The sequence below is a fragment of the Acidobacteriota bacterium genome (assembly GCA_028875575.1).
Classification (GTDB): Bacteria; Acidobacteriota; Terriglobia; order Versatilivoradales; family Versatilivoraceae; genus Versatilivorator.
Window position 1 is genome coordinate 1 of the sequence record JAPPDF010000049.1, and the last position, 57,671, is coordinate 57,671.

The 57,671-nt window shown below is 61.8% G+C and carries 44 protein-coding genes and 1 pseudogene (1 of these 45 running past the window's edge); 18 read left to right on the top strand and 27 right to left on the bottom strand.

Translation table 11 applies throughout. From position 1 onward, the window contains the following. The 5 genes from OXI69_07380 to OXI69_07400 form a co-directional block, all read right to left on the bottom strand. Nucleotides 1-259, bottom strand: a 259-nt coding sequence (locus tag OXI69_07380) for a hypothetical protein (GenBank protein ID MDE2665955.1), incomplete at its 3' end; no start/stop codon positions are given. A 352-nt stretch (nt 260-611) separates the two neighbouring features. After that, a complete protein-coding gene (locus OXI69_07385) occupies nt 612-1,700 on the bottom strand; it encodes a hypothetical protein (GenBank protein MDE2665956.1) in 1,089 nt (362 codons plus the stop codon). Between the two features lie 69 nt (nt 1,701-1,769). Then, nucleotides 1,770-2,966: a CoA transferase gene (locus tag OXI69_07390; GenBank protein MDE2665957.1), complete on the bottom strand. Its 1,197-nt coding sequence runs from the start codon at nt 2,964-2,966 to the stop codon at nt 1,770-1,772. Nucleotides 2,967-3,095: 129 nt separating this feature from the next. Further along, nucleotides 3,096-4,001: a CoA ester lyase gene (locus OXI69_07395; protein ID MDE2665958.1), complete on the bottom strand. Its 906-nt coding sequence runs from the start codon at nt 3,999-4,001 to the stop codon at nt 3,096-3,098. Beyond that, the gene (locus tag OXI69_07400) at nt 3,998-4,513 is read right to left on the bottom strand and encodes a MaoC family dehydratase (GenBank protein ID MDE2665959.1); all 516 of its coding nucleotides are present in this window, start codon (nt 4,511-4,513) and stop codon (nt 3,998-4,000) included. Before OXI69_07400 ends, OXI69_07395 begins: the two co-directional genes overlap by 4 nt. Before the next feature lie 242 nt (nt 4,514-4,755). Between OXI69_07400 and ggt the strand changes: the two genes are divergently transcribed. From ggt to OXI69_07425, 5 genes are all read left to right on the top strand, one after another. Next, entirely contained in the window at nt 4,756-6,495 is a 1,740-nt protein-coding gene (gene ggt / locus OXI69_07405; GenBank protein ID MDE2665960.1) for a gamma-glutamyltransferase, read from the top strand. A 59-nt stretch (nt 6,496-6,554) separates the two neighbouring features. After that, nucleotides 6,555-7,175: an SGNH/GDSL hydrolase family protein gene (locus tag OXI69_07410; GenBank protein MDE2665961.1), complete on the top strand. Its 621-nt coding sequence runs from the start codon at nt 6,555-6,557 to the stop codon at nt 7,173-7,175. Nucleotides 7,176-7,646: 471 nt separating this feature from the next. After that, the gene (locus OXI69_07415) at nt 7,647-8,447 is read left to right on the top strand and encodes a DUF3386 family protein (protein MDE2665962.1); all 801 of its coding nucleotides are present in this window, start codon (nt 7,647-7,649) and stop codon (nt 8,445-8,447) included. Nucleotides 8,448-8,500: 53 nt separating this feature from the next. Further along, nucleotides 8,501-10,777, top strand: a complete 2,277-nt coding sequence (locus tag OXI69_07420) for a TonB-dependent receptor (protein ID MDE2665963.1) — start codon at nt 8,501-8,503, stop codon at nt 10,775-10,777. A 224-nt stretch (nt 10,778-11,001) separates the two neighbouring features. Then, on the top strand, nt 11,002-11,367 hold the full coding sequence (locus OXI69_07425) for a cupin domain-containing protein (GenBank protein MDE2665964.1): 366 nt from the start codon (nt 11,002-11,004) through the stop codon (nt 11,365-11,367). Nucleotides 11,368-11,422: 55 nt separating this feature from the next. On the opposite strand, the gene OXI69_07430 is transcribed toward OXI69_07425, so the two are convergent. The 3 genes from OXI69_07430 to OXI69_07440 are packed head-to-tail and all read right to left on the bottom strand — an operon-like array spanning nt 11,423 to nt 13,892. Further along, entirely contained in the window at nt 11,423-12,313 is an 891-nt protein-coding gene (locus OXI69_07430) for a sugar phosphate isomerase/epimerase (GenBank protein ID MDE2665965.1), read from the bottom strand. Between the two features lie 36 nt (nt 12,314-12,349). Continuing rightward, nucleotides 12,350-13,465, bottom strand: coding sequence for an alpha/beta fold hydrolase (locus OXI69_07435; protein ID MDE2665966.1), 1,116 nt, complete (start codon nt 13,463-13,465; stop codon nt 12,350-12,352). Nucleotides 13,466-13,490: 25 nt separating this feature from the next. Continuing rightward, nucleotides 13,491-13,892, bottom strand: a complete 402-nt coding sequence (locus tag OXI69_07440) for a hypothetical protein (protein MDE2665967.1) — start codon at nt 13,890-13,892, stop codon at nt 13,491-13,493. Nucleotides 13,893-13,998: 106 nt separating this feature from the next. On the opposite strand from OXI69_07440, the gene OXI69_07445 reads away from it, so the two are divergent. Both OXI69_07445 and OXI69_07450 read left to right on the top strand, forming a co-directional pair. After that, nucleotides 13,999-15,111 carry a mandelate racemase/muconate lactonizing enzyme family protein gene (locus OXI69_07445; GenBank protein MDE2665968.1) on the top strand — a complete coding sequence of 371 codons (1,113 nt, stop codon included), beginning with the start codon at nt 13,999-14,001 and terminating at the stop codon, nt 15,109-15,111. A 51-nt stretch (nt 15,112-15,162) separates the two neighbouring features. Beyond that, nucleotides 15,163-16,425, top strand: coding sequence for a hypothetical protein (locus OXI69_07450; GenBank protein ID MDE2665969.1), 1,263 nt, complete (start codon nt 15,163-15,165; stop codon nt 16,423-16,425). 121 nt (nt 16,426-16,546) lie between these two features. On the opposite strand, the gene OXI69_07455 is transcribed toward OXI69_07450, so the two are convergent. Both OXI69_07455 and OXI69_07460 read right to left on the bottom strand, forming a co-directional pair. Next, nucleotides 16,547-17,716: an ATP-binding protein gene (locus tag OXI69_07455; protein ID MDE2665970.1), complete on the bottom strand. Its 1,170-nt coding sequence runs from the start codon at nt 17,714-17,716 to the stop codon at nt 16,547-16,549. A gap of 153 nt (nt 17,717-17,869) precedes the next feature. Beyond that, nucleotides 17,870-18,613, bottom strand: a complete 744-nt coding sequence (locus OXI69_07460; protein ID MDE2665971.1) for a hypothetical protein — start codon at nt 18,611-18,613, stop codon at nt 17,870-17,872. 451 nt (nt 18,614-19,064) lie between these two features. Between OXI69_07460 and OXI69_07465 the strand changes: the two genes are divergently transcribed. From OXI69_07465 to OXI69_07475, 3 genes and pseudogenes are all read left to right on the top strand, one after another. Then, the gene (locus OXI69_07465; GenBank protein MDE2665972.1) at nt 19,065-20,231 is read left to right on the top strand and encodes a dienelactone hydrolase family protein; all 1,167 of its coding nucleotides are present in this window, start codon (nt 19,065-19,067) and stop codon (nt 20,229-20,231) included. A 637-nt stretch (nt 20,232-20,868) separates the two neighbouring features. Then, the gene (locus tag OXI69_07470; GenBank protein ID MDE2665973.1) at nt 20,869-22,083 is read left to right on the top strand and encodes a tyrosine-type recombinase/integrase; all 1,215 of its coding nucleotides are present in this window, start codon (nt 20,869-20,871) and stop codon (nt 22,081-22,083) included. A gap of 541 nt (nt 22,084-22,624) precedes the next feature. Beyond that, a pseudogene (locus OXI69_07475) lies at nt 22,625-22,813 on the top strand (integrase). Nucleotides 22,814-23,144: 331 nt separating this feature from the next. On the opposite strand, the gene OXI69_07480 reads toward OXI69_07475, so the two are convergent. The 7 genes from OXI69_07480 to OXI69_07510 form a co-directional block, all read right to left on the bottom strand. After that, complete coding sequence (locus tag OXI69_07480; GenBank protein MDE2665974.1) at nt 23,145-25,313, bottom strand: DEAD/DEAH box helicase family protein; 2,169 nt, start codon at nt 25,311-25,313, stop codon at nt 23,145-23,147. Then, entirely contained in the window at nt 25,314-25,787 is a 474-nt protein-coding gene (locus tag OXI69_07485; protein ID MDE2665975.1) for a DNA phosphorothioation-associated protein 4, read from the bottom strand. Continuing rightward, nucleotides 25,784-27,805 carry an AAA family ATPase gene (locus tag OXI69_07490; protein MDE2665976.1) on the bottom strand — a complete coding sequence of 674 codons (2,022 nt, stop codon included), beginning with the start codon at nt 27,803-27,805 and terminating at the stop codon, nt 25,784-25,786. The genes OXI69_07485 and OXI69_07490 overlap by 4 nt, the downstream gene beginning before the upstream one ends. Further along, entirely contained in the window at nt 27,795-27,971 is a 177-nt protein-coding gene (locus OXI69_07495; protein ID MDE2665977.1) for a hypothetical protein, read from the bottom strand. The genes OXI69_07490 and OXI69_07495 overlap by 11 nt, the downstream gene beginning before the upstream one ends. Nucleotides 27,972-28,212: 241 nt before the next feature. After that, a complete protein-coding gene (locus OXI69_07500) occupies nt 28,213-29,055 on the bottom strand; it encodes a phosphoadenosine phosphosulfate reductase family protein (GenBank protein MDE2665978.1) in 843 nt (280 codons plus the stop codon). Next, the gene (locus tag OXI69_07505) at nt 29,052-32,444 is read right to left on the bottom strand and encodes an ATP-binding protein (protein MDE2665979.1); all 3,393 of its coding nucleotides are present in this window, start codon (nt 32,442-32,444) and stop codon (nt 29,052-29,054) included. Before OXI69_07505 ends, OXI69_07500 begins: the two co-directional genes overlap by 4 nt. Next, nucleotides 32,444-33,391, bottom strand: a complete 948-nt coding sequence (locus OXI69_07510; protein MDE2665980.1) for a DUF4007 family protein — start codon at nt 33,389-33,391, stop codon at nt 32,444-32,446. Before OXI69_07510 ends, OXI69_07505 begins: the two co-directional genes overlap by 1 nt. An 86-nt stretch (nt 33,392-33,477) precedes the next feature. On the opposite strand from OXI69_07510, the gene OXI69_07515 reads away from it, so the two are divergent. Next, a complete protein-coding gene (locus OXI69_07515) occupies nt 33,478-34,674 on the top strand; it encodes a cysteine desulfurase family protein (protein ID MDE2665981.1) in 1,197 nt (398 codons plus the stop codon). Nucleotides 34,675-35,853: 1,179 nt separating this feature from the next. On the opposite strand, the gene OXI69_07520 is transcribed toward OXI69_07515, so the two are convergent. The 3 genes from OXI69_07520 to OXI69_07530 all read right to left on the bottom strand — a co-directional run bounded on the left by OXI69_07520 (nt 35,854) and on the right by OXI69_07530 (nt 40,761). Next, on the bottom strand, nt 35,854-37,812 hold the full coding sequence (locus OXI69_07520) for a sodium/solute symporter (protein ID MDE2665982.1): 1,959 nt from the start codon (nt 37,810-37,812) through the stop codon (nt 35,854-35,856). 6 nt (nt 37,813-37,818) lie between these two features. Further along, on the bottom strand, nt 37,819-39,273 hold the full coding sequence (locus tag OXI69_07525; protein ID MDE2665983.1) for a hypothetical protein: 1,455 nt from the start codon (nt 39,271-39,273) through the stop codon (nt 37,819-37,821). 147 nt (nt 39,274-39,420) lie between these two features. Next, entirely contained in the window at nt 39,421-40,761 is a 1,341-nt protein-coding gene (locus OXI69_07530; GenBank protein ID MDE2665984.1) for a DUF1501 domain-containing protein, read from the bottom strand. Between the two features lie 370 nt (nt 40,762-41,131). Here OXI69_07530 and OXI69_07535 point away from each other — a divergent pair, with 370 nt between their 5' ends. After that, complete coding sequence (locus OXI69_07535) at nt 41,132-42,898, top strand: ABC transporter ATP-binding protein (GenBank protein ID MDE2665985.1); 1,767 nt, start codon at nt 41,132-41,134, stop codon at nt 42,896-42,898. A gap of 10 nt (nt 42,899-42,908) precedes the next feature. On the opposite strand, the gene OXI69_07540 is transcribed toward OXI69_07535, so the two are convergent. The 5 genes from OXI69_07540 to OXI69_07560 form a co-directional block, all read right to left on the bottom strand. Further along, entirely contained in the window at nt 42,909-43,385 is a 477-nt protein-coding gene (locus OXI69_07540; protein ID MDE2665986.1) for a PH domain-containing protein, read from the bottom strand. 211 nt (nt 43,386-43,596) lie between these two features. Further along, nucleotides 43,597-45,120: a hypothetical protein gene (locus OXI69_07545; GenBank protein MDE2665987.1), complete on the bottom strand. Its 1,524-nt coding sequence runs from the start codon at nt 45,118-45,120 to the stop codon at nt 43,597-43,599. A gap of 74 nt (nt 45,121-45,194) precedes the next feature. Next, entirely contained in the window at nt 45,195-45,431 is a 237-nt protein-coding gene (locus OXI69_07550; GenBank protein ID MDE2665988.1) for a hypothetical protein, read from the bottom strand. A 205-nt stretch (nt 45,432-45,636) separates the two neighbouring features. Continuing rightward, nucleotides 45,637-46,659, bottom strand: coding sequence for an amidohydrolase family protein (locus OXI69_07555; GenBank protein MDE2665989.1), 1,023 nt, complete (start codon nt 46,657-46,659; stop codon nt 45,637-45,639). A gap of 262 nt (nt 46,660-46,921) precedes the next feature. Continuing rightward, nucleotides 46,922-48,424, bottom strand: a complete 1,503-nt coding sequence (locus OXI69_07560; protein MDE2665990.1) for a sodium/solute symporter — start codon at nt 48,422-48,424, stop codon at nt 46,922-46,924. Between the two features lie 587 nt (nt 48,425-49,011). Here OXI69_07560 and OXI69_07565 point away from each other — a divergent pair. Beyond that, nucleotides 49,012-49,560 (top strand): RNA polymerase sigma factor, encoded by a 549-nt coding sequence (locus tag OXI69_07565; protein MDE2665991.1) that lies wholly within the window; start codon nt 49,012-49,014, stop codon nt 49,558-49,560. Next, on the top strand, nt 49,557-51,803 hold the full coding sequence (locus tag OXI69_07570) for a VWA domain-containing protein (protein ID MDE2665992.1): 2,247 nt from the start codon (nt 49,557-49,559) through the stop codon (nt 51,801-51,803). The genes OXI69_07565 and OXI69_07570 overlap by 4 nt, the downstream gene beginning before the upstream one ends. A 125-nt stretch (nt 51,804-51,928) precedes the next feature. Here OXI69_07570 and OXI69_07575 read toward each other — a convergent pair whose 3' ends face one another. Next, nucleotides 51,929-53,023, bottom strand: coding sequence for an NAD-dependent epimerase/dehydratase family protein (locus tag OXI69_07575; GenBank protein ID MDE2665993.1), 1,095 nt, complete (start codon nt 53,021-53,023; stop codon nt 51,929-51,931). A gap of 224 nt (nt 53,024-53,247) precedes the next feature. Between OXI69_07575 and OXI69_07580 the strand changes: the two genes are divergently transcribed. The 4 genes from OXI69_07580 (at nt 53,248) to OXI69_07595 (ending at nt 56,288) form a co-directional block, all read left to right on the top strand. Then, entirely contained in the window at nt 53,248-54,477 is a 1,230-nt protein-coding gene (locus tag OXI69_07580) for an MFS transporter (GenBank protein MDE2665994.1), read from the top strand. 51 nt (nt 54,478-54,528) lie between these two features. Next, nucleotides 54,529-55,098: a DJ-1/PfpI family protein gene (locus OXI69_07585; GenBank protein MDE2665995.1), complete on the top strand. Its 570-nt coding sequence runs from the start codon at nt 54,529-54,531 to the stop codon at nt 55,096-55,098. 75 nt (nt 55,099-55,173) lie between these two features. Next, the gene (locus tag OXI69_07590) at nt 55,174-55,395 is read left to right on the top strand and encodes a hypothetical protein (GenBank protein ID MDE2665996.1); all 222 of its coding nucleotides are present in this window, start codon (nt 55,174-55,176) and stop codon (nt 55,393-55,395) included. A 38-nt stretch (nt 55,396-55,433) separates the two neighbouring features. Continuing rightward, nucleotides 55,434-56,288: a TauD/TfdA family dioxygenase gene (locus tag OXI69_07595; GenBank protein MDE2665997.1), complete on the top strand. Its 855-nt coding sequence runs from the start codon at nt 55,434-55,436 to the stop codon at nt 56,286-56,288. A gap of 100 nt (nt 56,289-56,388) precedes the next feature. Here OXI69_07595 and OXI69_07600 read toward each other — a convergent pair whose 3' ends face one another. Next, nucleotides 56,389-57,671, bottom strand: the 3' end of a protein-coding gene (locus OXI69_07600) for a TonB-dependent receptor (GenBank protein ID MDE2665998.1). 1,864 nt of this gene lie beyond the right edge of the window; 1,283 of the gene's 3,147 nt are visible here — the last part of the coding sequence; its start codon lies off the right edge, out of view; the stop codon is at nt 56,389-56,391.

Consider the following 57,671-nt stretch of genomic DNA (forward strand, 5'->3'; position numbering starts at 1 on the left):
CCCCGGTCGGGAGGAAGATGATGAGGAACATCGATCCGGACTTCCAGTCGCCCTCCGTTCTCAACCTCTCCCTGAGCCTTGCTCCTTCGTTGACGTCCGTGATCGCCTCGATTTCCGCCTTCGCCCCCAAGACAAAGGCCTCGAGAGTTGCATCGTCCTTGACCTGGCCGGCAGTTGTCTTGGCCTCGGCAGCCCCGCTCGCCAGAATGACCAATGCCATAACGGCGAGAACCATCGCTCCCTTGCGATTCAATCCCATCTCATTCTCCTTATATACGGGATGCAGCCGGGTTTCGCCCTACGTTCTGCCCCGGACAGTTTGCACCAAGAAATCACAAACCAATTTACAAGTCAGTAGTTTTCGGATTGTATCGTACGAGCATGGGCGTCTTCGGAATAGGTATGGGTGTAACAGGCAGGGAAACTCCAGCACCGAGCGGATGCCTGCTGCCACCGGCTCGCGGCTCCATTTGAATGCCCGCTGTCGACACCCCACCCGGAACTAAATTCTTGGTGGCCCTCCGTCGTTCTTCGTGGACCTTCGTGGATATCTCTTTTCCTCTTCGTGGATTGAGCACCCACCCTTCCTTCCCTCGGCGAGGCATAACGCCTCAACCCCCATTCCGCCGCGGCCAGATCTTCCACACCCCGATTGTCAGCACCGGCAGGACGTAACAGAAAATCACTCCCCAGGTGGCCGTGCCGTAGCCCTGGGCCACCAGGTTCTCCAATCCCAGGGGGGCGAGCGAGGCGGCCGCCACCAGCAGCAACAGCGCCACCGCCGGGCGAAGATAGGCCGGCATGACCGCCCTGCGCTCGGCCAGTACACCGGCCACCCTCTCGTTGAAGGCGTGAATCATCCCGGTTCCGGACTCGATCAGCGTTCCCAGCAGAACCACCTGAAAGATAACCTGGAACGCGGTCGATCCCAGGGCCCCCAGGAGAAAATTGGCGGGAACGGTCTGATCCACCACCGCCGGATACTGGGTGACCATGGCCAGAAAAAAGAAAATGGCCGGGATCATGCCGATGGGCCCCACCAGGATGCCGGCCCCGAAGGCCTCCCGGCGTCTCTCCATGTGACGGATGCAGAACAGAAGGGCCGGAATGGTGACCATGTTGTACCCGGCATACTTGACGCCGGACAGGGCCCATCCCGGCTTGATCTCCAGCGAGGGCCAGGGATTGCCGCCAAAGAACTGGGAGAGGCTCCACGCCAGGAAGACCAGGTAGATGGCGTAGAGGACGAACGACCACACGGCGAAGGATTTCTCGATCACCGCGGTTCCCTTGAAGACCAGGAACCCCACGCAGGCCATGATGCCGATGACCCCGGCATAGTAAGGGAGGGAAAAGACGGCCTCGACGATGCTGCCGCTGGCGGCGGCGATGACCGCCAGGCCCAGCAGCATCATGACCAGGTAGCAGATTTCGTAGAGGAACCACCAGCGGTGGAGCAGTTGCCGGGTGAAGGCACGGTAGTCGTAGGAACCGGTCCGCCGCGCCAGCTCGAAGGTCGCCAGGCAGACGGCCGACCAGATGGCGGTCGACAGAACCATTCCCAGCAGCCCGCCCAAGGGGCCGAACTGCAGGAAGTACTCGACCAGCTCCCGGCCGGTGCCGTAGCCGCCCCCGATGACAATGGACTGAAAGACGAATCCCGGCAGCAGGTATTTCCTGAAAAAGGGAGTGTCAAGCATGGGCAATCGCAATTTCGATCCCTCCGGTGGGTCCGGCGCCCTCGGCGTCAGAGTCTGGGCCCGTTGCCGTCAGATCACGCCCTTCCGGCGCAGCAGGCGGATCCGGTCCGGCGTCATCTCAAGATACTCCTCGAGGACTTGGCCGGTGTGCTCTCCCAGTCCGGGACCGCGGCGGTGCGTCGGGGCGTGGTCGCTGACCTTGATGGCGCCGGCGACCTGGCGCACCACGCCCAGGTCCGGATGGTCGGTCTCGACGATCATGCCGCCCTCCTGTACCTGCGGGTCCTGAAGGGCTTCCTCCACCGAATTGACCGGCGCGCAGGGCACCTGACCTTTCAGCAAACTCAGCCACTCGGCCGTGGTGCGGGTCCGGGTCCGCTCTTTCAGCAGGGGCCCCAGTTCCTCGCGGTGCTTCAGCCTCTTTGCAAAGGTGTTGAAGCGGGGATCTTCGGCCAGCTCCCGGGCTCCCAGGATCCGGACCAGGTTGCGGTAGAACTTCTCCTTGGCGCACATGACCACCAGCCAGCCGTCCCGGGTGGGAAGCAACTGGCTGGGCACCTGGGTCGGATGGGAGGAATCGGGAGTGCGCTCAGGCTGGTAGCCGTTGGTCAGGTGCCAGGCCCCGACATAGCCCAGTTGGGAAAGGGCGGTATCGAACAGGCTGACGTCCACGTCGCAGCCGACTCCCGTGCCGCGGGCTCGCATGACGGCGCTCACCAGGCCCAGAGCCACCAGGGCGCCCGCGCCCAGATCCACCAGCGACAGCCCCGCCTTTTGCGGCGGACCCTGAGGGTCGCCGGTCAGGCTCATCCAGCCGGCGTAGCCCTGCATCAGGTAGTCGTAACCGGGTTCGGCGGCCCGACTGCCGCTGCGGCCGAAGGCCGAGAGGGAGGCGCAGACGATCGAGCGCTTGACCCGGCCGAGGCTGGAGTAGTCCAGGCCCATGCGGGCGGGCAGGTCGCCGCGCAGGTTGTTGAAGACGCAATCGGAACGGCCGACCAGCGGATGGAGTACGTCGGCCGCCTCGGGGTGGTTCAGGTTGAGGGTGATGCTCTTCTTGTTCCGGTTGAAGCTCTGGAAGTAGACGCTGTCGTCGCCTTCGATCTCGGAGGCCACGTGGCGGGCGATGTCACCACGACTGAGGGGGTTTTCGATCTTGATCACCTCGGCCCCAAGGTCGGCCAGCAGCATGCTGGACCAGGGACCGGCGCCGAACTGCTCGACGGCCAGGATGCGGATGCCCTGCAGGGGTGGGGGTGATTCCATGAAGGTGGATGTCTGAATCGAAAGAACGTTGACAGATGAGATGAGTGTTGTGGTTTTCGGATTGTGGATTCTTGATTGGGTCACCATCAGCGTGCCCAACCACCCAATCAACCATCAGCAATCTAAAATCTACAATTCATTCTCTTCCGACTTCGAGGCCTCGGCCACTTGGATCAGACGCCTGGCTTTTTCCACGATGGGCCAATCGACCATCTTGCCATCCACCTGAACCGTGCCCGCGCCTTCCCGGTGAGCCTGCTCGAAGTCCCGGATCACCTGCCGGGCCTTTTCGACCTGCTTCTCGGAAGGGGTGAAGGCCTGGTGGACGCAGGCGATCTGCCGGGGGTGGATGACCCCCTTGCCGCCGAAGCCCAGCTGACAGGCTCGCTTGGAATCGGCGGCCAGGGGGTCCAGCGTCTGAAACTCGGGCACGATGCGGTCCACGGCAACCAATCCGCAACTGGCCGCGGCCACGGCCACCGACGAACGGGCGTAGAGCATCTCGTCGGGGCCCTCTTCATCCGATGCAAAAACTCCCAGGTCCAGGGTAAAATCCTCCGCCCCGAAGAACAGGCCCACCATTCTGGGGGAGGCAGCCGCAATGGCGGGGGCCGCCAGCAATCCGCGCGCGCTCTCGATCATGGCCAGGATGCGCACGCTTCCCGGCTCCATTCCCGCCTTGGCCTCCAGGGCTCCGAGTGCGGCATCCGTCTGGTGCAGAACGGAGACCTCGGACACCTTGGGCAGCACCAACCCGTCCAGGCCGGACCGGACCACGGCCCGGGCATCCTCCAGACCGCGCCCGGGATCGGCCTCAACCCGCACGTAACGCAGCGAGCCCCCCGAAGGGGCTTCGAGCGCCTCGGCCACCAGGCGCCGTCCCGAGGCCTTCTCGGCCGAGGGAAGAGCGTCCTCCAGGTCGTAGACGATCACGTCGGCCCCCAAAATGGGCGCCTTTTGGATCATCCGGGGCCGGTTGCCGGGAACGAACAGCCATGAACGCATCAACTGCATGCCGAGTGCTCGCTGGGTCACTGGATCGGGGGAAACTCCCCGGGTTGGGGGGCGTGGCCGCGCCGGTACACCATGACCTGCCGGGTCAGATCGATCACTACCTTGCCGTCCTGATTGACGCCGAGGGAGCGGACGGTGACGATTCCGGCCTCGGGGTGGGACCTGGAAACCCTCTTGGCCAGGACCTCCGACTGGCAATAAATGGTGTCTCCGATAAAGACGGGGTTCGGCAGACGAACCTTCTCCCAGCCGAGATTGGCCATGGCGTTCTGGCTGACGTCGGTGGTGCTCATGCCGGTGACCAGCGCCAGGGTAAAGGTGCTGTTGACCAGAATCCGTCCCCAGCGGGTCTTGCGGGTGTACTGGCTGTCGAAGTGCAAGGGGTTGGTGTTCAGCGTGATATGGCTGAAGAGGGAGTTGTCCAGCTGGGTGACCGTCCGGCCATGGGGGTAGCGGTAGATGTCCCCGACCTGGAAGTCTTCGAAATAGCGTCCCTGCCAACCCTCCTGGGCGGGACCCTGGGAATCGGTCATCGGGTGTCTCCACTCTCCCGCGATGGCGGCCGACCCGGGCGCGCCGGCGCCGATCGGGGCGCGCCTCCGCTCTTCCGGCCTATTGTTCGGCATATCCCGATTGGAGGCAAAGCAAAAACTTTTTCCGCGGCGGATGGAGCCAGCCGCTGCCGCGCTGCCGCAACGTCCCGCCGCTTGCCGCCCGGCCACCCTCTGTTCTAAGATTCCGCTTTTCCGGGCCAGCCTTTCGAGGGAGAGAACCCATGCCAACCCAGCGCAGCCGCCTACTCATCGACAAGAGCGAGGTGGCGGTTGCCGACGGCCTGGTGACCGCCATGCACCCGCTGGCTGCCGAAGCCGGGGTGGAGATCCTCCAGCGCGGCGGCAACGCCGCCGATGCCGCCGTGGCGGCTGCTTTCGCCGTGGGGGTGGTGGAGCCCTTCATGAGCGGGGTGGGCGGAGTCGCCTGCGTGGTGGCTCACGATGCCGCCAGCGGTCGCACGCTCACGCTGGATGGCGCCGGTGTCTTGCCCCGAGCCGCCCGCGAGGACCTGTTCGAACTGATGGATCCCGGACTCAAGGGCGAAGGAATCTACGGCTGGCGCGCCACCCGGGATGAAGCCGCCGAAACCGGTTATCGTTCGGTCGCCGTGCCGGGGGCGGTGGCCACCTACGTCAGGCTGCTGGAAACCCTGGGCACCCTGTCCCTGGCCGAGGTCATGGCGCCGGCCATTCGCCTGGCCGGGGAGGGGTTCCCGGTGGACTGGTACGTCTTCGCCAACTGCGCGGCCGGGCTGAGGCGACTACGGCCCTTCCCGCACACCATGGCGGCCTTCTTTCATGCCGACGGGACCCCGCTGAAGACGGCCAACGCCGACGACATCGGCAAGGAGGAGTGGCTGGTTCAGAAAGACCTGGCCCGCACCCTGCAACGGATTGCCGAGGAGGGCCCCGACAGCTTCTACCGGGGAGAGACCGGGCGGGCCATAGTAGACTTCCTGGCCGAGCATGGCGGCCTGCTGACGCCGGAGGACCTGGCCGACTACCGGGTGCGGCTTCGCGATCCCCTGTGGGTGGATTACCGCGGCCGCCGAATCGCGCTGGTTTCCACCAACAGCGGCGGCCCCACCGTGGCCCAGATGTTCAATGTCCTGGGGGGATACGATCTGACGGCTTCCGGCCACAACACGGCTCCCACCCTGCACTTGCTGGCCGAGGCCCAACGGATGGCCTTTGCCGACCGCTTCACCCATCTGGGGGACCCCGACTTCGATCCCATTCCCCTGGAGGGCCTGCACTCGGCGGAATACGCTGCCGGGCGGCGCGGCCATATCCAGCCTGGGGGCCCTCCGGTCAGCCAGCCGGCGGGAGACCCCTGGCCCTTCCAACCGGGAGGCAGGCCGGCCGGCATGCGTCCGCCCAGCGGAATCGACGCGGCCGAGCAGCACACCACCCATCTGACCGTGGTGGACAAGCAGCGAAACCTGGTCTCGCTGACGGCCTCGCTGGGCCAGTTGTTCGGTTCGGGCGTGGTGGTTCCCGGTACCGGAATCACCTTGAACAACGGCATGATGTGGTTCGACCCCGAACCGGGCAAGGTCAACTCGATGGCGCCGAGCAAGCGGGCGCTTCACGCCGGCACTCCGGCGCTGGTTTTTGACCGGAGCGGGCCCTATCTGGCGGTGGGGTCTCCGGGGGGACGCAAGGTGCTGACGGCGGTGCAGCAGGTCATCCACAACGTGGTGGATTTCGGACTGGGGATGCAGGCGGCTGTCAGCGCCCCCAGGATTCACTGCGAGGGCAGTCCGCTTCACCTGGACGCCCGACTGCCGGCCGAGGCGATTGAGACGGTGCGATCCTTCGGCCACCAGGTTTCGGTGAGGGAAGAGCATTTTCTCAGCTCCTATTTTGCCCGTCCCAACGGCATTCTGATAGACCGCAAGTCCGGCCTGCTGCGGAGCGGAGTGGAGCCCTACAAGGCGAGTGCCGCCGTCGGGTATTAGACAATGGAATAGGCGCTAAACGACGAATTTCGCCAAGGCCCCCAGGAGAAGAAAGAGACATGAGCGGCGGCAACCCTTCACGGCAGCAATGGATTCTGGAGGACATTCGCCAGGGACGCACCCGGCGCATCGATTTTCTGGGGGACTCCATCACCCAGGGGTGCGGCTTTGTCTCCCGCCAGGAGGGCTATCCCGATCTCCTTCTGGACAAGATGAAGCAGTTGGCCGGACACGACCGCTTCCAGACCTACAACCACGCCGTTGGAGGGGCCACGGCCGCCGACGGCGCCGTCCGCCTGCACTGGTGTGAACGCGGCGCCTCCCCTCCGGACCTGAGCTTCGTCATGTTCGGTCTGAACGATGTCTTTGGGTCGGTTTCCGTGGATGTCTATGCGGACAACCTGGCTGATATCATGCATCGGCTCAAGCGAATGGGATCGGAAGTGGTGCTGCTGGGTCCCACGCCCTTCCCGGCCAGAGATGCAGCCGTCCGCTCCTTCAGCCTCCGCGCCTCCCGGGAAGCCGACATCGCCCGGGTGCACTTCGTGGATTGCCTGGTTCCGTTTTACCAGGGCGGCCGGATCCCTCCGGGTCTGCTCTGGCCGGACGGACTTCACCTGACCGCCCAGGGACACCGGGTCCTGGGGGAATGGATCTGGGAAAAACTCCAGGCCACCTGAAGATCCCCGCACCGCTACTTTCACGCCTCCCGGTGAGGATTTCCGGGTAGGCCCGCCCGCAGACAATTCCCCCACCGTTACCCCAAGACCCACCCGAGGAACCTGCGATTCCGGTCGGTCGATTCGGTCTCTCAGGCTCACCCTGCCCCGATTCCATAATCCACCATCCCGACGCTACCGATGCGCCCTCCATTCCAGGGTCAAAACTATTTATTTAAAATGAAAATCATTATCATTTACATTTAGAAAAGTTTGAGATACCTTCTCCTCGGCGTTCGACCTGGAAGTCAATGTCCCCTACTTGCCCTGCCGTCCAGGACTGAGCATGGGACCCCGGTCGAAGGCGCCGGAGTCGTCATACGGAATTGGTCGTTTGCGCATTTCAGTGGCCGCATCTCTCAAACCTGTTTTTCAGTGGTGATCGGCCCTTTCAGGCAGGAGAGGTCAAGAGCACACGGGAGGACGGAAACAATGTTCCGATTCAAACATCCGATTCATCGGTGGAGGACAGTGTCGAAGCGCGGCGGCCGCAAGGACGCCACTTCGGCATCCGGATTGGCTCTGGCTTCATTCGTCATCGTCGCGGCCACGGGAGCCCTGCCTCCGGCAGCAGCCGGGCAGAACGGGCAGTCCGATGCCGTATCGGCAAGCAATCTGTTGCAACAGGCTCGGAAAAACCGGGAGGTCTTCACCAAGGATTTTCACGGTTTTCGCAGCAAGCTGACCGTTCGTCTGGACGGCAAGGCTCACCACGGCACCTGCCTGTTTCGGGTGCCGGGCACCCTGGAGATCGCGTTGAACGGTGGCAAGGCTCCCTCGGTAGTGGAGGCCGCCGTCAGGAACATGCTGATGCATCGCGTCCCGTCGTCAACCACCGTGACTACAGAGGCCCGCTACGGCGAACCGGATGCGCATTCGCTCGGGAGGAAAGTCCTGCTGGACGACAAGTACCAATCCACCTATCGCATCAAGGACCGTCAGATCCTCCAGGTCGATCGAACAATGCCGGAATTCCAACGGGTGCTGACGGTGCTGGAGACCAGGACGGCGGCTTCCGGAAGGTATCTGCCACGACATGTGTTTGCAGTCGTGGTCGATAACGACTCCGGCGCGATCCGCGAGGCGTGGACCTACATCACTCGTTTCCAGGAGATCGGCAGCAACTATCTCCCTCATTCCCGGCACGTGATCCGCACGGGCAAGGGGCGATCCAGCACCCTGCTGATTGAATGGCACGACATTGAACTGCTGAAGGAAGCAAGCGATGGATAGCACCGAATCGTGGCCACCGAACAGGCAACGAACACAAATAAGGAGGACATTTCATGAAGCGAGTTGATTTTAGCCTGCTATCGGTACTGGCTGTGCTGGCACTGCTGGCGATCAACCCTCTGAACGCACATGCCCAGGATCGGGTCGCGTTGGACGGGGGCGTGTTCGACGTTTCCGGCGCACCCCTCCCGGACGCCACCGTCTTCGTGAAGAACCTGGAGACGGGACTGGAGGTTTCCCAGCACGTCGACTCCCAGGGTGAGTTCTCGCTGGATGTCCGGGCGGGCCGCTACCGGGTCAGCGCGGCGGTAAACGACTTCCAGACGGCGTCCGAGACGGTCGACCTCACCAGTGGGGCAATCGGTCCCCTGGTGCTGAAACTGGTTCCGGCGATCCTGACGCAGTCGATAATCGTCACCGGCTCTCGCGAAGAGGAATTGCGGGAGGATTCCGTTACCAAGGTGGATCTTATTGCGCGAAGCCAACTGCTGGATTCCGGGTACGAACGTGTGAGCGACGTCCTGTCCGAGGAAACTGGAATCGTGACCCGTACCGACAGGTCACCGGGCTCCCGGGCCGGGACTCAGATTCAGGGCGTGGACTCCAGGCAGTCCCTGATTCTGATCGACGGGTTTCCGATTGTGGGGGCGCGAGGAGTCAAGAGCGGCATCCTCAACATGAATCGGCAGTCGACCAACCGTCTCGACCGGGTGGAAATCGTCAAGGGCGCCTCCTCGGCTCTTTACGGATCGGACGCGATCGCCGGCGTCATCAACATGATCACGCGGGAACCCCGTCAGAAATTCGATGCCAACCTGAGCAGTGCCATCGGGTCCCGCGGCGCCGCCGACCATCGCGCCGATGCCGGCTTTGTGCACGAAGACTGGTCGGGATTCTTCTCCGCCGAGCGTCACAAGCGCAATCCCTACGACCTGACGCCCCAAAATTACGACACGACCGGACCGGGGTTTCGCAGGTACGACACCATGGCGAAGATCACGCGGGACATAACCGATGCCGTGGACCTCAGCTTTCTCGGCAACGCGTTCGACAACCGCGAGATCAGCGTGTACTCCGGGAGATCCGGAAGTCAGACCACTACCACCAACGACAGCGCCATCAACTACGGCTTGACGCTGAATGCGGCGTTGTCCCCGTTCACCCAGCTGCAGACCCGCGGTTACTACGGGAAGTACGACGAGAACTCGGTGGTGGATCTCGCCAGTATTCCGGGGACCATGGACGACACGGCCAACCTGAACGAACGCCTCTACCGGTTCGACGCCAACGTCTCTCACGTCCTGGGCAGACGGCAACTGCTCCAGGGAGGCATCGACGTGACCAGCAACGAGTACCGCGGTTACAACCGGCTGCTCGGCGACAACGCCGGACAGTCGGTCCGCATGGTGGACGCTTGGTTCCAGGACCGCATCCAGGCGCATCCCCGGCTCAGCCTGACGGTCGGGGGCCGGGTGACCCATCACTCGGCCTTCGGAACCCACGCGGTTCCCAGATTCGGCATGATGTTCCGGGCCTCGGACAAATTCCGCCTGAGAGCCTCCTACGGGCATGGCTTCCGCGCCCCGGACCTGGGTCAACTCTACTACCGCTTTCTCACCACTTCGGGTCTCTACCAGATCATCGGCAATCCTTCCCTGCAAGCGGAATCCTCCTCAACGACCCAGGTGGGGTTCGACAGCAACATCACCGAGCGGTTGCAGTTCAGTTCCACCTACTTCCGGAACGGAATCACCAACCTGATCGACACCCAGTTGCTGGGAAGACCGCGGACACCCGCGCAACTCGAGGGGTTGATCTCGGAGTTCAACATCGATTCGGCATTCGGTCCGGGATTGAACCGGTTGACCTATCTCTACCGAAACATCGAGAACGTGTACACGACCGGGCTGGAGAACAAGATCGAGTTGCGGCTGACCAACAATCTGCTGGTCTCAACCGGCTACACCTACCTCGAGGCCAGGGACAAGGAGACCGGTGCCTTTCTGAGCCATCGTCACAAGCACCACGGGAACTTCCGGGTGTGGTGGTCGACCGACCGGCTGGGAGGCTTGCGCACCAACTTCCGCGGGACCTACCTGGGCAAGTGGCCCATCGTCGGCCGTCGTGCCACCTTGGTCGCCGATGCCTACCAGATGTGGGACTGGTACTTCGCCAAGCCTCTGGGAGCCGGGCTCGAGCTCTTCGGACTGGTCGACAACCTCTTCGACTCGACCGATTCGAATCTCGAAGGTCCCAATCCCACCTACTATCGGGCCGACCCCGGTCGCGGCTTCCACATCGGGATGCGCTGGAACTTCGGGGTGGAGTAGCCGGTTCGCAGTCCGGAAATTGGGGCGATCCGCCCAAGAAACGAATTCGGGATCGCCTCCAATCCCTCACGCATGGCAGCCGGGTGACGTCTTTGTCGAGCCGTCCATTCGGCTGCCCTCAAACTTCCCTCCAAGCGAATAGTGTCATTCAGCCCCTTTTTGGCCATAATGGCAGGCATGCGGTGACAACCTGCAATAGCCGGTCCGAAAAAGGAGGCTGAACCATGGAACCACTATCCACCTTTGCCTGGGACGACGTGAAGCTGGACCCCTGGCCGCTTCCGGCAAGCAACATTCTGGGGGGCAGCCCCGACGCCCTGGGAGCCCTGGTCTTCATCACCGAGGACAAGACCTCTTGTAGCGGTATCTGGCAATGTCAACCCGGCCAGTTTCGATGGGAGTACACCTGGAACGAAACCATCTACGTCCTGGCCGGAAAAGGGGAGATTCGCTCGGAGGACGGGGAGTGCTGTCCGATTGTGCCGGGAAAGATGCTGCACTTCAACGAGGGGCTCAGATCCGTCTGGACCATTGAGGAGACGGTGCGCAAGTTCTTCTGCCTGCAGTCGGAGCAACCGCTGCAGCTCTGAACCTGGCCGGGGACGCTTGGGGCGAAGACGGCGGGCCTGCGGATGCAAGCGGTCCTCACGCGCCGTAGCGGGCCGCCAAGGCCTTGAGCTCTCGCAGATACCGGGGGACAGCCGTGACCGGGTCCTCCTCGCCCTCGAACTCCAGCGCCAGATAGCCCTTGTAGCCGGCGGCGGCCAGAGTCTGGAGGATCCTGCCCCAGTCGGCCGGAACCGGCTTGCCCCCGGGCGCCACAACCCGGGTCTTCACCTGCACGTTCACAGCGTAGGGGGCACAGGCCTCGATCTGCCCGTAGGGATCCTGCAGGAAGTTGCCGGTGTCGAGGTTGATGCCCGCCCAGGGAGAGTCCACCCTCTCCAGGATTCCGATCATCGTCTCCGCTCTGGCGGTGATGCCTCCATGGTTCTCCAGACCCAGGATCACCCCCCGCTTGCCCGACTCCTCCGCCGCCCGGCCCAGCACTGAAGCGGCCCAGTCGGCCGCCTGATCCAGGCTGGCGCCCGGGGGCGCGTCCCCTCCGAAGATGCGGATATGCCCGGCGCCCAGCTTGTGGGCCACTTCAATCCACTTGCGGATCTCCTGAAGCTCGCGGGCCTGCTCCAGCGGCATGGGGCGGCACAGATTGGTCCGAATCGAGATGCTGTAGATCTCCACCGCGTTCCGATAGGCCAGCCGCTTCAGGGGCAGCAGGAAACGATCTTCAATGTTGGGAAACCAGTAGACGGTCAGGTCCAGTCCGTCGATCTCCTGCTCCACCGCCATGTGGACCAGGTCGGCATAGGTCAGGGCCTTCGACCCCAGCGGCGTCCTGAAGGAGTAGGCGCAGATGGCGATCCGCATTCGGGACACGCCTTCGGTCTCGGAGCGGCCGACCCGAGCCCCCAAGTGGGTCCCCAGGGACCCGGCAAGCAGAAAAGGCGCGGTTCGCAACAGGTCTCTACGGTTCATGCAGTCCTCCACGGGGGAGATGGGCTTGATTCTAGTTCACTCCCCCGACAACCACCGATCGAAGAATTCGTAGGCCTCCTGGCGCACGGCGGGCGGAAACTCGTGGCCGACTTCGGGATGCCTGGCGACCAGCCGGTCGGGGCTGTGGAAGAGGCGCTCATAGACCGGCAGGGCGCTTTCGACACATGCCCTGACGCCGGCAACGGCGAAATTATGGTCCCCCTGCGGGGCCGAGATGAAGACGGGCCGCGGAGCCAGAATGCCCAGCACCTCGGTGAAGTCGAAAGGCATGCGGGCGGCATCGCTCCCGTAGAGCTGGGCGATGCGCGGCATGTACCCCCGATGGCTCCATCCCTTCAGGTCTCCCCCGTAGTAGTGCCCGAAGGCATTGAATCCGCAACTGGTGGCCACCGCCGCCACCCGCGGCTCGAAGGCCGAGAGGAAGAGGGCGTTGTGACCGCCCAGGGAGTGACCGATGACGCCGATCCTGTCCGGGTCGACTTCCGGCAGCGATTGCAGCAGGTCGATGGCCCGCCGGTGGTTGAGGATGCCCTTCATGGTGGCGCTGGCGTAGCCCATGGCATAGGGATCGATCTTGTAGTCCCCGAACCCCGGGTAGTCGGGCGCCAGGGTGACGTAGCCCCGCCGGGCCAGCTCCAGAGCGTAGTGCAGGTCGGTTTGGCCGCCCCGCCCCGCCGGCTCGGCCTTGCCGATGGAGGTCGTCTGGTGGAGGCAGAGCACGGCGGGAGCGGATTGCCCTTCCGGCAGTCCATCGGGAATCAGCAGATAGGCCGGAACCCGGTCCGGTTTCCTCTTCACCACCTGGCTGACGAAGGTGATCTTGCGCCGCTCGACTTGCGGCAGCCTTTCGGTTTCCAGGACCTGGATATCCAGCGGATCGTCGGGAAGCCGGGGAAGAGGACCCATCACACTCTGCATGTTCTGAAGGGTGTGGATTCGGCGGATGTCCCAGTGGGTGCGGCTCTCGATGGGATGCGGCCTGCCCTGCCGGTCCAGGTAGTGAAGCAGATCCCGCTTGTCCGGGTAGACGGGCGCTTCCGGGGCCGCGCAGGCGGCCAGCCAAAGGAAAATCGAGCAGAGGACCAGGAGGCTCACGGCCGCCCAGCCCGGTTGAACTCTGTCGTCTCCCATCAGACCTCCCGGCGACCCCTGCCGGTCATTGCAGGTTGGCCCCCTGCAGGTAGGCGATCAGGTCGGCCATCTGTTGGGGATCGATGCCATCTTCGAATCCGTCGGGCATCAGGGACACGCTGGAAGCTCGCACATCGGCGATGGCCGCCTTCAGCAGGGTGGGATCCTCGGCCTCGGGGCGGCGCAGGGTCAGGCTGTTAGAGGTTTCGTTGACGATGAGTCCGTCCAGCAGCCGCCCGTCCCGGGTCTCCACCATGTAGCTGGTGTAGGCGCTTTCGATGACCTGGCCGGGGTTCAGGATGGACTGCAGCAGCTTGTTCCGTGGCTGTCCATTATAGGCGAAGTGGGGATTGCGGTGTTGGGGGCTTCCGACGACTGGTGCCCCGGCATCAACGCGGAGAGAGGATTCGAGCCGCGCACGCCGCATCCCCACATAGCCGTGGGCGCAGACCCATGGAAGCGGTAGAATGTCGGGGTCGTGTTCTTGCGACGCCCTATGAGCCGAGGCTGAAAGATGAGAAAAAGGCAGACCCATGCGCATTGACCGGGTTGAGGTCATGGTGGTGGGTCCCCAGGTGCAACGCTTCACCTGGTCCCATGACCTGCCGGAACAGTACATGACCAACACGGTGGTGCGCATTTTCACCGACGATGGCGTCGAAGGCTTTGGGGGCGTGTCCAACTACACCTCCTACGCTCACGACCGCTACACGGCCGAGACGCTCCGGCACCTGGTTCCGGCGCTCATCGGACGGGACCCCCTCGATCGGGAGGCCCTGTGGCGAAGCCTTTGGTCTCGCGTCTTTCCCCTGGCCCCCGGAGCCCTGGCGGTGGTGGATATCGCGCTCTGGGACCTGCTGGGCAAGACCTCCAATGTGCCTATCTACCAGCTATTGGGTGGGACCCGCCGGCAGATTCCCTCCTATGCCAGCACGCCCATGCTGGAGGACGTTGCCGCCTACCTGGACTTCGTGGACCAACTGCTGGAGCAGGGGTTTGGGGCCGTCAAGTTCCACTGCTGGTGCGTTCCCGACAGGGACCTGGAACTGGCCCGGGCCGTCCGCGCCAAACACGCTCCCGACCGGGTGGCCCTGATGCTGGACGTGGAGAACAACTACGACTGGGACAGCGCGCTGCGGGTGGCCAGGGAGTTGGAATCCCTGGAGTTTAGCTGGTTCGAGGCTCCGCTGATGGACTACGACCTGGAAGGCTATTGCAGGCTGACCCGCAGGGCGAACATACCCATCGTGCCGTCGGGAAACTGGGTTCAGGATTTGCCCGCCTTTCAGGAGGCCCTGCGCAAGGAGGCCTGGAGCCGGGCCCGGACGGACGTCACCGTTTGCAGCGGCCTGACGCAGGCCCGCAAGGCCATGGCTCTGGTGGAAGCCGCCGGCATGAAATGCGAGGTGATGTCGTGGGGGAACACTCTGGTTTCGGCGGCCAATCTGCATCTCATGCTGGGGTTCAACCTGTGCACCTATTTCGAGCAGGCCGTCCCCTACGAACCCTACGAGTATGGAATGAAGGATGTGATCCGTACCGGGCCGGACGGGATGGTGGCGGCGCCCGGCGGCCCGGGTCTGGGTGTGGAGGTGGACTGGGAAGCCATGGAAGCCGCCACCCTGCTCAGCTTCACCAGCCCCTAGAAATCAGGCTCGGGGCACTCTGATTGGACTGCGATTCGAAGGAGAGAGCTCATGATCGACCGACGCACCTTTATCGGCGCCCTGGGGAGCAGTTTGGCGGTTCCCCCGTTGCTCTGGGGAGAGGCCGCCAAGCCCAGGCGGCTGGCCATGGTGACCACCGAGTGGCGATACCCGTCCCACGCCTGGCACATGGGAGAGCGCTTCCTGGTGGGATATCCCGTGGAGGGGCGCTGGCATCGGTCCCCCCTCGAGCTGGTATCGACCTACGTGGACCAGTTTCCGGAGAATGACCTGAGCCGCGCCCGCTCCCAGGAGTTCGGCTTCCCCATCTACCCCACCATCGCCGAAAGCTTGCGCCGCGGCGGGGACAAGCTGGATGTGGACGGGGTGCTTCTGATCGGGGAACACGGGAGATATCCGCGCAACGAACTGGGGCAGACACTCTATCCCCGCTACGAATTCTTCAAGGAGATCGTGGAGGTCTTCAAGCAGGACGGCCGAAGCGTTCCCGTGTTCAACGACAAGCACCTGTCCTGGAAGTGGGAGTGGTCCAAGGAGATGGTGGATACGGCCCATGCCATGGGGTTCCCGTTTCTGGCCGGGTCCTCGCTGCCGGTCACCTGGAGGATACCCTCCTTCGAAATGCCCTACGGCGCCGAGATCGAGGAAGTCATGTGCGTGGCCATCGGCGGGGTGGACAGCTACGATTTCCACGCCCTGGAGACCATCCAGTGCATGGTGGAACGCCGGCGGGGCGGTGAGACCGGAGTGGACTGGCTTCACGCCATGCGCGGGGAACCGGTCTGGGAAGCCATGGGAAAGGGCTCGTTCGACCGCGGCGGCTGGGACCCGCAACTCTTCTCCGCCTGCCTGTGCCGCAGCCTCACCCTGACCCAGGCGAAAACCGTGAACCATCGCTACCCCACCCCGGAGCAGATGCGGCAATGGGTCGAGAAGCCGGTGGTCTACCGTTACCAACACACCGATGGATTGAAAGCCACCATGATGCTGATGAATGGCCTGGTGGACGACTTCACCTTTGCCGTCCGGCTCAAGGGCCAGCCCGAGCCCCTCTCCACGCTGTTCTATCTTTCACCCGTCCCCAACGTGGTCTTCATAGCGGCCCTGATGCACAAGGTGGAAGAGATGATCCTGACCGGGAAAGCTCCCTACCCGGTGGAGAGGACGCTCCTGACCTCCGGCCTGGTGACAGCCGGAGTCCATTCCCTGGGCCAGGGAGGAAAAAGGCTGGAGACCCCCCACCTGGGGATCCGCTACCAGGCGCCGAGGGAGTCGCATTTCCTGAGGAGTTGAGGCGGGGGAGGATTGGGAAGCACGCAAAGGCTTTCGCCCTCACTTCCCGCGGTCAATGCCGGTAATAAGGGACGGCACGTCCGGACTTGCGCTGGTTGCAGCCCGGAATTCCCCGCTCGGGTCATGACAACTGGCGCAGTTTCAAATCGGGGATGTTCTTGAGGGGCAGGGCGGTGATGGTGTCGGTCAGAGGATATTCCCGGTCGCCGGGGTAGACCACCCACAGGTGCTCCAACCCCAGGTCTTCGATGACGATGTGCATGGATCTTGTCGTGCGCGGGGCATCGGTGCACTTAAACTCGAATCCCCAGCGGCGGCCTCGCCGCAGCAGCATCAAGTCCAGCTCGGCGCCGCGGCGGGTACCGTAAAAGTAGGCTTCGCGCTCGCCGTGGGCCAGCAGCGTCTGCTCCAGGGCGAATCCCTCCCAACTGGCGCCGTAGCGAGGATGCAGCGGCAGTTCTTGGGGTTCCTCCAGACCGAGCAGGAAATGCAGGATCCCACTGTCGCGCAGGTAGACCTTGGGCGATTTGACGATGCGCTTGCCCAGACTCTCCCTCCAGGGAGGGAGCACGCGGATCATGAATGTACCCGCCAGCAGATCCCGGTAGTGGTTCACCGCGGTTGCACTCACGTCCATCGAACGTCCCAACTCGGTCGCGTTCCAGACTTGTCCGTGAAAATGGGCCAGCATCCTCCAGAAGCGCCCCAGGGCTTCGGGAGATATTCTCGAGCCCAGTCCCGGGATGTCCCTCTCCAGAAACGTGCGGGTAAACGACTGCATCCAACGGCTCCATTCCGCCGCCGACCGCGCCAGCCAGGCTCGCGGAAAGCCGCCGCGCATCCAGAGACCGTCCTGGTTCTGCCGGCCCACTTCAGCAAGGGAAAAGCCGCCGACGTCCACGAAAACGATTCTTCCCGCCAGAGTCTCGGATATCCCCTGGATCAAGTCCCAGGAAGCGCTGCCCAACAGCAGAAAAACCGCCTTTCGGTTCCGGTCGTCACAGATCGGTCGCAGGATCTCTAACAGTTCCGGCATGCGCTGCACTTCGTCCAGAACGACCAGACCCTCGCTTTGGCGAAGCAGTCTCTCGGGAGTGGCGGACAGTGCTTCCCGCACAGCGGAAACCTCGAGATCAAGGACCGTCGATGGTCCCGGCCACTCGGACGCCGCCTGCCGGGCCAGAGTGGTCTTACCTACCTGTCTGGCACCCAGCAAAGCCACCACCGGCACTTGGGATAGTCCGCTGACAGTGTCGGCAAGCAGATCGGTACGAGCAATATATTGTTGCATATCACATTTAGTCAATAGGATAAGCAACAATAATATTACTCGAACGATTACCCTTCGTCCAGTTCAATCGGAATCACGGTTGGCGTTGGAGAGGTGGAATCGGTCTTGTGATTGCTCCCCGCGACTCGACTCAATTGTCTGAAAGGGACCGCGTCAGCGGTAGAGCACCGTGCAGTTGGGCAAAGCCGCCTGGATTCTGCGGATTCCGGACGGGGAGACCCGGGTGCCGTAGAGGCCCACGGCCTTAAGCTGGGAGAGTGTCTCCAGTTGCTTCAGTTCAGGGTCGCCGATCCGGGTGTAGGAGAGGTCGAGCCAGGCCAAATTCTGCAGGCCTTGCAGGTGGATCAGCCCGGAGCCGGTCACTTGGGTGTGCTGGATGCCCAGGAACTCGAGCTGCAGCAGCGGCTTGAAATGCACCAGCCCGGCATCGGTGATTTTCGATCCGTAGAGAAACAGCTCCTTGAGGTTGGGCAGGTGGCGCAGGCCGGCCAGGCCTTCGTCGGTGATTTCGTTCGGCGGGTAGAGCTCGGCCAGAGCGGTCAGGCCCTTCAGGTGGCGAAGCCCTTCGGTGGTGGCCCGGACCGGCATAATCAGCGTTCGAAGCCGCTGCAGGCCATCCAGGAGAGTGAGGTCGTCGTCGGTCAGATCGGTCCAGTAGAGGTTAAGCAGGGTGATGTGGCCCTCTGCGTCGGCCTGAACCTCCGCGCCCATCGCCGTCAGTCGATCAGCCAGCCCGGCAGGAGCGCCGGGAGCGGGATCGGCCGGTTGGCGGGCTGTTTCGGGTTGACCGCAGGCCCAGCTCAGGACAAGGATTGGGCTAAGCAGGTAAATGCGGAGAGACAAGAGGCAGTTGGCGGGCACAATCAGTTCCTGGTGAGCGACGCCGGCTAAGTGCATCAGAATCCGCCATTGTAGCAAACGGGGTTGAGCGGAACCTGGAGTCGCCCGTAAAGCGCTCGAACTGCAACACCACCGGGCCGCTGACCCGCCGCTGGCAGTGACTCACGGGAGGTGGAGTTTGCCCCCCCGGCTCGACGGCGGGCTGAATCTCCTACGTGGCGATCTCGCCGATTCCGTCCCCCCCACCGGTTCGACGGCGGGCGGAGCCCTGGTCTCACCGACTCCCCCTCAAGGGGGGAGTGATACTTGAGGCCTGCAACTGGCTACTTGCCTGATTCCTGGGTAGCATGTAAACCATGTTCCCGGTCGAATGTGTAAAGTATGTTTGCGGTTTGTGACGCGGGAATCACTCCCCCCTTGAGGGGGAGTCGCAGAAGCCGAGCCGAATGGCGAAGGCTGATGCGGTGGGGGGTGCTGCGCTGCCAGGCTGCAACGGGAAGATCCGACCATGAAGGGTTCTGACATGTCGAGTCGGGCGGGATCGGCGGCCCACGGGGTTTCCCGGCGAAAGTTTGTTGCGGCCGCCCCGGCGGTCCTGACCGGACTGGCGTGGGCCGCAAAGCCCGTCCGGGCCTGGAACGGCGAGGTGGAGTGGCTGGATGAGGTGCAGAGGCCGCCCTCCAGGCTGCCTCCGGAGGCTCCCGAGCTCCCCCCGCTGCTGGTCGGTCCGGGCGGTACACCCATCCGCTCACGAGCCCGGTGGGAATCCGAACGGCGCAGGATCCGGCGGGACTGGATGCGGTTTCTGGGCCCCATGCCGGCCGACAGGCCTCCGCTCGAAATGGAGGTCCTGGAGGAGGAAGAGCTCGACGGGACCCTGGTGCGGAAGCTGGTTCGCTACAACGCCGAGGCCGGGGTTCGAGTGGAAGGCTACCTGCTGGCGCCGGCGGCGGCCTCGGAGCGGGACCCGCGGGCGGGGGTGGTGGCGCTGCACCAGACCAGCAGCCTCACCATCGACCTGGTGGCGGGAGTCAACGGCCCCGAGGAGCAGCAGATCGGTTTGAAGCTGGCTCGCCGTGGCCTGGTGGTCTTCTGTCCGCGTTGCTTCCTGTGGCAGGACGCCGGCAACTTCCTGGAGGCCATGGCACGATTCAAGCAACGCCACCCTGAGGCCCTCTGCATGCACAAGATGCTTTGGGACGCCATGCGCGGAGTGGATCTGCTGGCGAGCCTGCCGCAGGTGGACGCCACTCGCATCGGCGCGGCGGGCCACTCCCTGGGGGCTATCGAATCGCTCTACCTAGCCGCCTTCGACGAGAGAGTGCAGGTGACGGTCGCCAGCGAAGCGGGCATGGACTTCAGTTTTACCAACTGGCACGATCCCTGGTTCCTGGGTCCCGCTATCCGCAGTCCCGACTTCAAGCTGAACCACCACCAGCTCCTGGCTCTGGCCGCGCCCCGGGCCTTCCTGCTGCTGGCTGGAGAATCGGGGCGCCACGCGGCCGACGGCGATCGCAGCTGGCCCTTCATCGAGGCCGCCTTGAAGGTCTACCGGCTGTATGGCTCACCGGCGCGCCTGGGGATCTACAACCACGGCAAGGGGCACACCCTGCCGCCCCGGGCCTTTCAGCGAATGGCAGAATGGCTGGAGACCTATTTGAGGGTGAAGAGCTAAATCGGGCGCGATTTCAGAGGACGACAGGACGTTTCCCAATGGCTCGTCCCGGGCTGGCGCCTGACCCGAGCCAAGCCTATGCCCATGGCTACATCCTGACGCCGCTTCGCGGCTCCACTCGAACCACCGGAACTGGCATCCGCCGGGCCAATAATTCAAACAATCCTGTCCCCCGGCAGTGTCGTTGGTTAGGGGAGAGCTGCGAAGCTGCGGTTGGGGTGGGTATCCGACGCGACGCCTCTTACAGGCCATCCTTATAGAGCTGCGGCCTCGTGTCGCCTGCTGGGCAAGCTAAGAGCCCCCCTGGGGAAGTTGCGTATGGCAGCGAAGGCGACGTTCTCTTGCCAGCGGAGGCGGCAGCCCGGGGTCGTGCCGGTTCTGCACCAACCTAGCCGCGTATGCGGCGAATAGGAAGCACCCGTTCGGGAAGGCACTGTTTCTCCAATGAAACACCGCCCCACGCCACGGTCGCCCGCTGTCGCTGCCTACGCAGTCATATAAAATCCAGTGATGTTTATCTTCGTCCAGTTCAGTCTATAACTGTATTATTTATCAGCATCTTATCTAGGTTCTGCTGTGGCTTGACTTATTACCAACATCCCTTGCAATCCACTGCCATCCCCCATATAATAGGGGGATGGATACTGTAACCAACCCCGTACCGGTCCGACCCAAAACCAAGCCCACCGGCCGTCACCCCAGCAACGCCCTTTCGGCCGCCTTCCTGCGCTCCGCTCCGCCCGGAAGACACGCCGATGGAAACGGATTGTACCTCTTCGTCCAGCCCAGCGGAACCCGGAGCTGGATTCAACGACTCGTCGTCCGCGGCCGTCGCCGGGAGCTCGGTCTCGGCAGCGTCGCCCTGGTCCCCTTGGCCGAGGCCAGGGAGAAAGCACGGGGCAACCGCAAGCTGGCCCGTGAGGGCGGAGACCCCCTTGCCGAGAAGCGCCGCACCGAGGGCATCCCCACCTTCGCTGAAGCTGCCTCGCGTGTACTGGAACAGAAGCGGGACGGATGGCGCGGCCGGCGTCACCACCGCGAGTGGATGGCCAGCATGAGGCGGTACGCCTTCCCCCGCATCGGCAAGATGCCGGTCTCCGAGGTCACCAGCGCCGATCTGCTAGACATCCTCACCCCCATCTGGCACCGGAAGGCCTCCAGCGCCCGGCGGGTGCGCCAGCGGCTGCGTGTGGTCCTGGAATGGGCCGTAGCCATGGAGTACCGCCCTGACAACCCCTGCGACAGGATCGGACCGGTCCTGGGTCCCCAACATGACGTTACCGAACACATGCGGGCCTTGCCGCATCGGGAGGTGGCTGCGGCCATCCGGACGGCGCAGGCAGCGACGGCGCCGGAGGTGGCCAAGCTGGCCTTTGAGTTCCTGGTCCTGACGGCGACCAGGTGGAGCGAGGTGCGGTGGGCCGAGTGGGCGGAGATCGATCGGGACGCCGGTGTATGGACCGTCCCGGCCAGGCGGATGAAGGCGAACCGGAAGCACCGGGTGCCGCTGTGTGGCCGCGCCCTGGAGATTCTCGAAGCGGCACGGACCCTGGGTGAGGGATCCGGTCCTTTGGTGTTCTCCCGCCGGGGCGGGAAGCCGCTTGACGACAAGCAGCTGCGGTGGATGGTGCGGGAGCTTGGGATTGCGGCGGTGCCGCACGGGTTCAGATCCAGCTTCCGGGACTGGGCGGCTGAGGAGACCGATCATCCCCGGGAGGTGATCGAGGCGGCCCTGGCGCATGTGGTCCAGAATAGGGTCGAGGCGGCCTATGCCCGCTCCGACCTGTTCGAACGGCGGCGTGTCCTGATGAACGACTGGGCGCGTTACCTGGCCCAGGGCAGGTCAGGGTGAAAAGGACAACCCGGATCTAGGTCTTCAGCAATTCGGCCTTCCCGCCAGGGATCACTGTGGTGAGAGCGACCTCCCCTTAAGGGGAGTGTTTATCGCGCGCCGCTGGACGCGCCGGTGAACACTCCCCGATGGCGCATCAGCGCCGAAAAAGGTGGGGTCGCTCTCACCACCAGCACCCCCTTTCGTGCGGCGCGTCGTTACGCCGGGCGAAGGGGGGACACGCGAGGCACAGCCTCGCTTCCTATTCCGCAGCGGACGCGGGAAAGCGGTGCTGTCCCGCGTCTGGTGCGCTGTTTCGGGGAAATCCTGAACCACAACGGCGAGGACTCCGCCCTCTGAGAGAATAGCGTTGCGATGGTTGAAAGTACGCGCCACCTAGACACGCCGCCGGGTGTCGTTCGGTGGCGCGTGGGTTTGACGACACCGCCTTGACCCCCAGAGGCGGAAATCGTCGATCATTCCAGGGTCATTGGGTGAGCCTGTTTCTCGCTCCGATTCATCCCCGCGTCGGCGGTGAACAGGTCCCTGACCGGTATTCCCGAATGGCTGAAGACGGACCAGCTTCCGGGACTGGGCGGCCGAGGAGACCGACCATCCACGGGAGGTGATCGAGGCGGCTCTGGCGCATGTGGACCGGAACCGGGTCGAGGCGGCCTATGCGCGCTCGGACCTGTTCGAGCGCCGGCTCATGGACGATTGGGCCGGCTACCTGGCCCAAGGGAGCGGTTGACCGGGGCAAGCGAGGGTGAGAGCCAGCCTCGAAGTTCCCGGGAGCGGAAGAAGGGAGCGGCGGGGGTGATGGGGGGAGGGGGGAGTCCCCCCGGCCGGGGTTCGAAGGGGCGGAGCCCCTCGCCAGCCCCAATGTATGACATTGGGTAGGCTGGCTCCCCTTTATTACGCGTTGCGGACCGGCCCCGCTGTCCCCGCCTCGCACGGCGCGCCGGCGTGCCGAACGCTCCCCGTCTCACGGAGAGTGCCGGTTGACCTCCCCCTAAAAAACGGTCCACTTCGAGAGTGAGTTTTCCGGTAAAAGGAAGGAGGAATAACTCCAAAATGAAACACTAAACCATGTGCTCCAGATCATACTGCCGTAGTATCGGCGCAAGAGTCTCATAGGCTTCGGCACGGTTCCGCGAAAGAGAAGAAAACTCGGCTACGCGCGCCAATTCCGATTTGATCAGGCGCTTTGCATATTCCGACTCATCATCCTGAGCATCTTTCAAAACGACAATGAAGTCATGAATTATCGCCATTTCCTTTCCAGGAGAGCGTCTCAGAATTCTCCCGCGCCGCTGAACAAACTGTCGTGGGTCACGTGAGCTGGCGAGGATATAGGCGATATTGCATGCTGGCACGTCGATGCCTTCATCCAGACATCTAATGGCTACCATCGCCTTAATTATGCCGACCTTGAAATTTTCAAGAATGCCTTGGCGATCCCTGCGGGATTCACGTGAGGTGAAGCGGGAAACGTCCCATCCCATCTGGTGAAGAAGAGAACTGGTCGCTTCGACTTGTCTTTGGCCCATGTCCGCACTTTGATGGCCGTTTCCCTTATCTTCTTCATCCGTTTCAACCGTTCCGTCGCCACAATAGAACAATGTGTGGGGGGTTACGCTAACGCCTGCGAGGACGTTCTTCAGCACGGGCAACTTATTTACTGCGGAGCCCACAAGCCTCGCCCGCCGCAACAAAAACACCTTGAGTTGCTTGTCGAGGCCGACCGCCTTGATATTCTCCTGGCGGGCGAAGATACGACCGATCTTCTCCGATAGTTCAATGAATTCCTCCGCTTCCGATGCTGTAAGCGTCACAATATGGGGATAGTACGTATAAGGGGTTAGGATCTTGTCCTCAATGGCCTGCCGCAACGTGTACCGAAAGACGATCTCGCCGTAGAATTCCGCCAATCGATCATTTCGCTCCTCGTCGAGGTAATGCTCTGGCGTTGCCGACAGGCCAATACGGTATCTTGCCTGTTCGGGCAAGAAACCTTCGTATGCCTTAGATGTGTGATGGTGACATTCATCACCAATCCATAGGAGTCGATTCCCCTTCAGTTGTTTCAAGCACTCCTGAAATTCGGGGGTTTTCAGTGTTCTGTTTACAACGACAATTGCTACAAATTTACAACTACCCATAACGAGTTCATGGACAACGTTGCGGAGCTTGTCATGCCACTGCCCACGTGAGACGTAACATCGGATTGGATAAATGTTGAAGCCTGACAGGGTATCGATCCATTGGTCTGCTAAATTCTGGTAAGGCACTGCTATCACGCAAGCGAGCCTATCAATCTTTTCGGACAGCTTGACGACGGCATGAATGGCGGTAATCGTCTTTCCCGAACCTGTCGCAAGTTCAAAAGTTCCATGAAAATCACCCCTTGCTTTCCACGCTTCCAACGCTTCAATCTGATGTGCATGCATTTTGAAAGGCCGCCCGTTCATGGTCTTGGGTTCTCGTGGCCTCGACGATGTGGAGCTCGTCGTGTACCTCACCTTCTCACGCACGCGCGCAGCTATTGCCCTCTCGATCTCGGGATCAGGCGTATAGCTCAGAGTGCGGGCAACTGAAACAAGTCGTTCCTTGATCGCGGTGGGTATGTCTACAACGGCCGTTGCTGGGCTATGGTTGCTCCAAAGCCGTTCGAAACTCTCGATGTGTGGTTCCGTATAGGCTTTGAGTTCTGGACACCAGCACGGAAAGACATTTATGGATTCGTAATTAAACGCTGGCAACAGTGCATAGGAGCTTTCATTGGCAGAGCCCGAGAAAACAATCTTGTCGTCCGCCTCGTCACCTATAACGCCAATTTTGTCATGATACATGCCGCGCTCACGCAGAGCGATTTTCACGTCCAAGCGGCCATGTGCAACAAGCCATGCAAGCGTATCAATGCGGTTTTGAAAAAGCTCGTCGCTCACATTGGAAATAACGCTAAGCAACTCGGCGCCAATTTTTTGAGAAATCTCCCGTCGGCGATATCCTTCCGAAATCGCCCCGACATCTTCTTTATCCAGAAACGCCCCTAAAATAAGGCGAATCTGCCCGCTGTTCTTTACGAAGGCTGAGAGTGCCTGCGCCGCGTAACTAATCGTCGATGCCGAGAAGAAGCCGACGGCACGATCATAGCGATTTGCTACCGATAGCGTCGGGAGATAGAAATCCTCCAGGAGGTTATCGGTGTCAGATTTGTACACACCCTTGTATTGCAATGCGCGCAACATCTAGAATGAAATCCCCGAAACATCAGGCTCAATGTCTTGGACGTTTAGGTATCCAAGCTCTAGGAGTAACTCCTGAATATCCCGTTCGGGATACTCGCCACCACTTTGATTCATCGCATCGCGTAATACTTGTAACCCGCCGTTCGCGTATTCCTCAAAAATCTCGGCGCAACGGCTCTCTTGGCCATCCTTAAGTATTTCAGGATCTTTGGTTTCGGCAAGGGCAATGAGGTAAATCAAGTCCTCCGCGTCGCCTCGCTCGAACTGTTGATAGGAGACGTCTTCCTTCCCGGCACCGCTGTCGAGAGGAATACGAATGCCCTGCGAGTATCCTAACAGTGCTGAGAAACACAGAAGCTCACGTATCGTCGGGAAGAGACTGTGGCCAGCAGGCGGAATCTTATGCACGGCAAGGCGTTGAACCATCTCTTCATGGATTTTACTTCTGTTTATGTTGGGTGCGCGGTCAGTCATTGAATAGTGACCTTCACAACTTCAGTGCCATCAAAGGTAGAGTCGAAGACGGCAGTCTTGAACTCTTTACCCTTAAGGTACCGGCTCTCTTGCGGCCGATTGCCAATGGGTTCCTTATTATGGCGCACCAACAGGAATTCTGCCCCAACGTGGTCTTCGAGTACCTCTAGCACCTTTTGCGAACCCTGTGAACGAGACAGCAACAGAACGACCTGGCGAGCCATCTGCGGTATTTTTTTCGCAATCGTGGTTCGATACGCTTCATCTAGCTGACCAAATGGCGAGTCTAAGACCAGAGGTGCGATCGTTCCGGGTAATAGCCAGGAACAAGTAGCGTTCTGCCGAACTTTCGCAAACTTTACGAGGGCAGCAGTAAAGGCGATCCCTAAGAGTTGATTCTCGCCGCTCGATTTTGGAAGTTCCATTTCTTCGGAGTCGACCAGGCTGATAACGTAGTCATTTGTCATTTTCAGGGTCAGAACTTTATGGGCCGTATCCGCTAAGATCTCACTGATCCATATGCGTAGCGCTTTTCTGGCTCTCTTTTCTTCATCCGCCATATCCGATTCCAAAGTGTCCTTGATGGACTCGCAGAGCTTGATGCGTTTGGCATATATGGCAGTCTGCTGATCTTGTTGGGCAAGCTCTTTAATTTTATTGTGAATTATCTTTTTTTCTGCTTCGGCATTGCGGATGTCGTTCCTTCGGAACCCAATCCGGCGATTGATAACTCGGAGTTCGCTGAGGAGCTCTGTGCGGCGTTTTTCACGCGACGCAATATCTTCTAAGTTTACTCCCTTGAGTTTCATACTAATCTCGCCTAACCGTGACTCGATGAGACCGATATCCCGATTCGCTTCCGCCAATCTGGATTTTGCTCCGGTAAGGCGGTGCACCGCTTTCGCCCTTTCAGATTTCAGGTTGCTTATGCGCGCACGGACCTTTGTAATCCGGTCGCGGACAACTTGATTTGCCGCCTTGTCCAAGAGACGGGCAACCCTTTGGGCGGCAGGGCTGCCAGGCTCTAGATGAGCCCCACAGATGCAGGTTTCTTCTTGCAATATATCCTTCACAAATTCTTCGTTGTACGGAGAGGGAATCCTGCCACGATGCTTCTTATCGTCGAGGAAGTCGAATGTCTCCTCAGTAATTTTCTTGGAGACGATGGCTCGGCCGTTCTCTCCTAACCACTTGTAAACTTCGTTTGCGGCCCCCCTTTGCCGCGCCTGGGTTCTTTTCAAACCCCCTTCTTCGTGGTCGCGGCTAAGTTGTAGTTCCTTAGCGGCACTTGAGTTTCGGAGCTTCTCCGCGATGTCGTCTATCTGCATCTGTGTGGTTTGAAGCTGTTTTTCGGAGCGTTTGACCTCTTTCTCATACTCTTCAATCTTGATTGTCAGTTCGTCATCGCGGGAATTTAGGGTGGCGGCGTTCGGAGTCTTTGCGGGTGTGGAAGGGATTTGTCTTCGAAACTGTCCCATGACAGCTCTGAGATCCGTGATGGCTGTTTCTATAAGGGAACATCCAAGAATGTCTCGCACCGCGTCCTTAATTGAGTCACGGTTGCCCTCACCCAGGAAAACTTCCGCGTGTTCCCCATCGAACAGAAAATGAGAAGCCATGTTTTGCGCAATAACAGTATTGATAAATACGTCGGGGGGTGAAATATTGATTCGGCTGCCTTGATCAATGCGACTTATGACAAAGGTACGGTTCAGATCTGCACCGAAGTATCGTTTTGCGCTGTAATCCTTGTCATTATGCTCAAACAGAACCTCAACCGAAGCAATCGTACGCCCCTCCTTTTCTGCGTCATAGTTAAGTATGTCCTCCCTTTTCTCAAACCGCTCCGTCGTTTTACCGTAAAAGCACCACAAAAGCGCATTCAGTAATGTTGTTTTTCCTACGCCATTCTCGGCGTAAATAAGCGTTACGTTGCTGTCGGGGTCGGTGGAAAACTTGATGACATTCTCGCCAAAGAAGCAACGAAAGTTGGTGAGGCGAATTTCTTCAAGAATCATCTTCAGCGCCTTTCGCGTTGATATGGCGTTCAATCAGTTCGCGTAGTTTCCTTTGCCGTTCCGTCTTGACGTTCTTCTTTTCAAAGAAATAGTTCCTTTCGAGATCGATGATCTCCTTGAGCATCATCTCGTTCTCTCTTTTTGGCCCGTCATCGGAATAGGTCATTATCAATCACCAGTCTCTACGCACCGTGCTCCTCTTAATGGCCACGTAATCATCGACGATCTCTAACGAATTTTTCAACAGTTCGAGGGGTGGCGTTGGAGAGAGTGTTGCGATGGCAGTAAAGTACAGTTTAGGAGTCCGGACGACACGGGAAGTACGTCTGAAAGAATGGCAATTCCTCAATAATGGTTACACCCTTGAAAAGTCTGTACCGGAGTCGGTGCTTATTTGTCGGTGGAACTTACTTGTGACATGCGAGGCACACTTTAGCCTTTCCATAAAGGTCGTCAATATCAATCGGCTCAGCATCAGGGCGCAGCGGGTTGATCTGACGCTTGCCGCGCATTCGCTGTAGCCGGCGCAGGTGCTCTTTCTTGATCGCCGCCACGCGCTTGGGTTTAGCTAGATCGTCGAGCGACTCGCCTTGGCTCCAGGTGAATGGCGAGCCATGATCAATAGCGTTCTTTTCGTAGCGCTTGGCTTCCTCGAAGAAGTCCGGATGTCGCTCCATTAGCCTCACCCACTCGATCTTCTGCTGAAAGAAGCAGAATGTACAACCGCTACGGGTCCGCCACACGTAGTATTCGGGGAGGCCTAGCCCAGCCCCGTCGAGAATCTCCATCACGCCGGCCTTGTCGATACCGGCAGCCTTGAGTGGCAGCTGGACTGTGAGGCCCTCATGCTTGGATGTGTAGCCTTCACGGTATTCCTCGTCGGCGCGGATAGCGACGTAGCTAAATACTCTTGTCCCATTCTCGAGCGCCGGCCTGATCCACTGCTCGAAAGGCCGTAGCTTCAACTGCCGCGTACACCAGCGCGTCTGCGGCGATGGCAGGAAGTTGTTGTACTGCTTGAGCCAGAAATCGAAGTCCCGATCCGGGTTTAGCCGCAAAATGGGCTTCCCCAAAAATCCTTCGAGCTTTACCAAAAACTCGTAGACTTCCGGCAGTTCCTTGCCCGTATCGGTGAAGAAATAGTCGATATCAAGTTCAGGATGGTTCTGGCGCATATGAACGGCCAGCGCCGCGCTGTCACGGCCACCCGATAGACCTAGTACATGCCATTCCGTTTTGCCACACTTCACGAGATATCGCGTCTCCTCTTCAAGGTAGCCGTCGGCTCCGCCTCACCAGGGGCTTCCAAATGCCGGGCGCTCAATTCGGCTAGGGCAGCCAAAATAATGTTGCGCCTCGATTCACCGCTTTCTCGGAGCATGTTGTCCATGCGCTCGATCAGCGATCTCACCTTTGATCGATCCAAATCGGCGATGGCGAACTCGTCATGGATCGGCGTCGAACGTCCTTCGATGCCGACAACGACCGCTATGGCGTGCCTCTTGTCCCGGCGACCCTTGACGTGGGCGAAGGCCTCCGCGTGTATGAAGCGCTGGGCCAGTTCAGCGAGTTCGACCGCCGCACGATCGATATCCGGATCGACCCAGTTCCGAGGGGGCTTGTTGACGGCCATGCCTGCAAGGCTCTCCATGTCCTCGTCTTGTCCCTCGAACCGCGCGAGGCGAACGATGAAAGCCTGTAAGCGATGGTCGCCGCCAAGCCCACGAATGTTCTCGGCCCGGTCGCGCAGCTCTGCCAGCATAGACGATGAGGCATTCGGCACTTGCAACTCCGCAAGCAGGAGTTCCCGCATTCGGTTGAGCATTGCCGGGTAGGCCTGCCGCAATTCCCCCAAGCCCTTGCTAACCTGGCTTGCAATTCGCTGCATCGATTCGTGTTCGCCTGTGGCTGTTGCGTCGTTCAGCACCCTAGGTATGTCGTCGAAGATTAACCTGTTCGGATCGTTGGCCTGCTTGAACAGTTGCCGGACGCGCTTGGCATTGCGCGAGAGGCGCTGCGTACGGTTGACCCACGGAGGCAGTCGGTCATGGATCGCCACGAGTCCCCGGGCCACGTCGAGGGGCTCAAGGTGGCTTAGCTCGTTCTCCTCATCGAGGTGGCGCACCACGTCGGCCAACTCGGATAAGAGCAGTCGGGAAACCTCGGTGAGATCCATCCATCGCAACTGGACGTCTTTGGGGTCTTTGGCAAGATAGTCGATATCCAAATCTGACAGGCGGGCTTGGAAGACGCCCTGCCGATAGAAACCCAGTTTCTTGCGCTCCGACAGGAGGAACGCAACCGCCAGCACTGGCAACAAGCCGTCCTTGATGCCAAGCGGTGCCCGGCGCCAGACATCGTAGATTTCAGCCACCGGCACTGCCCTGTGTGCGTTGGCCTTCAATAGATCTTCGGCTGCGCGCCATGTTGGCCCCAGATTGTGGGCATCTTGTGCATTCGGCTCGGGGACCACGAAACGCCACCCGTCCACCGTTTCGCGGTACAACCCGGGAGCCTCCAGCAAAGAGGCGAACAGGCCGCCTTCGGCGGGAAATCCCTTGATGCCAAGCCGAGCCTTCCCTTCGTCGAGCACCATCCGTCGCAGGAGGATATTTTGAGCGGCAACGGCGTTACTCGATGGCTTCATGCGACCTAGAAGCTCATTGTGCAGCCGTGGTGCACTATCGAACCGGGCGTCGGAAAGGTCGGAGGCAAGGCTGTTAAGATCAGAGTGTACCAGCGGCTTGGCCGTGGCATGCTTGCGATACCACGACGCGCTGTCGAATGCGCGGGCCAACTCGCTTTCCAACTGCCCCTGCGCGGCCGCAATGCGAGCGAGGACTTCGGTTCGTGCAACTCTGTCGCCTTGCAAGTCGGCAGTCTCGTCGCGCACACGCTCCAATGCCGACAACTCCGCCGCCACGTCGGGAATGCTCCCTGTGCTTTGCGACAGACCCACAACGATATCCCATTCGCTAGACATGCACGCGGCTACTCGGCAAGCCTTCTCCGCCGCCTCTCCCGTCTCGCCCTTTGTCGGGATCACTAGAAAGAAAATCCCAATCTCGCCATGGCGCGGTGTATAGCGAGAGGCGAGTTTTTCGATCTCCGCCAAGGGAACGATTCCGACATCAAACCAGCGAAAAGCCCCCGTCTCATGATAGTGGCGCTTCGCCACTAAGGGCTGTGGCCTAGCTGTCGCGCCCATCAGGCTAAACTCCGTCTCTCTCACGCCAACCGATACCTGCTCCAGCGCGTGTTCGATGTCGAAGTCGCTTCCTTCGAAGACCGCATAGGCCCCTGCGAATTTCCGAAAGACGATCAGCGACCAACTCTGCAGATCGTCCAATGCAGCGACGAGATCCTTGGGACCGTCCGAGGGCAGCGCGAGCATCAGCAGATCAGGACTCGCCACGAGTCCAGAACGATTCTTAAGGAGATCCACCATCGCGATTACCTTGAGTAATCGCAGATGCAAATCCTCGCCCCCCATGGCCTCGCACCGTCCAAAAGCATCCATGGCCAACGCCCAACGGTGACCGTCGGGTGAAGCTAATATGGCAGGTTCAAGGTTGATGCGCAGATAATCCCACAACCGATCAGGGCCGTAGAGATCAGAGTCGTTCGCGCTACGCAAGAAATCCTGAAACCCGCCCGGCTCGGCCGAATTGAGAAAACCGAAAATGCTACGTTGGTTCTGGCCGAAGCGCTGTCGCGACAGCGGGCCGAGTAGACATGCAACGACCGGGTGCAGCGGCCAGCAATTTTCGAGCATCTCGGCGAGATGCGGGGACGTTTGTTTTTGCGCGAGCCGAGCCACACCTTTAGCCAACGAACCTGGAGGGCTAGACCGATGGTCGCTCTCGATCGCCCGGCCGAGAAGATCGATCTGCTCGTCCCCAACGGTATTGACGGCGAGGTCCACGAACCGGCCTTGAATTTTGGACCACTCGTCGCGCATGTGCCGCGACAAGCGGTGAGCGTATTCCTCGAACGCCTGATGAAGGATGCCGACAACAAGCAGCCGCCCACCACTGCGCGAGGCGAGTTCGGCTAACTGCTGAAACAGATGGATATCGGACCCGTCCTGCACCGCAGCTTCCAGAAACTTACCCATTTCGTCGACTAACACCGCTAGGCCTCCGCCGGTCCGGGGATTGCGCGCCGCAATCTCTTCGAGCGTGTCGAGGACACGCTTCTCCGTCCATGACCTCGGCCTACTGTCGGACAACAAACCCGCAGCTTCGATCGCCTTGCCAATCACCTGCACGGGACAGTCTCGTCGGCCCGCCACTGGAAGAATCCTCCAGCCCCGCGTCCGGGGCGGCAGTGCCTCCGCAAGCAGCGCCGATGTGCGCCGACCCAGAATCGATGCCGAATGGTGCCGACGTGCCTTGCTCCCGTTAAGAGCCGCGCTAAGGGCGACGGCAAGACTTGACTTTCCGCTGCCATAAGGCCCCGTCCAGGTAAATGCACCCTGGCCGCTTTCAGACACATAACGTGCCATGGTCTCAAGAACCTCGGCGGAAGATGCCGGACAAACAAACCCTTCAAGTGCAGCCGGGTTCCCGACATCGGTATCGATGCGGATGGCGCGCTGATAGCGCCGAGACACGTGAATCCGATCGGCAAGCGCCATTACGCAACATCCTTTCTGTTTCGCGAGTAGTCCGTTTCAATGAATCGGAGCGCTTCCTCGTTACTAACGTCACGCTCGCGAATCAGCTGTTTCAACCCGGCGGTTTCCGACCATCGGTAGGCTCCGAGGCTGGCCCCATCGATTTCGAAAAGACGATTGGCCAAGGCATTTTCGTCCAGCAAAAACACCCGACCCGGTGATCCAGGTTCGTGGGCAAGAGCTTCAAAGGAAAGAGTTCGTGCGGTGGAATAGCGAGACCAGAAGTGCTCCACCGCATAGCAAAACACCCCGGCGCCGAGCGTGGGTTTGCGTCCCCTGACGAAACGAAAGCCATCCCGCCGTCCGACCGGCCGGATCAATCCAAGCTCGGTCAAAGGCGACTCCAAAGCATCTTCGTAGCTTGCTTTTCCTGAGGATGGCTGAGACACGTATGTGCGCACGAAACACGCAACGTCACTCTTGATTGTAGACGTGGAAACCCGGGCCCAACCGCGATCCTTCGCAAGTTTCTCAAGTCCCTTGACCAGTATGTCGCGTTCGAATGAAACCGCCGGGTAATGGTTGAATGCCCAGAACCAAGTGGTCTTGCGAGGGTCGCTACAGAGTTGCCAATGAACGAGCCACGCGGTGGCGGGGTCTTCCATGTATGGGTCAAGCCCACCGCTGCCGAACACCCACGATCCCAACTGAGTGGTTGTGGCCCGTCCCGCTTTGTCTTCGATCACCCCGGCCGACACTGCCCAATGACGCATGGATGCGACCATGTTCTTGCCGACGCCAAACCGCGCGATCGCGTCATCGCACAAGAAAACCGACCTGCCAAATTGGGAATCTTCGGTATCCGAGACGGCGTCGAATGCCTTCTTGAGCCATCCGTAACGCAACGGAAAGGTCTCATGGCCAGATAGCTTGGGCTGATAGTTGTTTTCGTAGAGGCGCCCCCGCATCGTTCTTTCCTCGCCCTGCAGGTATCATACAGATCGACATTACTAGCTCTCCGCATTATCGTCAACGTATGATGAGTCATAAGCTCTTGCCCAGTCTCGGAATGCACGGTGCACCCACCATCTACGCGGACTATCAGGCGACCACGCCCGTCGATCCTCGCGTCGTGAAAACAATGGCTCCCTTTTGGGGCGAATCGTTCGGTAATCCTCATTCAAACGATCACATTATCGGCTGGCAGGCAAATAAGGCGGTTTACGAAGCGGCATCATCGATCGCAGCCATGATCGGCGCCGATGTCGATGAAATCATTTTTACATCCGGGGCCACCGAAGCCAATAACCTAGCCCTGCTCGGCTTGGCACGGCGCGCACCGACCGACCGGCGGCAAATCCTGGTGAGCGCAACCGAGCACAAGTGCGTTCTGGCCGCCGCCAGAGCGCTTTCCGAGCGTGAAGGATTCACGGTAGAGACGATTCCAGTGAACTGTGAAGGTCTCGTCGATCTGAACGTGTTGGAAAGACGCTTGACTGGAAGTGTTCTAGCCGTTTCCGTAATGGCGGTGAACAACGAAATCGGAGCGATTCAGGACATTCCGCGGATCGCTGAGATTCTCGCGCCCCACGACGTTCCGCTGCATTGCGATGCGGCGCAGGCTCCATGCGCCATTGACGTAAGTGATTTGGCTGTCCATGCACAACTAGTCAGCCTCTCGGGACACAAGATGTACGGACCGCAGGGCATCGGAACACTGTACATCCGCCGTGATCTCCAAGAACGACTCGAGCCCTTGATCTACGGCGGTGGACAGCAGGAAGGCCTGCGTTCCGGCACCACACCGGTACCGCTTTGCGTTGGCATGGGAGCCGCCGCCGAGATCATCGCTGCCACCGAAGCCATCGAGGAACGCAAACGGGTAGCTTGTCAGCGAGATCTGTTTGTCCGGCTCCTGAAACGTGGACATGCTTTCGTAACCATCAACGGCGCCGTCGGTGATCGCCGTCATCCGGGCAATGCGAATATCGGGTTTGACGGCTTCCGCGCGCAGGATATTCTAGGTGCGTTGCAACCGCAGCTCGCCGCTTCCACCGGTGCCGCTTGCGCGTCCGGCATCCCCGAGCCATCCCACGTGCTTCGCGCCTTGGGTCTCACTGAGGCACAGAGTGATGCGTCAATCCGCTTCAGCTTTGGCCGTTTCACTACCGATGACGAGATCGAAAAGGCTGGTCACTTAGTTCTCGATGCTTTGAATTCGCTCTCTTGCGAACCGACGAAGAAATTATGACGAGGCTCGCGACTCAAGCATGGAAACTACGAATTCACATCGAAATGGATCCGCGCGGATGCGGCAGTCCGTAATCTTGCCCGAAAAAGGCGGACGACAAGCAATCCCGCAGCCACGAAAAAGTCTCTGCCGGAGCCGGAGCGATCGACCATTTCCGCCTCGCGGGGTCAAGGACGTGGCGTCTCAAAGGTGGGCCATTTACACAAAAGGGGTGGCCCACTTAAATGGCTCATTGGGTGGCGCACGCTTTTAACAACCAAAACGCTTCTGTCTCAGAGGGCTGAGCCCTCGCTGCTGTGGTCGGGGCCTTACCTGGAAAGCCTTATGGGACACGGGTTAGCACGGATTCCCCGCGTCGGCTGCGACAACCGTGGCAGGGCGGCGCCCGGCGTGTCCCCGCCTCGCCCGCAACGCCGCACCGGGAGGTGGAGGAAGTGGAGGGAGCGACCCCCTCATTTTTGCCGCTGGTGCGCCACCGGGGAGAGATAAATGGCCCACCCTAAAGCCCACCATTTATCCTCCCCTCAGAGGGGTCGCTCCCTCCACAGTGATCCCTGGCGGGAAGGCCATTGAGCGCCCTTTCGCGCTCACGGTGGATGCGTGTGCCCCCGTGCAGCTTTGTAGTGACCTGGTTGTTGCTCTATGTGTTGTTGTGTGTCTTTATGTTGCGCCGTGTACCGCTTCGTATCCGCGTCTCTCCCGAAACCCGGCAACGGCTCCAGCGCCTCCGCACCAAGCGGCACCTCAACGTCGGCGCCCGGCTGCGGGTCCTTACGGATGAGACCCTCGAAGAACAGAAGACCACAGATGGCCAAAGGCCGAGAGAGGGCAAGCCCGGAGCATGCTCACAAGCCGATATCTCCGATCGGTAGCACGGGCAGCTTGCCATCCCGCTCGACGGTCCCGCAGGAAGAGTCTCTGGGGTCGATCGATCACAAGAGTTGGTCCGCCAACGTCCCGCAAGGTTTAATGGATTCCTGTTCAATTAGAGGGACTTAATAGGGGGATGGAACTGGCATAAACCACAGTAAGTTTATTGTAATGAACAGTTACAAGTTCTAGATTGTAGTCGCCGCCTACGCAGCTTGGGGTGTGGGGTAATCCGATTCCATGGGCTTACGCCCACGGCTAAGTGCTGCCACCGCTTCGCGGCTTACTGGAATCCCCACCCCGCGAGACTCAGAAGAAGACATACATCAGAAAGACGGCCGAGGCGCACAGGACGCCGGCCCAGAAGCGATCGTCCCGCAGCTTCCCGATCATGCCCTGAAAACCGGTCGGGCCGCCCTTCCCTTTCCCCATGCCCACCCAGAAGAGCGCCAGGGTCCAGATGGCTCCCAGCCAAGCCGCTGCAACAGGGCTCAGCGTTTCCCGGTAGACCCACCAGCCGAGCAGCGCGAACCAGGCGATGGAGACCAGCAGGCCGAAGGCGATGCGGGAGAGGTCCCGAGAGGAATGGCCGGTGAGGTCGGTCCAGACCAGCTTTTCCTTGTCGGGGTCGCGCCTGCTGGTCCAGCTGACCAGGACCTGGGTGGCAGCGCACAGGAGGATCACCAGCACCACCCGGTGGAAGAAGTTGAGCTCCGATCCGAAAGTGTGCGAGACGCCCGGGTGGCTCAGGTGGTAGCTGTTGTAGGCAAACTCCACCAGCCAGGAATAGAAGATCCCTCCCAGGATGGTGGCGAAGCCGGCCGCCGGAGTGCTGCGCCTCCAGAACATCCCCATCAGGAAAGCCACCAGCAGGCCGGGCATCAGGTAGCTCCCGTACTGCACGATCTGGAGGAAAAAGTTTTCCTCCGAGTTGGGATCGAGCACGAAGATGGCCATCAGCGCCGCCAGCACCACGAAGAAGAGGATGCAGAGCCGCCCCACCAGGATCATGCGCCGCTCGTCGGCCTTGGGGTTCAGGTGCCGCTTGTAGACGTCCACCGCCACCAGGGTGGCGGCTGAATTCATCATGGAGTCGATGGAGGAGAGAATGGCCCCGATGACTCCGGCCATGATCAGGCCGACCACGCCGGTGCCCAGCGGGATCACCAGCTTGACCAGCTCGGTGAAGGCCGTATCGGGGGCGATGGTACGGTCCGGCAGCCGGGTCTGAAACAGGTAGAAGGCCGCCACGCCGGTTCCGATGGCGAAGAAGGGGATCAGCATCTTCAGGAATCCGGCCACCACGATCCCCCAGCGCGCTTCCAGGTCGCTGCGAGCGCTCAGGGTCCGCTGCACGATGAACTGGTTGGTTCCCCAATAGAAGCAGTGCAGGGCCATCAGACCCGTCAGCACCCCCGTCCAGGGCAGCTCGGGGTGGCTGGCGGGCAGATAGAGATGCATCTTGCCGGCCCCTTGCCGGTCCATCGCCATCATGGAATCCCAGCCTCCGATCTGGCTGAAGGTCAGAAACGCCAGCAGAATCCCCGCCCCCAGCAACAGGACCGACTGAATCACGTCCGTCCAGATGACGGCTTTCAATCCTCCCCAGATGGTGTAGCTGGCCGAGACCGCCGCCAGAGCGATCACGAAGAAGGCGTAGTAAAAGGGGTTCACGTTGAGCTTGGCCCGTCGCTGCCGTGACTGCTCCTGGCCGGTGGGGGAACCTACGGTCTCGGCGGGAAGGGCTGAACCGGCAGGCCCGCGGATTTCCGCAGCCGCCGTCACCGCCACCCGGCTGACGGCGTCGCCGCCCAGCAGGACGCAGACCGAGCGCGAGCCGATGTAAAGCGCCGGAACCATCTGGATGACGGCCATCAGCACCACCATGATGAGCGAATAGGAAAGGCGGCTGCGCTCGTCATAGCGGGCTCCCAGGTAATGGGAGAGGGTGTAGACCTTGAGGCGCCGGTAGACGGGCAGGAAGCCGTAGCAGAGCAGCATCAGCCCCACGATGGCGCCGAGCTCGAAGTGGGCCTGGGCAAAGCCCACGCTGAACCCGATCCCCATCATCCCCACCATGTGGTTGGCGCTGACGTTGCTGCCGAAGATCGACCCGGCCACCCCCCACCAGGGGGTGTTGCGGCCGGCCAGAAAGAAGTCCTCGGAGGTCTCCTCTCTGCGGCTGGCCCACAGGCCGATGGCCAGCACGGCCGCCAGCGATCCAAAGAAGACGATCAGGTCAGGCGTGGTCAGGACGTTCTCGGACAAGGGAGATCACCGTTCGGGAGTTTGACTTGCCGGACGAGGCCCGCGGACGGTGCCGTCGCGGCCGATGGGGATCGAGGTGGCGCCTGGGGTAGCCCCGGGGACCAGGGTGGTCCAGTCGCCGGTGCTGGCCCCCGAAGGCCGCGTCCCGGCGGGCCGGTGCACCTTGTCCTCCGGCTGGTAGGCGATCTTCGCCAGGTGGGGGGTGCGGATCCTGCGTCCGCCCTGGCTGCGGGAGATCATGGCTGCCTCCAGGATACCCGTGGTCAGGTAGGTGCGCTCGACCGGACTGGGCGGCCGGCCGGAAAGCAGAAAATCCTCGATATTGAGACCAAGATACCCAAAGGCGGCATGGGCGGGCCCGCTTTGAGTGTGGTATTCCAGGGCGTCGATGCCGGAGCCCCGCTGCTGGGCGTAGGCGAACTTGCGGACGTAGCCGTTGTCTCCCAGCATCAGCACGGCCGCCTGCAGGCCGTCCATGTACTCCACCAGGAAAGCGTGGGGGGAGTCCACCTTGGCAGGGTCCAGCCTGGAGGGTCCGTCCTCGATGCTGCGCAAGGCGGCATGGGCCAGGGACATGGACCACTTTCCGGCATCTCCGGCCCGCCACACCTCCTCGCCCGAAAGGCACTGCACCGAACGGACGCCGCTCTCGCCTCCCTGGCGCCGCTCCACCTGGCTCTGCAGCACTTCCAGGGCGTGGAACCCGTACCGCTCCACCATGTGGAAACCGATCACCAGCGCCCGGTCGATCTTCCGGCCCAGGGGGTGTTCCCAGTTGGGCCGGCGCCAGACCACCGGCAGGGCCGAGCCGGCCCAGAGGGGTATCCCCATCTCTTGGGCTGTTTCGTACATCCAGCGGGCGTCCTCCCAGCGGTAGGAGAGGTGCTTGTCATTGAAGACGGGAACCGGCCGGCCGGCTTCTCCGATGACGCCCGCGATCTGCTCGAAGAAATAGCGGCGCGGCAGCATCTCCTGTCCCAGCCTGGACACGGGATAGTCCCCGTGCTCCCCGATCAGCAGGACCCCGTCCACCGCCAGCCTGTCGCCACCCAGGGTCAGCGCCGCCCGGATGCTTTCGTAGACGGGTATGTCGAACTCGTGGGCCAACTGGCGGCCAACATCCCGCTGGTGAATCTGGTCGATGTATATCGAGGCGATGCGGGTCCGGGGCGGAACCAGGCCGTCGTCGTTCGGAAACCCCCGCAGGAACTTGTCCACGATCACGCCGGCGTGGCTGTTGGGGAAGAAGGTGGTGACGACGGCGGCGATCTTGGGGAGCGGTTTGGAGCGCTTGGCTGGCCCATTAGCTGTCTGCCGGGAGGGATCGGGCACCGGTTCCTGCTCGGTGGGACCGGAGCAGGCGGCCCCCAGCAGCAAAAACGTCGCGGCCAGGCTGAACAGGAAGCGTCGGGGAGCCGTAGCGTAAGGGGGCAAACCGAGAGGGCAGACGGAGATGGGCAAGAAGGATACCGTCAGTTGGGGGACCTGGGGATCGGGCGTTGTCGTGTCCTGCCCGCCCGCCGAGCCGAGAGGACCGGCGGCGGCAACTGGACAGGCCCGGCAGCTTCCAATCGGCGAATGCTGCCGGCTTCGGCAAAGGGTTCCGAATCAGACCAGCTCGTGGACGGGCTGACCCTGCTTGTCGCCGATGGCGTTGGCGATGTAGATGGGCCGGCGCCCCGGACCCAGGTAGGTCTTGGTGTAGTCGATGCCCAGGGCCTTGTAGACAGTCGCGAACAGGTCTCCGATGGTGACCATTCGCTCGGCCACGTAGGCACCCCGCTCGTCACTGGCTCCCACTACCTGGCCTCCCTTGATGCCGCCGCCTCCCAGCGCCACAGACCAGCAGTGGGCCCAGTGGTCCCGGCCCCGCCCCGGGTTGATGTTGGGGGTGCGGCCGAACTCGCCCATCACCAGAACGACGGTGGATTCCAGCAGGCCCCGCTGATCCAGGTCTTCCATCAGCGCCGAGAGTGACCGGTCCAGGGGAGGAACCAGGACATTCCTCAAGTAGTGGTCGTTCTTGTAGTGGGTGTCCCAGTTGTGTCCGTCGGCGGGGTTCCAGCCGTCGACGGTTACGAACCGGCAGCCTGCCTCGACCAGCCGGCGGGCCAGCAGGACTCCCTGTCCGAAGCGGTCGGTCCCGTAGGTTTCCTTGGTCTTGGTGGATTCGAGCGAAACGTCGAACGCCTTCCTGACGGTCGGGGAAGTGATCAGGCTCAGCGCCCGCTCGTCAAAGGCATCCACCATGCCGAAATTGGCGGCGGCCTCCATCTTGCGGTAGCGCTCGTCCACCAGGTTCAGAAAGGATTGCCGGGCCTGCAGGGCCTCAACCGAGATCTCTCCGGGAAGCGTCAGATCGGCCACCTTGAAATCCTTGCCGTCGCTGATCCGGTCCGACGATGTCAGGGTCAGCGGTTCGTACATGGGGGAGATGAACCCGGCGCTGCGACAGTTCAAGCGGCCGCGGCTGGTGGTCACGTAGGCGGGCATTTCGTTGCGCTGGCCCAACTCCCTGGCCACGATCGAACCCACGCTGGGGAAGCGGGTGGTGGTGGTGGGGAGATGGCCCGTCATGGAGTAGTAGCTGCCTTCCGAGTGGGCGTTGGACTCGCTCTTCATGGAGCGGATGATCGAGAGCTTGTCCATGTGCCTGGCCACCTTCGGAAGGATCTCCGATATCTGGATGCCGGGCGCATTGGTGGAGATGGGGTTGAACCCGCTGTTGCCCTTGACGTCCCAGGTGTCCAGGTGGCTCTGGCCCCCGAACATCCAGATCATGATGCAGGACTGGGCTTTGGCCTTTGGGTTGGTGTTGGCCATCAGGCTGGACAACTGGAAATAGTCGCTGAGGCTGAGGCCCATGTAGCTGAGTGCGCCTACTTTCAGGAAAGCCCGCCGCCCTGGCAGATGCGATCCGGCGCCTGACGTGTCGACCCGTCGTTTCATGGTGATCTCCCTTGGAGTTACGGATAGAGGATAAGTTAAATCCAGCCCCGCCCGCTGTCAAGGAGAATCGGGATGGCAGGCCGCCAATTCCGCCTTCCGCCATCGGCTGCCCGATGCGGGGATGATCGGGTCAACGGTAACAACCGGGCAACCACAAGGGTTGCCCCTACGGTGGCGGCAGCGTGGGATGGCAATTGCTCCACTCCCCGCCCTGCTCCAGCCTCCATGCTAAAATGCAGATATCCCTCGGGAATTCCAGACTGTTGCCCCCGGGTCCACAGGACGGCAGCGAAACCGTTCCCGCGGGATCCCTTCTTCACCGAGAAGGCACAACCTCCGCGTTGACGGGAAACATCTACGGGCAGCCGGCATGAGCCAGGACAAGCAACGCAAAAAACGCGGAAAATTTTCCCTCTCCTCGCTCCAGTACGTGCTTCGGCACATCATCTGGCCCCGCCGGAGACTGGTGATCTTCGGGGTGATCCTGATCATCGTAAACCGCTTCTCGCGCCTGGTGCTGCCGGGGTCCTTCAAGTACCTCATGGACGACGTCATCGGAAAGGGCGACACGGAACTCCTCAAGATCCTGCTGCTCAGCGTGGGAGCCGCGCTGTCCGTGCAAGCCGTCACCTCCTTCGTGTTGACCCGCCTGCTGAGCGTGGAAGCCCAGCACCTCATCTCGATCTTGCGCGTGGATGTTCAGAAGCACGTGATCCAGCTGCCGGTGCGCTACTTCGACAACACCAAGTCGGGCGAGTTGGTTTCGCGGATCATGCTGGACGTGGAGGGGGTGCGCAATCTGATCGGGACCGGGCTGGTCCAGATGTTCGGCGGCATTCTCACCTCTGTGGTGGTCTTTTTCCTGCTGCTGGACCTCAGCCCCCTGCTAACCCTCTACGTGGTGGTGCCGCTGGCCCTGTTCGGCCTGATTTCCCTCAAGGCCTTCGGATACGTGCGCCCGATTTTTCGGGAACGGGCCAAGGTCAATGCCGACGTCACCGGCCGCCTGACCGAATCTCTGGGAGGGATCCGGGTGATCAAGGGCTTCAATGCCGAAGAGTCCGAGGTCGCTGTCTTCAAGAAGGGCGTGGAGCGGATCTTCGACAACGTCAGGAAGACCCTCACGGCGACCAGCCTGGTCACCAGCGCCGGCACGCTGCTCGTCGGGTTGCCTGCAGTAAGCATCATGTGGGTGGGGAGTTCCATGGTGGTCGAGGAAAGCATGACTACGGGAGACCTGATGGCCTTCATCGCCTACCTGCTGTTTCTGGTGGCCCCACTGGTTGAAATGGGGAATATCGGAAGTCAATTCACCGAGGCCTTTGCCGGCCTGGACCGCACCAAGGAGCTGATGAGCGTCCCCAAGGAGAGCGAAAACCCGCTTCGCACCCGTCGGCTGGAGGATGTGAGGGGGAACCTTGTTTTCAAGGGAGTCCATTTTTCCTACCAGCAGGGTACCGAAGTTCTCAGAGACATCTCCTTCGAGGCTCCTCCGGGGTCGGTCACCGCCCTGGTGGGCAGCTCGGGTTCCGGCAAGACCACCATCGCCGGACTGGCCGCGAGTTTCCTGACGCCGGACAAGGGTATGGTGGAAGTGGACGGCATCGACCTGTCCCGGGTGACCCTGGGAAGCTATCGGTCACGGCTGGGCGTGGTCCTGCAGGATGACTTCCTTTACGAGGGAACCATCCGGGAGAACATCCTGTTCGGCCAGCCCAAAGCCTCCGAGGCCGACCTGCTGAGCGCGGTGAAGGCGGCCCACGTCAAGGAGTTTGCGGACCGGCTGCAGGAGGGACTGGACACCCTCATAGGGGAGCGGGGGGTCAAGCTCTCGGGGGGTCAGCGACAGCGGGTAGCCATCGCCCGGGCACTGCTGGCGGACCCCAGAATCCTGATCCTGGACGAGGCCACTTCCAACCTGGACACCGAGAGCGAGATCTTCATTCAGGAAAGCCTGAACGAGCTGATCCGGGGTCGCACCACCCTGGTGATCGCCCATCGCTTGAGCACCATTCGCAAAGCCGACCAGATCCTGGTCATCGAGAACGGCAGGATCGTGGAGCGGGGGACCCACGATCAACTGATCGACCGGCAAGGCCGCTACCACCGGCTCTACACCTACCAGGCGCGGATTTGAAGGAAACTTCTCACCCGATTGTTGCAGTATCCGCACGACGTCGGATGAGTCCGGAGCCATCACCCTGGATGATGAGCTCGGGGTCGCTTCGAGCAAGGTCAGCGATGAACTTTTTCTTGTCTTTTGGCGATACCAGGGCGATTTCTCCGAGAACGCCGTCGGGAGAATACTTTATTTCAAGCCTGTCCAAGGACAGGGCCGGAGCGCTGAGCAGGTTCCAGGTGGGTTGAACCTTCGTTATCTGCGAGATCGGGACACTCGTTCTCAAGAATCCAGCCCGAATTATCAATACAGAGGCTTCGATCTGGTAGTAGACGGGGAGAAAGCAAACCAACAACAGAGCAAGCAAGAGAGTAGCCGGGCCCATTATAATCAGCAGATCCGGACTGAATTCCATGTCCGCTGCAAGGTCATCGACGATTGGGTACAAAAGCGCCATACAGATCAGAATCGGAATCGGTAGATCTATCTTTGAATAGTGACGCATATTCCTAAACACCGCTTTCCCAACGATGGTAGAGACCTCTGATGGCGGTCCGTTTCATCAGTTCAAGTTTGCAGTGACGGTAATCGCCTGACAGTCCCCCCAAGCAGGGGTGGCCGCTTACGGGACTTTCTGCATGCCTGCCTTGGAGTTGTTGGACGGTTCCTCCCAAAAGGCTTGAGCGGCATCCCCTTCCTGTTGCCTCAACTCGACCTCAGGGACTACCGAAGCGGAAGGCGTAGAGGTCGGCATCCTTCAGCACCACCCGCAGGCGGATGGGCTTCCCAGCCAGGTCGGCCAGGTCGGCGCCGCCTTTCCAGGTCACGGCGCCGTCGATGCGATCCCCGAATGTCTCCGGCGACTCGGCCAGGCTGAAGCCCGGAACCGGTCGGCCGGCCGCATCCTGAACCTCCACCTGCAGGCTGCCGGCGGCCGAGGTGGCGTAGTTCAGGGTCAGCTCCCCGCCTCGAAAGACCAAGGGCCGGGTCACCAGTTCGCCGCCGCTCAGGCCCGCCCGGGCCGAGACGAAGCCGTCCATCCGCAGGGTGTAGCGCCGCAACCGCGAAGCCTTCCCGTTGGCGGTCCAATACCCGCCGTCATTGACATAGAGCGACAGCTCGTCCGGCCTGTCAGCCGATTCGGCCGGGGTCGCCAGCAACCCGTAGGCGGGAAAGGAAGCCGGGTAGATCCAGCGCTCCCTGCGGGGGCCGGGGCGGATGAAGGCCTCGCCCCAGCGCTTGAAGGAGAGGCCGTCCCGGCTGCTCATGAACAGGGTCTCCGAGATGGAGCCGTAGCGATAGGAGGGGTGCTCGGTAATCGGCAGCCCCTTCTCAATCTCGCGCCCGGCCATGAACCGCCCCGGAAACCCCACCAGCAGATGGGGAGCCCGGAAATAGGGCCGGACCTGGTTGAGGTAGAGCTGTTCACGGGGAGCCCCGGGGTATTGGAGCCAGCGGGGTTCGCTCCACTTGAGGAAATCCTCGGAAGTGCAGGTCATGACGTCCCGGGCCGGCCCCGCGGGGTCGAGACCCAACTGCGGCCCCTCGGGACGAATCTCGTCGTTGGGGCCGCGTATTTCCCGGTAGTAGGCCCGGTAGACTTGCCGCGCACTGTCCCAGAAGGCCACGTTCTGGGAATCGAACTTGCCCCGGGTGATCACCGGAGCATCGCTCATCTTCCGCCAGCGGACCCCGTCGGGGGAGGCGAAGGCGTAGAGTCCGCGTGGATCGCTCAAGGCCGCCAGGGCCTTGTAGCGTTCTTCGGGCTTGGCGGCGGGGTTGGCGTCCTTGAAGGGAACGAAGGTGTTGGAGACCTCCCCCGAGAGGATGATGTTGTTCCTCTTGGAGCCCTGGAACTCCACCAGCCCCAGCTCCGGCCTCATCCAGCGGATGCCGTCCCGGCTTTCAGCCAGGCAGACCCACAGGGTCGGCTCCTTGCCGATCCCCGGCCAGGCGGCCGCCCGGTAGTACATGCGGTAGCGGTCGCCGTCACGAAACAGGGTGTTGTATCCGGAATAACCGCCCTCCCAGGGCCGGTCGTGGGTAAAGACCACCTCCCGTTCCACCGGGGAATGCAGGCGCAGCTCGACCGTCCCGTCGGTTTGCTCGATCAGGGCGTCGTCCACCAGGAGCTGGCGCCGCGATCCGATCTCGATGGGCGTTTCCGGCTGAGGGCCGCATCCGCTCCAGAATGCACCAAGGCCGATGAAGCACAACAAAACTGGAACGAAGTTAGCCATTTTCCACGATTTTCATAGCAAGCGAACGCGCAACGACCGCTGGTCATCTACATCGACTGTTCTGAGCACGTCGTTCATTTGTTCAAAACGACTACATTCAATGGTTGATTCACATCCACGTGTCCGGCAACATCCAACACCTCTACGTAGCACGGGTTGAATCTTGCCCCGCACTCCGAATCTTGTGCTCGCACGACCGGTTGCACCGTGCAGGCCCCTTGAAACGCCAGCATCGCCAGCGACAGCGCGATTACGCCAAATACCACCCGGCTGTACCAGTCCGCCAGGAATCCGTCTTGTCTGGTTGTCATCACTCTCTCCCTTGTGCAGAAGTCAGGAAATTCTCGAACCCTACCGAATTAGCGGGTGTTTTCTGTGCGCACCCAAGCCCCATCCAGCCACCTTTCCGCCAATCGTATCTCAACCAGGACCCACCCGCTCCCCGGCCTTCTCTCGGTGTTCGGCACAATCTGCGTCCTCAAGCCTGCCTCCAAGGCGGTTGTGCGGCTTGTTGTCCTAATCGTTGCTCGCCCCTTCCTCTTCGCCGATTCCCAGAGCGGTGGCCGCGTTCCGCCAGAAGAGTCCCTCGACCTGGTCCCTGGAGAGGCCGGCGACCTCGGCCGCGAACTTCATGGCCAGAAGCTGCTCATAGACCGCCAGGATGGGCCGGCCGTCGCAGTGGGGAAACTGAAGGTCACCCCGGTCGGCATCGTAGTGCTCCCAGGCTCGCCCCAGGGCGGCGTAGTGGCCGTGGAAGAAGGCTGCCCCCACTCCGTCCGAGCCCCAAAAGACCCGGCGGGGGTCCTCCTTGGTGAGCAGGGAGATGTAGGGCCGGGGGTCGGTCACCGCCGAGGTGTCGTAGTGGATGTTGGGCATGTCCCTGAGCCGTTCCACCGCCTCTTGCATGGGCCAGTAGGTGAAGCTGCGGGCGCAGTGGGCCAGCAGCCACTTGAGGTTGGGATAGCGCTTGGTGGTGTATTCCTCCAGGTCCTGCAGGTTGAGATGGTCGGCGCAGCCGTGAAAGCGGGACAGGTGCATGGTCACCCACAGGCCGTGGTGGTTGGCGAACTCCATCTGCTCGTGGGGCAGAAACTCATGGATGCGGCACTGGGCGATGTCCCCGGTGATCGAGTGGGTGCGGTAGGGCTTCAGGCCGACGAACTGGGGGTGCTTGAGGTCCCGCTCGATGTCCGCCAGCTTGCAGGAGGGCGTCACCAGGCGGTTGTGGCGGACACCGGGAACCCCGTCGATCTCGCTGCGGTTCAACTCCACGTGTTTGGCCACGTCGGTTCCCGGGAAGGGGTGTCCCAGGATGAGGTACTGCATGCCCCGGCCCGGGTAGAGGACCTCGGCCCACTGATTCAAGGTCTCCAGATCGTTGTCCTCCTTCTTGAGCGACTCCGGATCCACTCCGGTGACGGCGGAGCGCCAGAAGCAATGGATGTGGGCGTCCAGGATTCGGGAAGGGACGAAGTCCTCCAGTTCCTCCTCCCAGACCTGCCGATCGCAGTCGCGGTAGTCGATGTTTGCTTGAGCCATGGGTTTCCCTCCTGGATCACGGTAATTTCGGACGATTCTAAAACAATATGCTCATTGAGCCGTTTGCAAAATTCGGCAGCGGGACGTTTGCCGGGAATGGCCACAAAAGGCACAAAAACACAATTTGTGCCTTTTGTGCTTTTTGTGGTTCGACAGCCTTTTTCACCCGGTCGCAACCGATATTGAAAAAAGCCGAACATCAGGTTTGCCGGCAAGTTGACCTGCCCCGCTACGAATTTTGCAATACGCTCCATTCTCTCTACTACGGACGTCCCTCGGACCGGCGCAGGATCAGGCTGGCCGCCAAGGCCACCGAGACCAGCACCAGGTGGCCGAGCACCCCGGTCAGCCACAGGCTTAGGGTGCAGTTGAAGCTCCCCAGATCGAGGATGGGCTCGGCGCTTCCCGGCAGCCTCACCTGGGTCAGGGTGGCCCAGGCGGTAAACAGGAGGCAGGCCAGGATGCCCAGGTTGGCACCCCTGGCCAGTGTCCAGCGGAACAGCATGCCCACGGCAAACAGTCCCAGGATGCCTCCGGTGAAGATCATGGTCATGGTGAGGGAGAACTCGACCAGGGAGGCGCTGTCGATCCGGGTCCACTGGAGCGCCAGCAGAATGGAGGCGGCGCCCAGGCCGACCACCGAGATTCTGCCCACCAGCAGCCTGAGGCTCTCGGAAGCGCGGGGGCGCAGCTTGCCGAAGAAGTCGTTGACCACCACCGTCGCCAGCGAGTTGAGATCCGAGTCCAGCGAAGACATGGCGGCGGCGATAAGGGCGGCCAGAACCATGCCCTTGAGACCCGCCGGGAACTGGGTGCTGACAAAGTAGGGAACGATGCGGTCCTTGACCGCCATGACGTCCGCCGGCACCACCTCGGCGCTGAACTGGTAGTAGGACCATAGCAGCGCTCCCAGCAGCATGAACAGCAGCCACACCGGCACGCAGGCCCCCGCTCCCATGACGGCCCCGCGGACGGCTTCCCGATCGGAGCGGGCCAGCAGGTAGCGCTGCACGTTGTGCTGGTTGCAGCAGAAGGACTGCAGCCAGGCGACTATCGAACCAAGGATCAGAAGCCACTGGTTGTTCTGGGTGGCGTCCCATTGCCAGCGGCCGATCTCGAACTTGCCCCCCTCCCAGGCAGCCGCAAGGATCTGGGAAGGGCCGGCGTCGGATCCGAACAGAATGAGCAGGATGCAGAGCAGGCCCCCGCCCACCAGGAAGATGCCCTGGACCACGTCGGTCCAGACCACGGCCTGGATGCCGCCGATCAGGGTGTAGAGCACGGTTACCGCGCCCAGAATCAGGATCACGCCGGTGACGTCCCACCCGGTCAGCACCGCCGTGGCCAGGGCCAGGAAGTAGTAGGTGACGCTGACGTCGGCCACCCGGCTGACCAGAAAGGTGGCGGCGCCGTAGGCCCGCGCGGGATAGCCGAAGCGCTGCTGCAGGTATTCATAGGCCGTCATGCGCACGTTGTGCCGGTAGAACACCACGATGCGCCGGGCCAGCAGCAGCATCACGATCAGCGGCATCAGGTGGGCGGGAATTAGAAACATGTTGTCGTGGAACACGTTTCCGGGATGTCCCACGAAGGTGGCGCTCCCGCAAATGGTGCCCAGGATGGAGAAGGCCACCACCCAGCCCGGAACGCTGCGCGCCGCCAGAAAGTAGTCCTCGGTGGTCTTTTGCCGCCTGGAAAAGTAGACCCCCAGCAGAGCCACTCCGCTCAGGTAAACCACAACGATGCCGGTATCTATGGGAGCCATGGAGGATACTCGTTTGAGTGAAAGGCTCTCGGACCCCGCCCGGCGGTCCGAGGTGCAACCTGGGATCTCTTCCAGCCAATACTGCTGCAAGAAATCGAGAAGAGAGTCAATGGGAGCATTGCCGCCGGCAGCGCCTGAATGCCCTTTCTCACAGGTACGGCACCTACTGTATATCGGATGGTGACTGGCCGTTCAAGCGGGCTCGCCCGCCTCGCTCCTTCTGAATGCGGTTTCGCCGAAGATCAACGGCCAATCGATCAGGACTGGCCGGGGCTGCCGGTTTGGGAAACAGCAGTGGCTCCTCCGGCCACAGGGCTGTGCCCATTGCACATGTGAGTGTTGACAGTGCACCTCTGACGGATATGCTTGCCGGAAAGCAGATTGCAGATATCACGCGGACGCTGGAAGCCGCTTCGGAAAATGGGCCCCCACACATCCCGCAACCCGAAATTTTCTTCAAAGAATACGACCGCCGGGTGCGTCTCAATGGATGAGGCTGGGAATCCATGCACGGTGGCGCGGTTGATCCAAGCAAACATGTCGCTCCGACCCCTTTCCGATTCTTCTCGGAGAACCTTTCCAAGTCAATGACCGAGCAGGCCGACGAAATCCTGGCTCGCAGGGCCGCCGCGGGAGACAGGAACGCCTTTTCGGAGTTGCTGGAACGCCACTACGCCCTGATCTACCGCGTCGGCGCGCGCATGCTCGGAGGCGGGGCGGAGGCGGAGGATCTGGCGCAGGATGTCTGCGTGGGCCTGGTGACCAGGCTGGCGTCCTACGGCGGCCAGAGTCGATTCACTACCTGGCTTTACCGGGTGGTGGTGAACGCGGCCCGGGACGCCATGCGCCGCAACGCCACCCGCCGCCGAAACGAGCAGGAATTCGTGGAGCAGGACGTTCGCGGCCATCGCCAGAGCAGCAGCGGGGGTGAGGATTCCATTTGGCTGCAACAGGTGCTAGGGCAGTTGAGCGAAGAGCTGCGAGCCACCGTGATCCTGGTGCTGGCGGAGGGTCTTCGACACGGAGAAGCCGGCAAGATCCTGGGAGTCAGCGAAGCAACGGTCTCCTGGCGGCTGCACCAGGCGCGCAAGAAGTTGCGCGGCCAAAAGGCGCAGACTGAGAGGATGGTACTGTGAGAGACGAATTGGAAAGGCTTGAAAAGGAACTGAAGCGCAGATCGCCCAAGCCGAATCCCGAGGCCAAAAAGCAGACGCTTTCGAAGGCCATGGAGGCCTTTGACGGACACCACCAAGGATTGCCGGTTCAGCCGCGTCAGACAGGGCAGGAGGCAACTATCATGTCCTGGCTGAAACAGAGAATCCATCCCCTTCAACTTCGTTACGTAGCGGCTGCCGGTGCCTTGTGCCTGGCGCTCGCCGGCGGCGCCTTCACTTACTGGCTGCTCACTTGGTCGACCGAACCGGTGGAAACGAGCCAGGTTGCCAGGCTTGAATCCGAGCCCGCTCCGGTTCCTGCCGAAGAAGAGGCGATCGAGTCCCGTCAAGAAGCTTCGGCAACCGTGACCGCCGGTGATCCGCCTTCAGCAGGGTCCGCGCCGACGCCCCCGGAGAATCCGGCGAACCGACCCGCCGAGGTGGCAGCCCCGGCCGCGCCTGCTACCGCTGAAACGGCTCCGCTGGCGGCAACGGAGGGTGTCACCGTTGACGTTACCGGCGCGGTATCGGTTTTGAGTTCAGAGTCCGCCACGGCTACCGCTGCGGATCCCAACCAACCGGCTGCGCCTGCCTCGCCTGCGTTCCCTGCCCCGCCGCCAGCCCCTCCTTCCCGTCCTGGGGCACTGACGATGATCACAGGTGGCGAAGTGGGCGCCGTCGCCTCAAGATCCGCGAGGGTTCGCGGCGAACTCTCGGACCGCCTTGTCGGTCTCAGGAGCAGTTTGAGGAGGGCTGCCGATCAACTCCGCAAAGTGGAGGAGAGCGGCGCCCGGTCCCGGGATCGCTTCCCCCGCGTCGATCCCAACCGGCTGAAGATGGTTGCCGAAGAGCCGGTCTCGACCTTTTCCATCGATGTCGATACCGCTGCCTACAGCTTTGTGCGCGCCTCGCTGCAGCAAGGCACGCTGCCGCCCAAGGAGGCCGTTCGCATCGAGGAGTTGATCAATTATTTTGCCTACGACTATCCCGCGCCCACGGGGCGAGACACCCCCTTTGCGACCCGGGTGACGGTACTGCCTGCTCCCTGGAACCCCTCGACCCGCTTGATGCATATCGGCATCCGCGGATTCGAGCTGACGGGCCCTCGTCCACGGGCGAACCTGGTGTTTCTGATCGACACCTCGGGTTCCATGGGCCAGCCCAACAAACTGCCCCTGCTGGTCAATTCGCTCCGACTGCTGCTCGGGTCCCTGGAGCCGGCGGACCGGGTGGCCATTGTGACCTATGCGGGATCGTCTGCCACGGCCCTGGAGCCCACCCCGGTGAGCGAGCGCGAGAAGATCCTGGCCGCCCTGGGTCAACTGAGAGCGGGCGGTTCCACCGCCGGCGCCTCGGGGATTCAGCGCGCCTACCGACTGGCGAGGCAGCATTTCATGGCCGATGGCGTCAACCGAGTCATCCTGGCCACCGACGGCGATTTCAACGTGGGGATCACCGACCTGGATCAGCTGCAGGGCTATGTCGAACGCGAGCGGAAAAGCGGCGTGTTCCTATCGGTGCTGGGCTTCGGCATGGGCAATCTGAATGACCGGCTCATGCAGGCGCTGGCGCAGAACGGCAACGGCGTCGCCGCCTACATCGACACTCTCTCCGAAGCCCGCAAGGTGCTGGTTGACGAAGCCACCTCGACGCTCTTCCCCATCGCCAAGGATGTCAAGATCCAGGTCGAGTTCAACCCGGCCCGGGTGAGCGAATATCGGCTGATCGGCTACGAGAGCCGCATGCTGGCCCGCGAGGATTTCCAGAACGATCGGGTGGACGCCGGCGAGATCGGCTCCGGCCACCGGGTGACCGCGATCTATGAAATTACCCCGGTCGGCTCCGGGGGTGAGCGGGTGCCCCCGCTGCGCTATGGGCGGGAGAAGAAACCGCAGCCAGGCGCCGCAAGCGGCGAATACGCCTTTGTGAAGATTCGCTACAAGTTGCCGGAATCGGACACCAGCACCCTGATCTCCCAGGCGGTGACCTCCGCCAACGAACATGAGCGGATCGAGCAGGCTCCCCTGGACGTGCGCTTCGCCGCGGCGGTGGCGGGGTTCGGTCAATTGATGCAGGGAAGTCCCTATACGGAAAAGTTCGACTACGACCAGGTGATCGAACTGGCCCGGGCAGCCCGCGGGGAAGACCGTTTCGGCTATCGCTCCGAGTTTCTCCAACTGGTTCGGCTGGCCCAGTCGGCAGCCCAGCCCGCCATTGCTCCCTGAGCGGCTCGGAAGTCCTTGACAACTCGTGCAGCCTCACCAACACCTCGCTGCCTCAACAGCTGATCGTCACTCCCGGAAAGCCGCGTTTGCCCCGCTCCGGCTCGACTGCGGGCTCCGCCCTGGCCTCAAGAATCACTCCTCACCCGGGATCTTGCACGCGACTGCACCAGGCCATCGTCGATAAGCTGCTGGAAGTGATCCACTATGGCTCCTGCAACCGGTCGGAACCTCATTCCCAAGTGGGTCGTCGCACGCCGAGTGTCGAATCTGAGCGGGTGGCCGACGTTCCGACGGACCTCGGATCGCTTGAGCCCCGCCAGCGGAGCGAGCAACACCGCCACAAACTTCGGCAACGTGCGGCGTGGGAAAGGAAACCCGCCACCGAAATGTTCGCGAAGAATCGCCGCGATCTCCTGCAGACTCAGCGTCTCAGCGACAAGGATGTGCCGCCCGGTCGCCTCCGTCGTCATCGCTGCCCGTACATGCGCTTCCGCCACATCTCGCACGTCGACGATTCCAAATTTCCCATTCGGCACACCCAGCCGGTAGAAGCCGGTCCCGAAGTCGCGGATGATGCGCACACTTTCGGAAGTCGCGTGGGGGCTGAGCGCGGGCCCCAGGGCGAGCCCCGGATTGACAACGACCAGGTCCCAGCGATTCTGGGCTCCCGCGACCTCCCACGCCAGCCGTTCCGCCAGCACCTTGGAGAATGCATACGGCTGGTGGCTTTCGCTGCTGGTCTCGTTCCAGTGGCTCTCGTTGAAACACCCCTCCTCCGTCCCGGCCATCTCAATGGCATCTCCGTAGATAGCAGCCACGCTGGAGGTCAAGACCACGCGGCGCACCGTCGGGCAACGGTTGACCGCTTCCAGGACGTTCCGGGTCCCGCTGGCTGCAGGCTCAATGAGGACACGCATCGGATCCCTGACTCCCCGGCCGATGACCGGGGACGCAGTGTGGAACACCGCCTCGCACCCGGCCATTGCGCGGTCGAATCCCGCCGGGTCCAGCAATTCGGCTCCATAGAGCGACAAGGATCCCGCCGAATCCGTGGCCATGGCTTCCAGGTGGCGGGTCTCTTTCGGATCCGCCGGATCGCGAACCGTCGCGTGGACATGGTGTCCGAGTTCGAGGAGCCTCTTGACGAGCCACGACCCAATGTACCCGCTTCCCCCGGTAACGAGGACGGGGCAGGTCGGACCAAGCGCTGGATCGGCCATTTCAGTCACGGTACTCCTTGGAGCCTGCAACCAGCGGGAGGCCAGGCCGGGGTTCAAGGCAATCCGCAAAGCGCCGCCACCCACAGCCGAGAGGGCACGCCGCCGGCTCGGATCTGCCGGCTCGGATCTGCTTTACAATTCCCACTGAAGGCGCTATGTTTGCGCCCCGAATTCGGTTCGGACCTGTACCGATTCCAGTTCTTTCTGTTCCGCCCACAATCGTAATGAACACCCCCCACTCTCAAGGAGGCCGGCCGGGCGACCTGCGAGGAAAGCGCGGCTTTATCCTGACCGGGATTTCCGGCTCCCACACGCTGTTCCACGCCTTCCAGCACAGCCTGCTGGTTTTGTTTCCCAATATACGGGAATCCTTCGCCCTCTCCAATCTGCAGACCACCTCCATTTCGGCGGTCCAGGAAGTGGTGGCCGGCCTGATCGATCTGCCCGGAGGGGTGGCGATGGACCTGCTCAAGCGATACTGGGGCCTGGTCATGACCCTCTGCATGGGCGGTTTCGGAATCGGCTGGCTGGTGGTCGGTTCGGCTCCCGGGTACGTGACGGTCCTTTGCGGAATGGCGATCGTGGCCGCTTCCTCCTCTCTTTGGCACCTGCCCGCGATGGCCTCTCTCTCCAACCGCTTCGCCGAGCGCCGCGGCTTCGCCCTGTCGGTGTACGGGGTCGGCGGCAACGTGGGCGAGATCCTGGGACCGGCCACCACCGGCCTGCTGTTGGGAATGCTCACCTGGCAAAGCATCATCGGCTCCTATGCCCTGCTTCCCCTGCTCCTGATGCTTCCCGTCCACTGGGCTTTTCGGGACATCGGAAGCCGGCAGGCGGGCTCGCCTTCGGCTCAGGAGAGCGCCAATCTGTCGGACCAGCTCGGTTACACCCGGCAGATGTTCAGGAACGGCGTCCTGTGGGGAATCATCGCCATCGCGGGACTGAGGGGCATGGCCTTTGTGGCATTCACCGCGGTCGTCGCCCTCTACACCAAGGATGTGCTGGACCTGAGCGACCAAACGAGGGGTTTCTACTTCTCGCTGCTGGGCCTGGTCGGAATGACCGCCTCGCCGCTGCTGGGACATCTCTCGGACCGGTTCGGACGAAAGATGGTCCTGGTGCCCAACCTGCTGGCCCTGGGGGTGTTGACCCTGCTGATGGCCTGGTACGGTCACCTGGGAGCCTTCCCGGTGCTGCTGCTGCTTATGGGGGTCTTCCTCTACAGCGACCAGCCGGTGCTGACTGCCGCCGCCCTGGATGTGGCCGGGCGCCGCACCACCACCACCGCCATCGGGTTCGTCTCCTTCTCCCGTCTGGCCTTGAGCGCTCCTTCGCCGGTGATTGCAGGGTGGCTGTATCGTCCCGACGCCGTGCATGCCGTTTTCTATTACATTGCAGGACTATTCTTTCTGGCCGCCTGCGGTCTCTTCCTGTTACCGTTGCGCAAGGGTTGACAGACGGCATCGGTCGAGGCAACCAGAAAAATTCCAAATCGGGAGGGCCGGATGGAAAAGATCCTGATCGTCATCGGCGACGCCTCCGAAGCCATGGACACTCTCTACCCTTACTATCGGGTGCAGGAGGAGGGGTTCGAGGCGGTGGTGGCGGCTCCGGAGAAACGCCGCTACCATCTCGTCATACATGAGATACCGCCGGGGTGGGAGGTGACCCGGGAATCGCCCAGTTACCACTGGAACTCCGACATCGCCTTTCGGGACGTTGAGCCGGACGGGTATGCCGGTCTCTTTGTTTCAGGAGGACGGGCGCCGGAGTATCTGCGCTACGATAGACATCTGGTGGACATCGTTCGCCATTTCTTTGAAACGGGCAAGCCGGTGGCCTCGGTGTGCCATGGAGCCGAGATCCTGGCGGCGGCGGGCGTGGTACGGGGAAAGCGCATGGCCACAGTGGCCAAGTGTCGATTCGACGTGCAGATCTGCGGCGCGACCTTCGTGGACGACGGCTGCGTGCGGGACGGCAACTTGGTGAGCGCCCGCACCTGGCACGACAACGCGCTCTACATGAAAGAGTTTGTCCGTATGTTGGTGGACGCAAGGCGGCTCCAGGGCGGATAGAATTTCAAGCCGCCGTCCCCTGCCCGGTTCGGCAACCCGACCCTCTTCGAGGTTTCGGAGAAAGGACAATCTGCAATGACTCTGCTTCGCCGCCTGGTCATCACTGCCGCACGCGTCCTGGTTCAGAATCCGGAGGCCCGCGCCAAGGCTCGGGAGGTTCTGGAAGAGGAGGTCAAGCCCCGGGCCAAGGAGGCCTGGCGGGAGGCCCGCCCCGAAATCGAGAAAGCCGGGCGGGGCCTCAAGCGTTTTGCCCGGCGGGTCCGGGACGAATATCGAAGCGGCCGCCGAGACGATTGAGGGCGGCCACGGATTTCCCGAAAGAAGGTTCCACGGAAATGACCATCGTCCCGCTGGGAGAACACATCGGAGCCGCGGTGCAGGGTGTTGACGTGGGCTCTCCACACACCAAGGAGACGTTTGCCGAGCTTCGCCGAGCCCTTTACAGGCATTCGGTGCTGGCCTTTCACGACCAGGACATCTCCGACGAGCAGCAGGTGGCCTTCACCCGGGGATTCGGCCGGCTCCAGATGACCATTGCCAGCGATCCCTACGGAGGCGGTGGCCCCATCAACCGCATCGCCAACGTGGATGAGGACGGCCGCCTCATCCCTCCCCGGGACAAGCGTTCCCTCTATCAGGCCGGCAACAATCTCTGGCATTCCGACGGCTCTTTCAAGTCCGTCCCCCTGAAAGCCTCCATGCTGTCGGCCAAGGTAGTGCCGCCCCGCGGCGGCGAGACCGAGTACGCCAGCCTTCGGGCTGCCTATGCCACACTGCCCGAATCCAGGAAGGCCCAACTTGAAGGATTGGTCGCCGAGCACAGCATGGCCCATTCCCGGTCCCAGATCGCGCCTGGTCTTTTGACCGAGGCCTTCCTCAAGGCGACGCCCCCGGTTCGCCACGTGCTGGTCCGCACCGTCCCCGAGACGGGAAAGAAAGCCCTCTACGTGGGGTCTTACGCCTCCCACATTATCGGTTGGGACATCCCGAAGGGCCGCGCCCTGCTGGAGGAGCTCCTGGAATGGTCCACCCAACCGCAATTCGTCTACCGGCACCGGTGGAAGACCAACGACCTGGTGATGTGGGACAACCGCTCTTGCCTCCACCGCGGCCGCCCCTGGGACAACGGCGTCTACAAGCGCATCATGCACCGCACCACCCTGGCCGGAGACGGCCCCACCGTCCCCTGAGACCTCTGCCAGCGCTTCTCTGAGTTTTTCTTCGTGTCCCCGCGTTGTCCTTCGTGGATAACTGTTTTCCCTGGCTTGTCGGTACGAAGCAGCCGCCCCGCTAGAACAGCAGCCGGAAGCCGATCTGCACCTGGAACGGCGGTCCGGGGATGTTTCCCGTCAGGTATTGGCCGTCCGGGCCCCGGATCTGAGCAAAGTTCGGATTGGTCGGCTGTCCGCTCAACCCGCAGGCCAGGTCGCGTGAGTCGGCGCAGTAATTGGCCACGGTCGGGAACCACTGGTTCAGCGTTACGTTGTCGAGGTTCAGGAGGTTGAAGAACTCCAGTGAAAGGAGAGCATGGCCGGTCTCGCCCAGTGGAAACCGCTTTTGCACCCGGAGGTTGATGTCGGCGGTCGACTTGTTCCGGAAGGCGTTTCTGGTGAACGGCACGCCGGGCGCGCGATAGGGGCGGTCGGCTCCGCCCCGGTCCTCGTTCGAATCGGCGCCCATGCGTGCGTCGAAGGGAGCGCTCGACGAAATGTGCATTCCGGTCGAGAGATCGACGTCTCCGGGCAGCATGACGACGCCTTGGGCGTGGAACTGGTGGCGCCTGTCAAGCAGGCTGGGACCGTATTCCGAATTCAGGTCATACCCGTTCTCGTAGGATATCCCCCCCGCGTCCCGCTCGTTGTCGTCGCTCGATTCGTTCTTCGACAGCACGTAGTGGGCGCTGAGCTGTCCCCGGGAATGACGGAACTCGGAGCTGATCGTCAACGCCCGGTAGAGTGCCTCCGCCGTCGACTCGCGGACGGTGACGCTGTCGAGCCCCGGAACCGGCCGCCGGGTCCCGCTGCGCAGACCGAAGAAGGGGCGCTCGGCAGGATCGTCCTGCCGCACCGCCGGCAATGGGACGTTGAGGTCCCGGTTCCGTTCCAGGCGGGTGGTATCGACGACGAGAATGTCGGCCCCCAGCGACCAGCCGGGACGGACCTCATGCTGCAGGCCGCCGCCGAACTGGCGCGCCATCGGATTCCTGAAACCTGAGTCCACCATGGTGACACGGGCTCCTGCGAACGGGTTGCTCTCGATCCCAAGCGCCTCGGCGATGGCTGTGATCTGATCCGGAGCCAGTGTCGGGAGATTGTCGAGCGATCGCCGGTTCAGATCGATCCCGATGAGCTTCATCTGATCGTACAGCGTGACATGAGGGCTTCCCACCGGCGCCGGGAACGGCAGGGCAACGCTCAGGTCCCCCGGCGGCACCCCGAAGTTGTTCGTGGGGGCGGCCAGCAGCAGCAGCGGGGTTCGCGCGTAATAAACGCCGGCGAACCCGCGCACCACGGTCTTGGCGTTTCCGGCCGGATCCCAAGCCAAGCCGACCCGTGGTCCAAACTGGCTGCCGC

What these genes read in the sequence shown, in the direction of transcription:
- OXI69_07495 (MDE2665977.1), bottom strand. Translation starts at nt 27,971, where the DNA reads ATGACCTATTCCGATGACGGGCCAAAAAGAGAGAACGAGATGATGCTC.
- OXI69_07535 (MDE2665985.1), top strand. Translation starts at nt 41,132, where the DNA reads ATGAGCCAGGACAAGCAACGCAAAAAACGCGGAAAATTTTCCCTCTCC.
- OXI69_07385 (MDE2665956.1), bottom strand. Translation starts at nt 1,700, where the DNA reads ATGCTTGACACTCCCTTTTTCAGGAAATACCTGCTGCCGGGATTCGTC.
- OXI69_07450 (MDE2665969.1), top strand. Translation starts at nt 15,163, where the DNA reads ATGATCGACCGACGCACCTTTATCGGCGCCCTGGGGAGCAGTTTGGCG.
- OXI69_07510 (MDE2665980.1), bottom strand. Translation starts at nt 33,391, where the DNA reads ATGCGGGGGCGCCTCTACGAAAACAACTATCAGCCCAAGCTATCTGGC.
- OXI69_07540 (MDE2665986.1), bottom strand. Translation starts at nt 43,385, where the DNA reads ATGCGTCACTATTCAAAGATAGATCTACCGATTCCGATTCTGATCTGT.
- OXI69_07390 (MDE2665957.1), bottom strand. Translation starts at nt 2,966, where the DNA reads ATGGAATCACCCCCACCCCTGCAGGGCATCCGCATCCTGGCCGTCGAG.
- OXI69_07470 (MDE2665973.1), top strand. Translation starts at nt 20,869, where the DNA reads ATGGATACTGTAACCAACCCCGTACCGGTCCGACCCAAAACCAAGCCC.
- OXI69_07420 (MDE2665963.1), top strand. Translation starts at nt 8,501, where the DNA reads ATGAAGCGAGTTGATTTTAGCCTGCTATCGGTACTGGCTGTGCTGGCA.
- OXI69_07410 (MDE2665961.1), top strand. Translation starts at nt 6,555, where the DNA reads ATGAGCGGCGGCAACCCTTCACGGCAGCAATGGATTCTGGAGGACATT.
- OXI69_07585 (MDE2665995.1), top strand. Translation starts at nt 54,529, where the DNA reads ATGGAAAAGATCCTGATCGTCATCGGCGACGCCTCCGAAGCCATGGAC.
- OXI69_07465 (MDE2665972.1), top strand. Translation starts at nt 19,065, where the DNA reads ATGAAGGGTTCTGACATGTCGAGTCGGGCGGGATCGGCGGCCCACGGG.
- OXI69_07580 (MDE2665994.1), top strand. Translation starts at nt 53,248, where the DNA reads ATGAACACCCCCCACTCTCAAGGAGGCCGGCCGGGCGACCTGCGAGGA.
- OXI69_07415 (MDE2665962.1), top strand. Translation starts at nt 7,647, where the DNA reads ATGTTCCGATTCAAACATCCGATTCATCGGTGGAGGACAGTGTCGAAG.
- OXI69_07455 (MDE2665970.1), bottom strand. Translation starts at nt 17,716, where the DNA reads ATGCAACAATATATTGCTCGTACCGATCTGCTTGCCGACACTGTCAGC.
- OXI69_07575 (MDE2665993.1), bottom strand. Translation starts at nt 53,023, where the DNA reads ATGGCCGATCCAGCGCTTGGTCCGACCTGCCCCGTCCTCGTTACCGGG.
- ggt (MDE2665960.1), top strand. Translation starts at nt 4,756, where the DNA reads ATGCCAACCCAGCGCAGCCGCCTACTCATCGACAAGAGCGAGGTGGCG.
- OXI69_07555 (MDE2665989.1), bottom strand. Translation starts at nt 46,659, where the DNA reads ATGGCTCAAGCAAACATCGACTACCGCGACTGCGATCGGCAGGTCTGG.
- OXI69_07595 (MDE2665997.1), top strand. Translation starts at nt 55,434, where the DNA reads ATGACCATCGTCCCGCTGGGAGAACACATCGGAGCCGCGGTGCAGGGT.
- OXI69_07480 (MDE2665974.1), bottom strand. Translation starts at nt 25,313, where the DNA reads ATGTTGCGCGCATTGCAATACAAGGGTGTGTACAAATCTGACACCGAT.
- OXI69_07545 (MDE2665987.1), bottom strand. Translation starts at nt 45,120, where the DNA reads ATGGCTAACTTCGTTCCAGTTTTGTTGTGCTTCATCGGCCTTGGTGCA.
- OXI69_07505 (MDE2665979.1), bottom strand. Translation starts at nt 32,444, where the DNA reads ATGGCGCTTGCCGATCGGATTCACGTGTCTCGGCGCTATCAGCGCGCC.
- OXI69_07490 (MDE2665976.1), bottom strand. Translation starts at nt 27,805, where the DNA reads ATGATTCTTGAAGAAATTCGCCTCACCAACTTTCGTTGCTTCTTTGGC.
- OXI69_07485 (MDE2665975.1), bottom strand. Translation starts at nt 25,787, where the DNA reads ATGACTGACCGCGCACCCAACATAAACAGAAGTAAAATCCATGAAGAG.
- OXI69_07440 (MDE2665967.1), bottom strand. Translation starts at nt 13,892, where the DNA reads ATGCGGCGTGCGCGGCTCGAATCCTCTCTCCGCGTTGATGCCGGGGCA.
- OXI69_07590 (MDE2665996.1), top strand. Translation starts at nt 55,174, where the DNA reads ATGACTCTGCTTCGCCGCCTGGTCATCACTGCCGCACGCGTCCTGGTT.
- OXI69_07435 (MDE2665966.1), bottom strand. Translation starts at nt 13,465, where the DNA reads ATGGGAGACGACAGAGTTCAACCGGGCTGGGCGGCCGTGAGCCTCCTG.
- OXI69_07565 (MDE2665991.1), top strand. Translation starts at nt 49,012, where the DNA reads ATGACCGAGCAGGCCGACGAAATCCTGGCTCGCAGGGCCGCCGCGGGA.
- OXI69_07425 (MDE2665964.1), top strand. Translation starts at nt 11,002, where the DNA reads ATGGAACCACTATCCACCTTTGCCTGGGACGACGTGAAGCTGGACCCC.
- OXI69_07530 (MDE2665984.1), bottom strand. Translation starts at nt 40,761, where the DNA reads ATGAAACGACGGGTCGACACGTCAGGCGCCGGATCGCATCTGCCAGGG.
- OXI69_07400 (MDE2665959.1), bottom strand. Translation starts at nt 4,513, where the DNA reads ATGACCGATTCCCAGGGTCCCGCCCAGGAGGGTTGGCAGGGACGCTAT.
- OXI69_07550 (MDE2665988.1), bottom strand. Translation starts at nt 45,431, where the DNA reads ATGACAACCAGACAAGACGGATTCCTGGCGGACTGGTACAGCCGGGTG.
- OXI69_07460 (MDE2665971.1), bottom strand. Translation starts at nt 18,613, where the DNA reads ATGCACTTAGCCGGCGTCGCTCACCAGGAACTGATTGTGCCCGCCAAC.
- OXI69_07445 (MDE2665968.1), top strand. Translation starts at nt 13,999, where the DNA reads ATGCGCATTGACCGGGTTGAGGTCATGGTGGTGGGTCCCCAGGTGCAA.
- OXI69_07430 (MDE2665965.1), bottom strand. Translation starts at nt 12,313, where the DNA reads ATGAACCGTAGAGACCTGTTGCGAACCGCGCCTTTTCTGCTTGCCGGG.
- OXI69_07560 (MDE2665990.1), bottom strand. Translation starts at nt 48,424, where the DNA reads ATGGCTCCCATAGATACCGGCATCGTTGTGGTTTACCTGAGCGGAGTG.